At 34.0% G+C, this 57,671-nt stretch carries 50 protein-coding genes (2 of these 50 running past the window's edge); 17 read left to right on the plus strand and 33 right to left on the minus strand.

Annotation, left to right across the window (positions count from 1 at the left end):
- Both OZP10_RS17785 and gcvT read right to left on the minus strand, forming a co-directional pair.
- Window positions 1–189, minus strand: partial view of a S41 family peptidase gene (locus OZP10_RS17785; RefSeq protein ID WP_281632066.1) — the beginning only. Its footprint begins 1,848 nt before the window's first position; the window shows 189 of its 2,037 coding nt (coding positions 1–189); its start codon is at window positions 187–189; its stop codon lies beyond the left edge, outside the window.
- 202 nt (window positions 190–391) lie between these two features.
- Window positions 392–1,474: a glycine cleavage system aminomethyltransferase GcvT gene (gcvT, locus tag OZP10_RS17790; protein ID WP_281632067.1), complete on the minus strand. Its 1,083-nt coding sequence runs from the start codon at window positions 1,472–1,474 to the stop codon at window positions 392–394.
- Window positions 1,475–1,755: 281 nt separating this feature from the next.
- On the opposite strand from gcvT, the gene OZP10_RS17795 reads away from it, so the two are divergent.
- The 3 genes from OZP10_RS17795 to OZP10_RS17805 all read left to right on the plus strand — a co-directional run bounded on the left by OZP10_RS17795 (window position 1,756) and on the right by OZP10_RS17805 (window position 4,052).
- A complete protein-coding gene (locus tag OZP10_RS17795; protein WP_281632068.1) occupies window positions 1,756–2,604 on the plus strand; it encodes an NAD(P)H-hydrate dehydratase in 849 nt (282 codons plus the stop codon).
- Between the two features lie 292 nt (window positions 2,605–2,896).
- Entirely contained in the window at window positions 2,897–3,679 is a 783-nt protein-coding gene (locus OZP10_RS17800) for a HipA family kinase (protein ID WP_281632069.1), read from the plus strand.
- On the plus strand, window positions 3,669–4,052 hold the full coding sequence (locus OZP10_RS17805) for a DUF3037 domain-containing protein (RefSeq protein WP_281632070.1): 384 nt from the start codon (window positions 3,669–3,671) through the stop codon (window positions 4,050–4,052). The genes OZP10_RS17800 and OZP10_RS17805 overlap by 11 nt, the downstream gene beginning before the upstream one ends.
- A gap of 207 nt (window positions 4,053–4,259) precedes the next feature.
- On the opposite strand, the gene OZP10_RS17810 is transcribed toward OZP10_RS17805, so the two are convergent.
- Window positions 4,260–5,378, minus strand: coding sequence for a pectate lyase family protein (locus tag OZP10_RS17810; RefSeq protein ID WP_281632071.1), 1,119 nt, complete (start codon window positions 5,376–5,378; stop codon window positions 4,260–4,262).
- Between the two features lie 244 nt (window positions 5,379–5,622).
- On the opposite strand from OZP10_RS17810, the gene OZP10_RS17815 reads away from it, so the two are divergent.
- Entirely contained in the window at window positions 5,623–6,195 is a 573-nt protein-coding gene (locus OZP10_RS17815) for a Crp/Fnr family transcriptional regulator (RefSeq protein ID WP_281632072.1), read from the plus strand.
- 332 nt (window positions 6,196–6,527) lie between these two features.
- Here OZP10_RS17815 and OZP10_RS17820 read toward each other — a convergent pair whose 3' ends face one another.
- From OZP10_RS17820 to OZP10_RS17830, 3 genes are all read right to left on the minus strand, one after another.
- Complete coding sequence (locus OZP10_RS17820) at window positions 6,528–7,076, minus strand: HutD family protein (protein WP_281632073.1); 549 nt, start codon at window positions 7,074–7,076, stop codon at window positions 6,528–6,530.
- Between the two features lie 355 nt (window positions 7,077–7,431).
- Window positions 7,432–7,938 (minus strand): GNAT family N-acetyltransferase, encoded by a 507-nt coding sequence (locus OZP10_RS17825; RefSeq protein WP_281632074.1) that lies wholly within the window; start codon window positions 7,936–7,938, stop codon window positions 7,432–7,434.
- 234 nt (window positions 7,939–8,172) lie between these two features.
- On the minus strand, window positions 8,173–8,478 hold the full coding sequence (locus tag OZP10_RS17830; RefSeq protein WP_281632075.1) for a hypothetical protein: 306 nt from the start codon (window positions 8,476–8,478) through the stop codon (window positions 8,173–8,175).
- A gap of 163 nt (window positions 8,479–8,641) precedes the next feature.
- Here OZP10_RS17830 and OZP10_RS17835 point away from each other — a divergent pair, with 163 nt between their 5' ends.
- Window positions 8,642–9,046 carry a helix-turn-helix domain-containing protein gene (locus OZP10_RS17835; RefSeq protein WP_281632076.1) on the plus strand — a complete coding sequence of 135 codons (405 nt, stop codon included), beginning with the start codon at window positions 8,642–8,644 and terminating at the stop codon, window positions 9,044–9,046.
- Window positions 9,047–9,129: 83 nt separating this feature from the next.
- On the opposite strand, the gene OZP10_RS17840 is transcribed toward OZP10_RS17835, so the two are convergent.
- The 5 genes from OZP10_RS17840 to thrA form a co-directional block, all read right to left on the minus strand.
- Window positions 9,130–9,486, minus strand: coding sequence for a hypothetical protein (locus tag OZP10_RS17840; RefSeq protein ID WP_281632077.1), 357 nt, complete (start codon window positions 9,484–9,486; stop codon window positions 9,130–9,132).
- An 80-nt stretch (window positions 9,487–9,566) separates the two neighbouring features.
- Window positions 9,567–11,153: an ankyrin repeat domain-containing protein gene (locus OZP10_RS17845; RefSeq protein WP_281632078.1), complete on the minus strand. Its 1,587-nt coding sequence runs from the start codon at window positions 11,151–11,153 to the stop codon at window positions 9,567–9,569.
- A 171-nt stretch (window positions 11,154–11,324) separates the two neighbouring features.
- The gene (gene thrC, locus OZP10_RS17850) at window positions 11,325–12,617 is read right to left on the minus strand and encodes a threonine synthase (RefSeq protein ID WP_281632079.1); all 1,293 of its coding nucleotides are present in this window, start codon (window positions 12,615–12,617) and stop codon (window positions 11,325–11,327) included.
- A 339-nt stretch (window positions 12,618–12,956) separates the two neighbouring features.
- Window positions 12,957–13,877 (minus strand): homoserine kinase, encoded by a 921-nt coding sequence (locus OZP10_RS17855; protein ID WP_281632080.1) that lies wholly within the window; start codon window positions 13,875–13,877, stop codon window positions 12,957–12,959.
- 151 nt (window positions 13,878–14,028) lie between these two features.
- Window positions 14,029–16,476 carry a bifunctional aspartate kinase/homoserine dehydrogenase I gene (gene thrA, locus OZP10_RS17860; RefSeq protein WP_281632081.1) on the minus strand — a complete coding sequence of 816 codons (2,448 nt, stop codon included), beginning with the start codon at window positions 16,474–16,476 and terminating at the stop codon, window positions 14,029–14,031.
- 569 nt (window positions 16,477–17,045) lie between these two features.
- Here thrA and hutH point away from each other — a divergent pair.
- The 4 genes from hutH (at window position 17,046) to OZP10_RS17880 (ending at window position 21,808) form a co-directional block, all read left to right on the plus strand.
- Window positions 17,046–18,560: a histidine ammonia-lyase gene (hutH, locus tag OZP10_RS17865; RefSeq protein WP_281632082.1), complete on the plus strand. Its 1,515-nt coding sequence runs from the start codon at window positions 17,046–17,048 to the stop codon at window positions 18,558–18,560.
- Between the two features lie 49 nt (window positions 18,561–18,609).
- Window positions 18,610–19,254, plus strand: a complete 645-nt coding sequence (locus OZP10_RS17870) for a DUF47 domain-containing protein (protein WP_008462731.1) — start codon at window positions 18,610–18,612, stop codon at window positions 19,252–19,254.
- A gap of 30 nt (window positions 19,255–19,284) precedes the next feature.
- Entirely contained in the window at window positions 19,285–20,625 is a 1,341-nt protein-coding gene (locus tag OZP10_RS17875) for an inorganic phosphate transporter (protein WP_281632083.1), read from the plus strand.
- Window positions 20,626–20,812: 187 nt separating this feature from the next.
- Window positions 20,813–21,808, plus strand: coding sequence for a WG repeat-containing protein (locus OZP10_RS17880; protein ID WP_281632084.1), 996 nt, complete (start codon window positions 20,813–20,815; stop codon window positions 21,806–21,808).
- A 3-nt stretch (window positions 21,809–21,811) separates the two neighbouring features.
- Here the strand turns inward: OZP10_RS17880 and OZP10_RS17885 are convergent, their stop codons facing one another.
- The 3 genes from OZP10_RS17885 to OZP10_RS17895 form a co-directional block, all read right to left on the minus strand.
- Entirely contained in the window at window positions 21,812–22,330 is a 519-nt protein-coding gene (locus tag OZP10_RS17885) for a DUF421 domain-containing protein (RefSeq protein ID WP_281632085.1), read from the minus strand.
- Between the two features lie 100 nt (window positions 22,331–22,430).
- On the minus strand, window positions 22,431–23,798 hold the full coding sequence (rimK, locus tag OZP10_RS17890) for a 30S ribosomal protein S6--L-glutamate ligase (protein WP_095930862.1): 1,368 nt from the start codon (window positions 23,796–23,798) through the stop codon (window positions 22,431–22,433).
- A gap of 140 nt (window positions 23,799–23,938) precedes the next feature.
- A complete protein-coding gene (locus OZP10_RS17895; protein WP_177210107.1) occupies window positions 23,939–26,485 on the minus strand; it encodes an ATP-dependent Clp protease ATP-binding subunit in 2,547 nt (848 codons plus the stop codon).
- 257 nt (window positions 26,486–26,742) lie between these two features.
- Between OZP10_RS17895 and gyrA the strand changes: the two genes are divergently transcribed.
- On the plus strand, window positions 26,743–29,385 hold the full coding sequence (gyrA, locus tag OZP10_RS17900; RefSeq protein WP_281632086.1) for a DNA gyrase subunit A: 2,643 nt from the start codon (window positions 26,743–26,745) through the stop codon (window positions 29,383–29,385).
- Window positions 29,386–29,422: 37 nt separating this feature from the next.
- On the plus strand, window positions 29,423–30,691 hold the full coding sequence (locus OZP10_RS17905) for a tetratricopeptide repeat protein (protein ID WP_281632087.1): 1,269 nt from the start codon (window positions 29,423–29,425) through the stop codon (window positions 30,689–30,691).
- A gap of 57 nt (window positions 30,692–30,748) precedes the next feature.
- Here the strand turns inward: OZP10_RS17905 and OZP10_RS17910 are convergent, their stop codons facing one another.
- The 7 genes from OZP10_RS17910 to OZP10_RS17940 all read right to left on the minus strand — a co-directional run bounded on the left by OZP10_RS17910 (window position 30,749) and on the right by OZP10_RS17940 (window position 39,994).
- Window positions 30,749–31,168, minus strand: a complete 420-nt coding sequence (locus OZP10_RS17910) for an OsmC family protein (protein ID WP_111283188.1) — start codon at window positions 31,166–31,168, stop codon at window positions 30,749–30,751.
- A 290-nt stretch (window positions 31,169–31,458) separates the two neighbouring features.
- Window positions 31,459–33,438, minus strand: a complete 1,980-nt coding sequence (locus OZP10_RS17915; RefSeq protein ID WP_281632088.1) for a DUF349 domain-containing protein — start codon at window positions 33,436–33,438, stop codon at window positions 31,459–31,461.
- A gap of 250 nt (window positions 33,439–33,688) precedes the next feature.
- On the minus strand, window positions 33,689–34,441 hold the full coding sequence (locus OZP10_RS17920) for a lipid A phosphoethanolamine transferase (RefSeq protein WP_281632089.1): 753 nt from the start codon (window positions 34,439–34,441) through the stop codon (window positions 33,689–33,691).
- Window positions 34,442–34,497: 56 nt separating this feature from the next.
- A complete protein-coding gene (locus tag OZP10_RS17925; protein WP_177210101.1) occupies window positions 34,498–35,250 on the minus strand; it encodes a shikimate dehydrogenase family protein in 753 nt (250 codons plus the stop codon).
- Window positions 35,251–35,252: 2 nt separating this feature from the next.
- Complete coding sequence (locus OZP10_RS17930; RefSeq protein WP_177210100.1) at window positions 35,253–36,647, minus strand: tetratricopeptide repeat protein; 1,395 nt, start codon at window positions 36,645–36,647, stop codon at window positions 35,253–35,255.
- Between the two features lie 273 nt (window positions 36,648–36,920).
- Window positions 36,921–38,114, minus strand: a complete 1,194-nt coding sequence (locus OZP10_RS17935; protein ID WP_281632090.1) for an aspartate aminotransferase family protein — start codon at window positions 38,112–38,114, stop codon at window positions 36,921–36,923.
- A 200-nt stretch (window positions 38,115–38,314) separates the two neighbouring features.
- Entirely contained in the window at window positions 38,315–39,994 is a 1,680-nt protein-coding gene (locus OZP10_RS17940) for an OstA-like protein (RefSeq protein ID WP_281632091.1), read from the minus strand.
- Between the two features lie 285 nt (window positions 39,995–40,279).
- Between OZP10_RS17940 and OZP10_RS17945 the strand changes: the two genes are divergently transcribed.
- Window positions 40,280–42,151 carry an alpha-amylase family protein gene (locus tag OZP10_RS17945; protein ID WP_281632092.1) on the plus strand — a complete coding sequence of 624 codons (1,872 nt, stop codon included), beginning with the start codon at window positions 40,280–40,282 and terminating at the stop codon, window positions 42,149–42,151.
- A 58-nt stretch (window positions 42,152–42,209) separates the two neighbouring features.
- Here the strand turns inward: OZP10_RS17945 and OZP10_RS17950 are convergent, their stop codons facing one another.
- The 8 genes from OZP10_RS17950 to rsfS all read right to left on the minus strand — a co-directional run bounded on the left by OZP10_RS17950 (window position 42,210) and on the right by rsfS (window position 48,961).
- Entirely contained in the window at window positions 42,210–43,268 is a 1,059-nt protein-coding gene (locus OZP10_RS17950) for a glycoside hydrolase family 130 protein (RefSeq protein ID WP_281632093.1), read from the minus strand.
- Window positions 43,269–43,334: 66 nt separating this feature from the next.
- The gene (locus OZP10_RS17955) at window positions 43,335–44,114 is read right to left on the minus strand and encodes a superoxide dismutase (RefSeq protein ID WP_177210096.1); all 780 of its coding nucleotides are present in this window, start codon (window positions 44,112–44,114) and stop codon (window positions 43,335–43,337) included.
- A 7-nt stretch (window positions 44,115–44,121) separates the two neighbouring features.
- Window positions 44,122–44,391 (minus strand): acyl-CoA-binding protein, encoded by a 270-nt coding sequence (locus OZP10_RS17960; protein ID WP_177210095.1) that lies wholly within the window; start codon window positions 44,389–44,391, stop codon window positions 44,122–44,124.
- Window positions 44,392–45,045, minus strand: coding sequence for a phosphatidylserine decarboxylase family protein (locus tag OZP10_RS17965; protein ID WP_281632094.1), 654 nt, complete (start codon window positions 45,043–45,045; stop codon window positions 44,392–44,394).
- Window positions 45,035–45,925 carry a phosphatidate cytidylyltransferase gene (locus tag OZP10_RS17970; RefSeq protein WP_177210093.1) on the minus strand — a complete coding sequence of 297 codons (891 nt, stop codon included), beginning with the start codon at window positions 45,923–45,925 and terminating at the stop codon, window positions 45,035–45,037. The genes OZP10_RS17965 and OZP10_RS17970 overlap by 11 nt, the downstream gene beginning before the upstream one ends.
- Window position 45,926: 1 nt before the next feature.
- Window positions 45,927–46,532 carry a lactate utilization protein B/C gene (locus OZP10_RS17975; RefSeq protein ID WP_281632095.1) on the minus strand — a complete coding sequence of 202 codons (606 nt, stop codon included), beginning with the start codon at window positions 46,530–46,532 and terminating at the stop codon, window positions 45,927–45,929.
- A 116-nt stretch (window positions 46,533–46,648) separates the two neighbouring features.
- A complete protein-coding gene (gene ftsH, locus OZP10_RS17980) occupies window positions 46,649–48,574 on the minus strand; it encodes an ATP-dependent zinc metalloprotease FtsH (RefSeq protein ID WP_177210091.1) in 1,926 nt (641 codons plus the stop codon).
- 15 nt (window positions 48,575–48,589) lie between these two features.
- Complete coding sequence (rsfS, locus tag OZP10_RS17985) at window positions 48,590–48,961, minus strand: ribosome silencing factor (RefSeq protein ID WP_177210090.1); 372 nt, start codon at window positions 48,959–48,961, stop codon at window positions 48,590–48,592.
- A 92-nt stretch (window positions 48,962–49,053) separates the two neighbouring features.
- Between rsfS and OZP10_RS17990 the strand changes: the two genes are divergently transcribed.
- Window positions 49,054–49,782, plus strand: a complete 729-nt coding sequence (locus OZP10_RS17990; protein ID WP_281632096.1) for a biotin--[acetyl-CoA-carboxylase] ligase — start codon at window positions 49,054–49,056, stop codon at window positions 49,780–49,782.
- A gap of 195 nt (window positions 49,783–49,977) precedes the next feature.
- Here the strand turns inward: OZP10_RS17990 and OZP10_RS17995 are convergent, their stop codons facing one another.
- Window positions 49,978–50,370, minus strand: coding sequence for an SRPBCC family protein (locus tag OZP10_RS17995; protein ID WP_111283220.1), 393 nt, complete (start codon window positions 50,368–50,370; stop codon window positions 49,978–49,980).
- A 142-nt stretch (window positions 50,371–50,512) separates the two neighbouring features.
- The gene (gene pyrE / locus OZP10_RS18000) at window positions 50,513–51,157 is read right to left on the minus strand and encodes an orotate phosphoribosyltransferase (RefSeq protein ID WP_281632097.1); all 645 of its coding nucleotides are present in this window, start codon (window positions 51,155–51,157) and stop codon (window positions 50,513–50,515) included.
- 7 nt (window positions 51,158–51,164) lie between these two features.
- Between pyrE and OZP10_RS18005 the strand changes: the two genes are divergently transcribed.
- Window positions 51,165–51,827, plus strand: a complete 663-nt coding sequence (locus OZP10_RS18005; RefSeq protein ID WP_281632098.1) for an NUDIX hydrolase — start codon at window positions 51,165–51,167, stop codon at window positions 51,825–51,827.
- A 185-nt stretch (window positions 51,828–52,012) separates the two neighbouring features.
- Here OZP10_RS18005 and OZP10_RS18010 read toward each other — a convergent pair whose 3' ends face one another.
- On the minus strand, window positions 52,013–52,243 hold the full coding sequence (locus OZP10_RS18010) for a DUF4287 domain-containing protein (protein ID WP_281632099.1): 231 nt from the start codon (window positions 52,241–52,243) through the stop codon (window positions 52,013–52,015).
- Between the two features lie 1,055 nt (window positions 52,244–53,298).
- Between OZP10_RS18010 and OZP10_RS18015 the strand changes: the two genes are divergently transcribed.
- The gene (locus OZP10_RS18015; RefSeq protein ID WP_281632100.1) at window positions 53,299–54,471 is read left to right on the plus strand and encodes a hypothetical protein; all 1,173 of its coding nucleotides are present in this window, start codon (window positions 53,299–53,301) and stop codon (window positions 54,469–54,471) included.
- Window positions 54,468–54,863, plus strand: coding sequence for a hypothetical protein (locus tag OZP10_RS18020; protein ID WP_281632101.1), 396 nt, complete (start codon window positions 54,468–54,470; stop codon window positions 54,861–54,863). The genes OZP10_RS18015 and OZP10_RS18020 overlap by 4 nt, the downstream gene beginning before the upstream one ends.
- 427 nt (window positions 54,864–55,290) lie before the next feature.
- On the opposite strand, the gene OZP10_RS18025 is transcribed toward OZP10_RS18020, so the two are convergent.
- Window positions 55,291–57,018 (minus strand): M14 family metallopeptidase, encoded by a 1,728-nt coding sequence (locus tag OZP10_RS18025; RefSeq protein WP_281632102.1) that lies wholly within the window; start codon window positions 57,016–57,018, stop codon window positions 55,291–55,293.
- A 342-nt stretch (window positions 57,019–57,360) separates the two neighbouring features.
- Here OZP10_RS18025 and OZP10_RS18030 point away from each other — a divergent pair, with 342 nt between their 5' ends.
- Window positions 57,361–57,671, plus strand: the 5' end (the start) of a protein-coding gene (locus tag OZP10_RS18030) for a DEAD/DEAH box helicase (RefSeq protein ID WP_281632103.1). The gene runs 1,054 nt beyond the window's last position; the window shows 311 of its 1,365 coding nt (coding positions 1–311); it begins with the start codon at window positions 57,361–57,363; the stop codon falls past the right edge of the window.

Genomic DNA, 57,671 nt, shown 5'->3' on the forward strand with positions numbered 1-57,671 from the left:
TGGGTCAAGTTCGTTAATTAAATTGTCAAAAACGAACACAGATAAACTGTCATCAACTGGTTTTGGTCTTAGGTGTTCTGCTTGAATAAGCGCATTTATTTTGTTTAATATTTCACAAGTTTCTGCGCTGTTCTGACCAATGGATATAGTTGATGTCAGCAAAAAAAGGAGTAGTGAAATCTTTTTCATAAATGGAAATTCATGGGTTCATGATTAAAGTTACATCAATTTTTTTACAAATTGTAGTATTTTTAGCAAAATATCGACAACTAAAAGTTTTTCATCGTTAAACGAACGCGAACCAAATAATTTAACTTGAATTTGCTTATTTTAAAGCAAAAAAAATGCGTTACAACCGTAACGCATTCTTTAAAATTATAAAGTAAAAAACTTATTTCTTGTAAAAAGGTAATTTTACCACTTTTGCAGGAACATCATTTTTTCTGATTCTTATAAAAATATCGCTGTCAACTGCACTGTTTGCAACGGTTACATATCCTAAACCAATTCCTTTATTCATAGAAGGAGACATAGTTCCAGAAGTTACAATTCCGATTACCGCTCCAGAACCATCAACAATTTCGTAATCGTGTCTTGGCACGGCACGCTCTTGCATTTCAAAAGCAATTAATTTTCTAGTAACACCTGCTTCTTTTTGTTTTTTAAGCGCCTCAGAATTAGTAAAATCTTTAGTAAATTTTGTAATCCATCCTAAACCAGCTTCAAGAGGAGAAGTTGTATCGTTAATGTCATTTCCGTAAAGGCAGAATCCCATTTCCAAACGTAAAGTATCACGAGCAGCAAGACCAATTGGCTTAATGCCAAAAGAAGCTCCAGCTTCAAAAACTTTGTTCCAAATAGCTTCAGCATCAGCATTTTTGCAGTAAATCTCAAATCCGCCAGAACCAGTGTAACCAGTAGCAGAAATAATAACATCGTTAAAACCTGCAAAATCTGCCACTTCAAAATGGTAGTAAGTAATAGCAGATAAATCGATAGAAGTTAATGGTTGCATAGCTTCAACCGCTTTTGGCCCTTGAATTGCCAATAAAGAATATTCGTCAGAAAGATTCTTCATATCAACTCCTAAATCATTGTGAGAAGTAATCCAATTCCAGTCTTTTTCAATGTTAGAAGCATTTACAACTAGTAAATACTCTTCCTCTTTCATTTTATAAATAATCAAATCATCAACAATTCCGCCTTCGTTATTTGGAAGACAAGAATATTGTGCTCTTCCGATCGTCAAAGTAGAAGCATCGTTTGAAGTCACTTTCTGAATCAAAGCTAGTGCATTTGGACCCGTTAACAAAAATTCACCCATGTGCGAAACGTCAAAAACGCCCACACCATTACGAACCGTTTCGTGTTCTGCATTAACCCCTTCATAAGTAATAGGCATATTGTAACCAGCAAAAGGAAGCATTTTTGCTCCTAAACCTTCATGTATGTGCGTAAGCGCAGTATTTTTCATTGTGTTGTTTTATAAAATTGTTTTGCAAATCTATTCAAAAAATATCAAATTAAAAGAGCTTAAATTATAAATTTCGCAATAATTAGGAGCTATTTCCTGCTATCCGCTATATCTTTTGCTTTTTAAAGAAAAAAGCAAAAGGATGCCGCTACAAACGAAGTTCACTGAACTCCAATAAAAAAATAAAATATAGTGAAGTAATCAGGGCTAGGGCTGTCGTTTTCAAAAGAACAATCAGGATTTCGATTTTTTACGTAATTTTATTATATAAAAGTATTCAAATGAAATCACCGTATTTAATTAATAAAGAAGAGATTCAGAAATTATACAAACCCGTAAATCCTCAAACTCATAAAGGGACACAAGGTCATGCGGTGATTATTGCCGGAAGTTATGGCAAAATAGGAGCGGCGGTTTTAGCTTCAAAATCCTGTCTCAAAACAGGCTGCGGACTCGTAACAACTTTTATACCCAAATGCGGTTATCAAATACTTCAAATTTCCATTCCAGAAGTAATGGTGGCAACCGATGAAAACGTGAATTTTATAACCAATATACATTTGCCTTTAATTCCGCAAGCAGTAGGAATCGGACCCGGAATAGGGAAGGAGCTCGGAACACAAAAAGCCTTGTTTGAATTTTTAAGAGTCAATAAAGCGCCTTTGGTTCTAGATGCCGATGCATTGAATATTATCTCAGAAAACTTATCTTGGTTAGAATTAGTTCCAGAAGACACCATTCTAACACCACACCCAAAAGAATTAGAACGTTTGATAGGAAAGTGGAATTCAGAAGCCGAGAAATTCCAAAAAACGATCGCTTTTTCAGAAAAATACAAAGTCATTGTGGTTATGAAAGGTGCGCCAACTTACATCATCAATAGAACTTCAGTTTACGAAAACACAAGTGGAAACGCAGCACTTGCAACCGCAGGAAGTGGCGACGTTCTAACGGGAATTCTCACAAGTCTTCTAGCACAAGGCTACGAACCCAAATATGCTTCCAAAATGGGCGTTTACCTCCACGGATTAACAGCCGATTTAGCTTTGCCCAAAACAGGTTATGAGTCTTTTACAGCTTCAACAATTATTAAATATCTAGGAAAAGCTTTTCTTGAATTAGAGAATTAGAGAATTAGAGAATGTGTCAATTAGATAATTAGTTGTACGTTTTGTCATCCTGAGGAACGAAGGATCACACAAGAAACTCCGCACAGAATATCTCCAATTTTTATCGAATCCAGAGTGTGATCCTTCGTTCCTCAGGATGACAAAAAATGAGAGTAAATCTGCCAAGATCTGCTCAAATCTTTTTGAATCTGCGTGAAAGGAAAAATCTAAAATCAAAAATCATTAAGTTTGTAACATCCAAGATTAGAGACTTAGCAACTTAGTTTCTTAGAATCTTAGAATCTTAAAAAAAATGAAAAACAACTTCGACTTAAGAACAGTAAACGTCATGCGATATATAACGCCACTGCGCGAAGGCGGTTCTTTACCCGCATTAGCAGAAGCCGATGACGACTTTAAATACGTATTAAAATTTAGAGGTGCTGGACACGGCGTAAAAGCCTTAATCGCCGAATTAGTTGGCGGACAAATCGCTAAAGCCTTAAAGTTACAATTGCCAGAATTAGTATTCGCCAATCTCGACGAAGCTTTTGGAAGAACCGAAGCCGATGAAGAAATTCAGGATTTATTGCAAGGAAGCCAAGGATTAAACTTAGCGTTACACTTTTTATCTGGCGCTATTACTTTTGATCCTGCTGTAACAACCGTAGATGCTAAATTGGCTTCTCAGATTGTTTGGCTAGATGCTTATATTACAAACGTAGACAGAACTTTCAGAAATACAAATATGCTGATTTGGCATAAAGAATTATGGCTGATCGATCATGGTGCATGTTTGTATTTTCATCATTCTTGGCATAACTGGGAACAACATGCTAAAAGTCCCTTTGCATTGATAAAAGATCACGTTTTATTGCCTCAAGCTTCACTTTTAAAAGAAGTTGATGCTGAGTTTAAAGCGATTTTAACACCGGAAGTTTTAGAAGAAATTGTCAATACAATTCCGCTAGACTGGCTGCAATGGGAAGATGCAGACGAAACTCCAGAAGGATTGCGAAATGTGTATCTGAAGTTTTTAAAAACAAGATTAGAGAATTCAGAAATATTTGTAAATCAGGCGCAAAATGCAAGATAACCACTTATACGAATATGCTGTGATTCGCGTTGTGCCAAGGGTAGAGCGCGAAGAATTCCTGAATATCGGAATCATTTTGTTTTGCAAAAAAGCCAAATTTATAAAGGTTCTTTTTCATTTAAATAAAGAAAAAATACAAGCCCTTTCTGCCGATTTCGACATCGAACAATTAGAATGTAATTTAACTTCATTGGTAAAAATCGCCAACGGAGCCAAAGACGGCGGTCCAATTGCCGAATTTGAGATTCCAGAACGTTTTAGATGGTTAACGGCAATAAGAAGTTCGGCCATTCAAACCTCAAGACCTCATCCTGGATTTAGTCAGGATTTAGAGAAAACCATTCAGCGTTTGTTTGAGGAGTTAGTTCTTTAGGGAAAGGTTCAAAGTTTTCTTAACCGCAAAGTTCGCTAAGAATTACGCTAAGGTTCGCAAAGATTTTATACAAAGCTTTGCGAACTTTTGCGTTTTATTAAAATCAAAATCTTCGCGCCTTTGCGGTTAAATAAAAACCACGAACTACATCTAAATGCAATCCGTGGTTTAAAAACTAAAAATAACTTATTTTAAGGGTGATTTTTTTTAGAAAGAACCACAAACATTACCGCCTAAAGTAGGTCCTGCATTTGCAGAAATATCAGCTTTAACGGCAGTATTAGCCAATTTTACGATAGAATATGGCGGAGTAAAAGCGGTTCCGCTTCCAGCTTGAGTTCCTGTTACACTTGTAAATATATTGCTTGTAGAAGTAACGGCTGTAAAGCCAGTCATTAATTCGATTGGGTTTTTTACGCCTTCAAAAACATTGCTTTCTACGCGAATGTTTGCTTCAAATCCTGCTGCAATACATTTATTGCTTACGGTGCTGTTAAAGAAACTGTTTAGAATATGCACTTGTCCAAAACGAACTCTTGGCATTCTTTCTCTACAGCCTGGAGCCCACCAGCATCTTGCAAAAGTGATTCTCAATTTTCCGCGATCAGCAGTTGCGCCATCGCTTGAACCAATTAAATTTGAATATCTATGATCATCTGATCCTCCAGAACCGCCCGCTTTTGGAGGTTTTAGGTAATGAAATTTAGTGTACGTAACCGAAATATAATCTGATTTGTTTTTGATGTCGAAGTTTCCGTCAACACCATCTCTAAATTCGCAGTGGTCTATCCAAACATTTGTACATTCGTCTAGAACAGCATTATCCCATCCGTCAGTATCATAAGCACCAGGCCCTTCAAAAATCAAGTTTCTGATGATGATGTTTTTGCATCTTTTGATGTTGAAAATTCCAGAACCATCTTTAGTTTGGTCAGTAGAAACTAATTTAGCACCGCTTGCACCATAAATAGTTTTTCCGGTTTGATCTTGAAAAGACAATCTAGCTGTAATTGTAATTGTTCCAGAAACCTTAATCACTTTTACAGCCGTGTTTTCTACAGCCGATTTCAGTTGAGCGTAAGTGGTAACTGTAGTTTCAGCAGCAGAACCACCGCCAGTTGTTCCGCCGTTTTGAGAAGCCCATCCTGGAACCTCGGCGCAGTTTCCGATTTTACCAGTCGGATTGGTTGCAGAAGCATCAATCGTTGTTTCGTTTGTTGGTTGAATACTTGCTTCTGTGTTTGAAGCGATTTCTTCAGAGTTACATGCCGTAAATCCGAAAATCAATGTTACAGCGAACATTGAAAGTGTTGATTTTAAGTTCATAATTAAAGTTTGGTTATTTAATAAGTTAACAACGCAAAACTCAATATTATTTGTAGGAAAAAAGTTGAACAAGTTCAAACTTTCGTAAAAAAATCTATTAAATATGTTTTTTTAACACTTCTAAATTTACAAAAATGTATTTTATGTCTATTTTTACGTAATCGATTACATTAATTTAAGCCCCTAATTAATAATGAGTTGAAAAAACAAATTTAACCTCACCAAAAACCACAAAAACCACAAGATGTACAACCTACTAAGAACCAACATTGAGCGAAAGATTCCGCTCACAGATGAAGAATGGAATATTATTGTTTCCAAAGCAGAACTCATTAAACTGAAGAAAAATCAATTCCTACAAGTCCAGAATTCGAATAGCAGTTACGAAGGATTTATTTTGAAAGGATCTTTCAAAACCTACATTCTAAATGAAAACGGAACAGAAACGGTCATTTTTTTCTCATTCGAAGACGAATGGATTTGCGATCTGGAAAGTTTCTACCATCAAAAACCAACCACATACAATATTAAAGCCATAGAAGACAGTGAAATAGTAGTCATCAATAAAATGCAGAAAGCATATTTGTTCGCTGTAATTCCGAAACTCATTAAGTTTCATGTCATGATGATCGAACGTGCCAATGTCGCCATTCAGCAGCGGCTTTTAGATGTGCTCCATAAAACCTCCAAACAACGCTATTTGGATTTTAAAGAACGTTACCCGCAAAAAGTAACTTCGATAAACAATAAGAATTTGTCTTCTTATTTGGGCGTTTCGCACGAGTTTCTTTCGAAGATTAAGAGAACGGTTTCTTAGTTTTTAAGGTTCAAAGGTGCAGAGACGCGAAGTGATAAAGGTTTTTCTGTAGAGACGCACTGCTGTGCGTCTCACGCGTTATATGAAAATCTCGCAATCCCGATAGCTATCGGAAGCAGAGACGCAAAGTTTTATTCTCAAAGTTATACGCAATCTTGTCATTTCGACGAAGGAGAAATCTTCACGAGAAGCTCGACAAAGATTGGATTATCATTGCGGAGTTACTTGCGAAGATTTCTCCTTCGTCGAAATGACAAACTACATGGGAAATTTATATAAAAACTTCGCACCTTTGTCCCGATAGCTATCGGGATCGTGGCAAAAAAACTTGATTAAAAATTCATAATCCCAAAAAGGCATTCAGTAGAAAAATGAAGCATTATATTTTCCTTTTCTTCATTTTCAATAACCAATAAATCACTGGTTTCTAAATGGTACGACTTTTCATTAATTGTAATAACTGTAGTCTCTAAAGAAAACAAAATAATTATTTCAGCATTACAATTCTGATTGCGATTTGCAATTTCCAGTTTATGATAGGATATTTTTTCAGAAACCATCCAATTAAAATCAGTGCCTTTGGTGAAAGAAGTTACTTCATCATCCGAATTAAATTCCATGATTTCATACTTCCCGTATGCCTTTTTTTCTTTGTTTACCTCAACATCTAAGTCGTTATCAAGCATAACCAGATATCGGTGATAGCCTTTAAATTTGGTAAACTCTGAAGGCGTTTGCTCTATTGTAGCACTGCTTATTCTAAATGCGAAATCTCTATTGGCATAAATGGCTGTTTTTGGATAAATCATATATTCATACGTCAATCCGCCACTCCAAATAGAGGGGTTAGTATTTTTTTTAGAGAAAAGCTGTATGTTCATTTATTGAATGTTTTATTTAGAGAAAATTTGTCGTTTGTTTGAAGAGCTCGTGTTGTAACTATTTTGAACCATATAAGTTATATAAGATAATGTAAGGTTTGTCTAAAAAAGGAATCTAGCAAAGTTTTTTTAGGCAAAGTTTACATACAGTTTGTCATTTCGAGGAACGAGAAATCTTCGCGAGAAGCTCTACAAAGATTGGATTCTCGTTGCGGAGTTACTTACGAAGATTTGCTTTGCCTGTTCGCTATCGCTCGAGTCTCGTTCCTCGAAATGACAAGATTGGGTATATAATGCATGAAATAAAACTTAGCGAATCTCTGCGTAATTTTTTGCGAATCTTTGTGGTATAACCCTACAACACTTTCTCCAAATAAATAAACTCCAAAGGTTCAGCAGAAACTGTAGTATGAATTTCACTTTCAGGGAAAGCTTCACGTTTTCCTGTATCTACATAACCATGACGTTTGTACCACGCCACAAGCTCCTCACGAACCGAAATTACTGTCATAATAATACTCGATAATCCCAACGATTTTGCATGAATTTCAGCTTCTGCCAAAAGTTTTTTCCCGATTCCGCTGTTTTGAAGTTCTGGCGAAACGGTAAGCATTCCTAAATACAATTGATGTCCTTTTTCAACCAATAAAACCGAACCAATAATTTTGTCATTCTCAGTAAATTTCAGAATTGTATTTTTTGGATCAAGAAAGATTTCCGTCATTTCCTGTTCGTCGGTTCTTTTTCCTTCTAGTAAATGCGCTTCGGTTGTCCAGCCTTTTTTAGAAGTTTCGCCTCTGTAAGCTGAATTTATTAAGATGGTTAATGCTGGAATGTCTTCCAGTATTGCTTTTGTAATCATATTATTTTATAAAAAAAAATGAATTGCCTCCAGCTTTAGCTGGAGAAGCAAAATTACATTAGAAAATGGCTTTAGCCTAATCTTTTTGTTAGAACACAGATTTAACAGATTCGTTATCACGAAGACGCGGATTTACAATGATTAAATTAAAAAATCCTTATAATCCACACTATAGGAACAGCTTTTATTAATAGCGGTGTTCATTGATCGATCTTACAAAATTTTCTGCTAGTGTTAGTCATGAAGCACTTTATACAACTCATCCAACAATTCCATTTCATCAGAAGGCAAAAGCTGTATCGCGATTTCAAGAAGAAGCATAGCATCAATGGCAGTTTGAGATTCTTCCTGTTGAAGCGTGTTAATACTTGTTCTTAATAGCGAAATAATGGTTTGCATTAATTCGTTGTAACACGATATGGTCATTTTGGTTTTAAAAGAGTTACTGTTCTTTTTACGGGGTTTTAATTGTGTAAAATAGTTAACTCTGGCTGCAAATTCTAAAAAATCGGTTATTGATAATTTACTTGGTTCTATCATGGCTTATAGTTTTAATTGATGTAAAAATCTTACTTTTGTGTAATTAGCGGCAAGTAAGCCAGAGATTTTGAGTTACAAAAATATTTACGTTTGTTTATCACAAATGGGCTTAGTTTTTTACAAAAATCTATTTTTCCTTAAGAATTTTAAATATCTTTGATTCATGAGCACAGCAGTAAAACCAAAACATATCGGCAGAAATATTAGCCGAATTAGAGAACTAAAAGGCATGAAGCAGGAAGCTTTGGCAATGGCAATTGGCGTAACGCAACAAACGGTTTCGAATATTGAAGCGAGTGAAAATGTTGACGAAGAAAAGCTTAACCAAATTGCAGAAGCTCTGGAAGTAACTGTTGAAGCAATTAAAAACTTTTCGGAAGAAGCTGTTTTTAATTATTTTAATACTTTTAATGATGCTGTTTCAAATAGTAGTTTTGGACAAGGAGCAAATAATAATTACGACTGTACTTTTAATCCTTTAGATAAAGTCGTTGAACTTTACGAACGTTTGGTGCAAGCTGAAAAAGATAAAGTGGAGTATTTGGAGAAATTATTGAACGGGAAATAATCCATTTTTGAAGATATATTAAATTGAAAAGAGACCTTTGATGAGGTCTCTTTTTTTGTTCTACTGCTAATAGGAGCGGATATTTATTTTATTTTTTCGAAATAGTAATCTTGATCAAAATCAAAGATTAATTTGGGTTTTATATAAAAATTTCTTTTAATACTCATTTGATAGTCACCTTTGCCAAATTCATAATCGTAATGAATATTAATCGTGGTTCCTTCTCCTGAATTATTTAAAGTGTATTTTCCTTTTCCCCAACTTTGACTTTCGTAAGTGTAATTTTCTAAAAGTATTAATGTATCATTTTTGTTTGGACCATCTATGCCACTTCCATTACTTACATAAGTTCCTATAATCATGGATTTGGTAAAGAAGTTGTCATATAAATAGATTAACCCGATTAAAAATACAATTGAGAACAATATTTTTTTATTCATTTTTTAATTTTGGTTAATTTGTTTATTGCTATATTTAGGAAGCTTACGCTAGCTAGAGAAGAGAAGTCGTTAGTAAAACTTTACAGCAATACTAATTTTAATTCATTATCTGTATAAATTATTAAATTCTCTTTACTTTCATCAATATATAAATCTCTTATTTCGCTTACTAATTCTAATTGAATCTCTTTAAGTATTTTCTTTTCTTGTTTATCAATGAATAATATAGTCTTTCCTTTTCCGATAAGGATAACCTTTTCATCTTTAAAAGCCAAATAGCTCAACGCATGTTTTGAATGGTATTTCGAAATATCCATTTCCCAAATTCTAGTAATAGTATCATCTTTAAATACGTAGAATTCAAGTTCATTTGGAAATGATACGGCAAATTCATTACCATTGAATGCAAATCCGCTAGAGGTGTTATTCCATTCTTTAAAGAAACAATGAATAAATTGAACGCTCAAATCTTCTTTAAGATGATATAAATTAAAATAGGTTTCTTGGTCGTAACTATTAAAAGCAATTAAGTTATTATGATTTGTTTTAGGACTAAGAGTACCATCTTCAGCTTTAGTTTTGCTAATTATTTCAAAATTTTCAGAAAGTAAGACTATTTCCCAATTTTGAGAACTGCCAATGTATAAGTTTCTTGATTGAAGATAAGTGATTTGATCTAAAACCAAATCTTTGGGTAATGTTATCGTTTTTGTGTGGTTAAAAGATTCTTCCTCAATAATTAATAATCTGTGATCTCCTGTAGGAACTATAATATTTCCTTTATAATCAAAAGTAAAATTTCTAATTGTAGGTACATCAATATTTATAATTTGGTTGACTATAATTTCATTCCCATATTTTGAATACTTTACTAAGTTAGAATTTTTAGTTAGAGCGATATATATTGATAACTTAAGAGGGTTTTCTTTTAAGAAAAATATTCTGTTATAATGATAATTTTCGGTTGATAGATGTGTTGTTTTATTTGAAATTATTTCAGAATAATATTTTTCAAAATGATTTAAAATACTTTCACATCTTCCTTGTTTTGCTAAATAATATGGTGTTCTGCTGCTACTGTCTTTTTTCCATTCACATCCATTTTTATAAACGAAATCAAATACTTCAGGTAAATCAAGCCAGGCTAACTTATGAAGTAAATTGCTTTTGTTTTCATCACAACCATCTAGTTCGATTTTATGCTTTAAATAAATTTTTACACATTCAATTGATTTACACTTTAAATATTGAGGTTCTTGTTTGTCTATTTTTGCACCATTACTCAATAACAAATCAACTATTTCAGCCTTGTTTTCCTGAGTTGCACAAAAAAGCTCTCTGTCATTCATTGTTGCTCCTTTTTCGAGAAGATACTTTGCAATTTCATAATTATCTGCCCAACATAATGGAGTAGCATATATTCCACTTCTCTCAGAATTAACATTGGCACCTTTATGCAAAAGATATTTAACCATTTCAAAATTTCCAATTAAGGATGCAATATGCAATGGTGTATTATCCATCCATCCCTTTAAAAATATTTCAGATGGATTATTTTTTAAATGTTTTTTGGCTTCTTCGTTTTTATGTTCTTTTATAAGAATGAATATTTCAGGTGTTTGTGTATGATCAGTCTGATATATGTTTGGCTCGGTTGTTTCTCTCAATTTGTTAATTAATATATTTAAAAACCTCATTTCGAATTCTATTTTTTATTCAATATAACGTGGTAAATATAAGATTTGTACTTTTAAAAAATGGTTGTCAAAATAAAAAACCATAGGTTACAATATATTATAATCTATGGTTCTAAATTTTTTATTTTAAAGATAAATTATTTACCCCAAGAAATCCTTTAACTCCTCATAACTCTTAATCTTCACACTAACTTTCTCCTCATTAATAACGCTTTCAATTTGAACAGGAATAGGAAGTGTAATGCCTAAAGCAGGTTCAACAACATCTAAGAATTTAATAGGATGTGCCGTTTCTAAGAAAATACCAATGGCGTTCGGGTGTTTTTCTAGTTCTTTTTTCAAACCTAAATAACCCACAGCGCCGTGTGGTTCTGCAATGTAGCCTTCAGGTAGATTGTAGATGTGTTTCATTGCTTCAAGCGTTTCTTCATCGGTATAACTATAAGAAGAAAAGTCTTTTTCGAAAGCTTTTAAGTCATTGTTGTATAATTCCTGAATTCTAATAAAGTTGCTTGGGTTTCCAACGTCCATGGCGTTAGAAATTGTCGCTTTAGAAGGTTTCGGGTCGTATTTTCCGTTTTCTAAGAATCTTGGCACCGTGTCGTTTACGTTTGTAGACGCAACGAAATGTTCAATTGGCAAACCTAATTTCTTTGCCATAATTCCTGCGCAGATATTCCCGAAGTTTCCGCTTGGGCAAGAGAAAACTAAAGGTTTGTTTTGGCTTTTCAACGCTTTGTAAGCAAAGAAGAAATAAAACATTTGCGGTAACCAGCGCGCAATATTAATAGAATTTGCAGAAGTCAGGTTTTTGTGCGCTAAAGTTTCGTCTAAAAATGCTTTTTTCACCATATCCTGACAATCGTCAAAAACACCGTCAACTTCAAGGGCTTTAATGTTTTGCCCTAAAGTAGTCAATTGTTTTTCCTGAATGTCGCTCACTTTTCCAGACGGATATAAAATGACAACATCAACGCCGTCAACGCCAAGAAATCCGCTCGCAACGGCTCCGCCTGTATCTCCAGAAGTCGCAACTAAAACAGTGTTTTTAGCGTCTTTCTTGTCTTTATTGAAATATCCCAAACAACGTGACATAAAACGCGCTCCAACGTCTTTAAACGCCATTGTTGGTCCGTGAAATAATTCTAACGAATAGATTCCGTCTTCGACTTTCACAACAGGAAAATCAAAAACTAAAGTTTCAGCAATGATTTCTTTTAGTTTTTCTGCTGGAATTTCGTCACCAACAAATTGTTTAATCGCTTCAAAAGCAATTTCTTCGTGGCTTAAACTTTCGATTTTATCAAAAAAAGAAGGATCAAGCGGTGTAATGCTTTCTGGGAAATATAATCCTTTGTCAGTTGCTAATCCTTGTATAACAGCTTCTTGAAAAGAAACTTTTGGGGCATTATGGTTTAAACTGTAGTATTTCATTGGTTGTTTTTTATTTAACCGCAAAGCACGCAAGGAATTGGTTTCTTTTGAAAACGCAGAGTTCGCAAAGCTTTGTGGTTATATTTTTTATTCAATAGTTATTTTTAAGCATTTTTGTCATTTCGAGGAACGAGAAATCTTCGCAAGTAACTCCGCAACGTTAATCCAATCTTTGTCGAGCTTCTCGTGGAGATTTCTCCTTCGTCGAAATGACAAACTGCACGGTTATGTATTGTGTCTATGCTTTGCGGGAGCTTCGATGGAGTTTATCCTGAGGAACGAAGGGCTCAGCCTGACAAACTTTGTCTTAATACTTAATTCTTCGTACTTAATACTTTTCTACAAAATTCTTACGCCATCGGGATTTATCTTCGAGACATGAATTTCATACGGCAAATTCATTTTTTCGTAAACGTCGCTCATGGCTTTTGCGATTTTTTCAGCGGTTTCTTTTCCTCTGCTTAAAGCGAAAATAGACGGGCCAGAACCTGAAATTCCTGAACCTAAAGTGCCGTTTTCATAAGCCGTTTGTTTAATTTGGTCAAAACCAGGAATTAAAACACTTCTTAAAGGCTCAACAATTTCGTCATGAAGCGAACGTCCGATCAATTCGTAATCTTTAGTGTAAAGACCTGCAACTAATCCGCCCACATTTCCCCATTGCATGATGGCGCTTTTTAGGGAAACGTTTTGTTTTAAAACCGAACGAGCATCAGAAGTTTTCAATTCAATTTGCGGGTGAACCACCGTTGCGTATAATTCTTCGGGACTGTCAATTCTGATAATATCAAGTGGCGCGTAGCTTCTTACCAAAGTAAATCCGCCTAAAAGGGCAGGAGCAACGTTGTCGGCATGCGCGTTTCCGCTGGCTAATTTCTCGCCCTGCATCGCAAACTGAACTAAATCTTTACGAGAATAAGGTCTTCCCAATAATTCATTAATTCCGAAAACCGCTCCGGCAGAACTTGCAGCACTGCTTCCAATTCCGCTTCCGGCTTTGATATGTTTATAAATTTCGATTTCGAATCCGAAGTCTAGTTCGTCCAAAGTTTCTAACATTGCTAGAGCCGCAACTCCAGAAACGTTTTTTTCGGTTTCTAAAGGCAAATCGGCACCCACAATTTTAGTGATTCGAACTCCTTTTTGATCGACTTTTCGAACAATCATTTCATCGCCCGCATTGTCTAAGCAAAGTCCAAGTACGTCAAATCCGCATGAGAGATTGGCAATTGTAGCGGGACAGAATAATTTTATTTCCATTTTTAAGGTTCTGAGGTTCTAAGATGCTAAGATTCTAAGGTTTCTGTAGCAACTTTTTATTTTTTAGTTTCTAAGGTTTCGAGATTCTAAGAGGCTAAGATTAGTTTTGAAAAAAAACTTAGAACCTTAGCATCTTAGAACCTTAGCACCTTTAAATATTTCCTATTCGAATAACGTCTGCAAAAATTCCCGAAGCTGTTACCGCTGCTCCGGCTCCGGCTCCTTTGATCAATAAAGGCTGATCTACGTAACGATCTGTGTAAAATAATACAATATTGTCTTTTCCTTCTAAATTGTAAAAAGGATGATCTTTTGGAATGAATTGCAGACCTACGCTTGCTTTTCCGTTTTCGAATTGCGCTACGTATTTCAATCTTGAATCCTTGGTTAAAGCTTCTTTATAAATACCTTCAAAATGCGAAGCGTGTTTGATTAACGATGCGAAGAAATCTTCGTTGTTTGTTGTTGCTAAACATTCTGCTGGCAAGAACGATTCGTTTGCAATGGCGTCAATATCCATTTCGTAACCGCTTTCGCGAATCAAAATCAGGATTTTACGCGCTACGTCGATTCCGCTTAAGTCAATTTTTGGATCTGGTTCTGTGAAACCTTGAACTCCCGCTTCTTTTACCACATCGTGGAAAGAGTTGTTTTCGTCAAAATTGTTGAAAATAAAGTTCAAACTTCCAGATAAAACTGCCTGAATTTTATGCACTTTATCTCCAGACGCAATCAGATTTTTTACTGTATCAATAATTGGCAATCCCGCACCAACATTCGTTTCAAACAAGAAAGGAGCGTTATATTGACGAGATAAGCTTTTTAGTTTTTTATAGTTGTCATAAGCAGAAGAACAAGCAATTTTATTACAAGTTACAACGGCAATACTTTCTTTTAAGAATTTTTCGTAAGCTTCAGAAACCGTTGCATTTGCAGTGATGTCCACGAAAATACTGTTACGTAAATTCAGTTCTTTTGCCTTTTTGATGAATTCTTCAATGCTTGCTGGTTCACCTTCGCTTAAAGCGGAATCCCAACTTTTTAAAGAAATTCCGTCTTCGTCAAATACCATTTTTCTAGAATTAGACAAAGCAATTACGCGAACGTTGATCTTTAAATTATCTTTTAAGAACTTTCTTTGGTTGTGAATCTGCTCGATGAATTTTTCTCCCACATTTCCAACTCCCATTACAAATAGGTTCAGCTGTTTTGTGTTTTCTTCGAAGAAATTTTCGTGTAAAGTATTCAATGCTTTTTTAACGTCTCTTTCGTTAATTACAGTCGAAATGTTTCTTTCAGAAGCACCTTGTGCAATGGCACGAATGTTTACGTTGTTTTTTCCTAAAGTGCTAAACATTCTTCCGCTTAAACCTTGGTGGTTTTTCATGTTTTCGCCTACCAAAGCAATAATGCAAAGATCTTTTTCTACATAACAAGGATCGATTTTGTTCTGCGAAATTTCGATTTCAAAAGCGCTGTTAATTGCAGCTTCGGCATTATCAGCATCCGAATTCAAGATTCCGATACAGATTGAATGTTCAGAAGAAGCCTGAGTAATAAAAATAACGTTGATTTTTTCTTGAGATAATACTTCAAACAAACGTCTAGAAGAACCTGCAACTCCAATCATTCCTGGACCTTCAAGAGTTAAAAGCGAAATATGATCGATGTGGCTAATTCCTTTTACAACAGTATCTTTTGATGAAACCTGATTCGAAATCAAAGTTCCCTCAGCTTCTGGTTCAAAAGTATTTTTGATTAAAATTGGAATATTTTTTCTTAAAACCGGCTGAATTGTTGGCGGATACAACACTTTTGCACCAAAGTGCGACAATTCCATCGCTTCTTGATAAGAGATGTTTGAAATTGGCTGAGCTTGTTTTACAATTTTTGGGTTTGCTGTAAACATTCCGTTTACGTCAGTCCAGATTTCTAGTTGTTCCACATTGATTGCTCCAGCGATAATGGCTGCAGTATAATCAGATCCACCGCGACCTAAAGTCGAAGTGATTCCGTCAAGAGTCTGCGCTATAAATCCAGGCATGATATTGATTTTCGCTTCATTCGAACCAAAATATTCCTGAATTAATTTATTTGAAACTTCAAAGTTTACAACTGCTTTTCCGAAGTTATTATCTGTTTTAATTAATTCTCTACTGTCTTTGTAAACTGCATCTTTACTGATTTGCTCATAGGCTTTAGCAATAATGAAAGACGATAGCAATTCTCCAAAACTTAAAATTGTATCGGCAGTTCTAGGAGATAATTCGCCAAGCAAGAAACATCCGTCCAATAAAGTTTCTAAATGGTTGATGATTCTTTTCACATGGCTTAAAAGGCTGCTTTGTTCGCTAACAGGAATAAGTTCTTTTAGTGTGTCAAGATGTTTTTTCTCGATTTCAGCCACAACTTCTCTAAAGCTTTCGTCGTTTGCTGCTGCTTTTGCCGCTGCCAATTGCAGTAAATCGGTTACTTTGCTTAACGCTGAAACTACTACAACTAATTGATCCTGCTTAGATTTTTGGTTTACAATTTCGAGAACGAGTTTTATATTTTGAGCATTGGCAACCGAAGTTCCGCCAAATTTTAATACTTTCATTTTGTGATATTTTTTTTCTTTTGATGCAAATATTTTTATGTATCCAATAACTCTCTTCTTTCAAGAAAAAAGTATAGGTAACCTAGGATTATATGTAAAAATGTATACCCCTAAGGGGTAGTAGTTGTTGTAGTAGTAATAATGGTAGCAGCAATTGCAACTCCTGTTTGAGCTGTAATAATTGTAGATTGATATTTTATGCTGTTACTTTTCATTTTTGATTTTTCAAAAGTACAGCTTTTTATATGAGTTAAAAACTTAGAAGGCGTTTTTACGAATATTTTAATAATTCAAATCTCTATAAATCAATATTGAGTATTTGTTAAAATTGAATATGCTAAATTGATGTTTTGATATATTTTGGATAGCTTTTTTTTGGGATTTAGTCCATGCAAATGATTGATGTTTAATTCAAAAGGACCTTAAAAATGGGATGTAACGGTATATTTTGATCTGAAAAGCGATTTGAAATAGTTAAACCGCTTTTAAAGAAATCTTAATTATTGTGATAAAATGTTGCTTTTTAATATTGATTTGTTGAATTTTGGCGTTTAAAATTTACAATCATCATGAGAGAGATCCATTATATAAGTTCAGAAACGATTACTTTAGAAACATTACAAGAAATTTTAAGTCAGAATAAAATTCTTGAATTATCTGAAGAAGCTAAAGTAAATGTTCAGAAATGCCGCGATTATTTAGATAAGAAAATGGCATCGCATACTGCACCAATTTACGGTATCAATACTGGTTTCGGATCTTTATATAGTGTAAAAATCTCTAATGAAAACTTATCTAAGCTTCAAGAAAACTTAGTAAAATCGCACTCTTGTGGTACTGGCGAGGAAGTTCCTGCCGAAATTGTAAAAATGATGTTGCTGCTTAAAATCCAATCTTTAAGCTATGGACATTCAGGAGTTCAATTGATCACTTTACAGCGTTTGGTTGATTTTTACAATAATGATATTCTGCCTATTATTTACACGCAAGGTTCGCTTGGAGCTTCAGGAGATTTAGCTCCTTTGGCACATTTGTCTTTGCCTTTAATTGGAGAAGGAATTGTATTGTTTGAAGGAAAAAAGGTAGCTTCTGCCGAAGTTTTGAAGCAGTTTAACTGGGAACCGATTGTTTTACAGTCAAAAGAAGGTTTGGCTTTATTGAACGGAACTCAGTTTATGAGTGCTTACGGAGCTCATATTTTAATTAAAGCTTATAAATATTCGTATTTAGCAGATTTAATCGGAACTATTTCTCTAGAAGGTTTTGATGGAAGAATCGAGCCATTCAACGAATTGATACATTATATACGTCCGCACAAAGGACAAATCGTAACGGCACAAAGAATAACTGAATTCTTAGACGGAAGTGAAATTATCACTCAGGAAAAGAAACACGTTCAAGATCCGTATTCTTTCCGTTGTATGCCACAAGTTCACGGAGCTTCAAAAGATGCGATCGATTATGTTCGAAAAGTATTCAAAACAGAAATCAACTCAGTTACAGATAATCCAAACATATTTATTGAAGCCGATCAGATTATTTCTGGCGGAAATTTCCACGGACAGCCTTTGGCTTTAGCTTTAGATTTTATGGCAATTGCTTTGGCCGAATTAGGAAGTATTTCTGAAAGAAGAACCTATCAGTTAATTTCGGGATTGCGTAATCTTCCGGCATTTTTGGTTGATAACCCGGGATTAAATTCAGGTTTCATGATTCCGCAATATACTGCAGCAAGTATTGCAAGTCAAAACAAGCAATTAGCAACACCAGCAAGTATCGATAGTATTGTTTCAAGCAACGGTCAGGAAGATCACGTAAGCATGGGAGCAAACGGCGCTACAAAAGCCTTACGTATTTTAGATAATTTAGAGCGTATTTTGGCAATCGAATTATTAAATGCATCTCAGGCAATTGCCTACAGAGAGCCTTTAAAATCAAGTGATTTTATTGAAATGTTCTTAAACAGCTACAGAGAAGTTGTGCCTTTGGTAAAAGAAGACAGAATCTTACATAATGACATAGAAAACACGGTGTTATTCCTTGAGAGTTTTCAAATTGAAAACGATTTGTTAACAATGGCTTAACACTGAAACGTGTTATTGAAGGTAATTTTGCGCTATCAAAAATAAAACAATGTCAATAAACAGTATTTTCCAATTTTTAGTGCCGAAAGACAAAAAATTCTTTCCACTTTTTGAAGAGGCTTCTAGCAATTTAATTGAATTAGCTTCTAACTTACACGAAGCTGTAAATTTACCATTAAAAGAAAGAGAAATTCTTTTTCAAAAGATTGACGAATTAGAACAAAAAGGAGAAGACATTACACGTCAGACTAACCTTGAGTTAAGCAGAAACTTTATTACTCCGTTTGATAGAGAAGATATTCATACATTAATTACTTCAATTGACAACGTTGCAGATTACCTTCACGGTGCATCTAGCCGTATGAGATTGTATCAAGTTGATAAGATTACAAAATCTATCAGAAAGATGACAGAAATCAACCTTGAAGCTTGTCAAAACATTGACAGTGCTGTAAAAGAGTTGAGAAACTTACAAAACTTTAAAGTTATTAAAGATGCTTGTGCTAGAATTAACAAACTAGAAAACAAGTCTGATAACGTATATAACAAAGCAGTTTTTGAAATTTTTGAAAACGAAACAGACGCTAAAAATATTATTAAATATAAAGAGGTGTTATCTGTTTTAGAATCAGCAACAGACAAATGTAAGAGTGTTGCGAACATACTAGAATCTATTTCTGTAAAACATTCTTAATTCAATTTTTCAATCTGAAGTTATAATTTTATGACGCTACTTATATTAATTATAGTATTAGCCTTAATTTTTGATTACATCAATGGTTTTCATGATGCGGCAAATGCTATAGCGACTGTTGTTGCAACAAAGGTTTTGACACCTTTTCAGGCGGTTGTCTGGGCAGCATTTTTTAACTTTCTGGCTTATTGGGTTTTTGGATTTGGTGTTGCGGATACTGTTGCTAAAACAGCGCACACAATGGAAATTAACCTTGTTGTTATCCTAGCCGGAGTAATTGCAGCAATCTGTTGGAATTTATTGACTTGGTGGTTAGGAATCCCTTCAAGTTCTTCGCATACCTTAATTGGAGGTTTTGCAGGAGCAGCTGTAGCGCACGCTATTGCAGTTCATGGTTTCTCTGGTTATGTTGGAGAAGATGGGGCAACTCACTATTGGTACGAAATTGTAAGCTGGTATAAGGCTGGTAAAGATGGCGGAATGCCTTCGGGAGTCCTCATTATTATTGCATTTATTGTATTAGCACCGCTTTTAGGAGTTATTGCATCTTACCTAATTTCGATTTGGCTGCTAAATGCTTCACGTAAAAGTATCGGACCAAAAATATTTACTGTAGCTTTAATGCTTGCCACGATTTGGTTTGTTTACGTTCAAATGGTTTCTTATGAAGAAATTGTAGAGCACGGAAAACCTCGTTTTGATTCTCATTTCTGGAGCGTTGTATTCGATTCTCATAATATTAAATGGTTCTTAGTTGCTTTCATTATCTTGACAGTAAGCGGATTTTGTTTAATATTCAGCAGTTTAAATCTTCATCAGGCAGATGCTGCTTTAAAGAAAATGCAATTATTATCTTCTGCGGCATTTAGTTTAGGGCACGGAGGAAACGATTCTCAAAAAGTAATGGGTATTATTGCTGCAGCGGTAGCAGTATATATCAATACTAATCCAGGAGTTCACATGGATGCTTGGTTAGATGTTGTGCTTCCAAATGATGACGCAGGTATTAAAGGTGTAATGCCAAGCTGGATTCCATTAGCGTGTTATTCTGCGATTGCAGCAGGAACTTTGAGTGGTGGATGGAAAATTGTGAAAACAATGGGTTCTAAAATTACCAAAGTAAGTTCGTTTGAAGGTGTTGCAGCAGAAACTGCAGGTGCTTTGACGCTTTACTTTACAGAGCACTTAAAAATTCCAGTAAGTACGACACACACTATTACAGGATCTATTATTGGTGTTGGATTAACAAAACGTGTTTCTGCCGTTAGATGGGGAGTTACAGTAAGTTTAATCTGGGCTTGGATCTTAACTATTCCAATTTCAGCTTTATTGGCAGGTTTGGTTTATTTTATTCTAAGCGTCTTTATTTAATCTGAGAAAATGAATTTTGTAAAATGTGAAAAGTAAATCACATTTTGTTAATATAGAAAACCGATTTCAAATCTGAAATCGGTTTTTTTTGTTTTAATTTGTTTTAAAGTGAAAGAATAAAAACTTTTGTAGGTTATAGATAAAACCGATTTTGCTGAGTTTTGTAAATACATTAATATTTAAAATAATGAAGAGAATAATTTTATTGGTTTTGATGCTGATTGTAAAAACTGGTTTTGCTCAGGCAAATGACAAAACTTTTAAATATGGTTTTGTTGATCAGACAGGAAAAGAAATAGTTCCTTGCAAATACGACGGTATTACTGCTTTTGAAAATGGGTTTGCTGTTGTGCAATTAAAAGGCAAAAGCGGGGTAGTTGATAAAACCGGAAAAGAAGTAATTCGCTGTATTTATGATGAAATAATTAATAAGCAGAATTGGATAACTGTAAGCAATAAAAATGCTAAAGCTCAATATTTAATAAAGTCTTCAGATGTTTTGCTGACTAAAAAATACGATGATGCAAAAACTTTATCTCCAGAAATTACAGCTGTAAAACTAAATAATAAATGGGGTTTTATAGATGTGGTTGGAGAAGAAATAACTCCGAATTATGACGAGATAATTGACTTTGCAGATCGATTTGTAGTTGTGAAATTAAATGGCAAATTTGGTATTGTGGATCAGATTGGGAAAGAGGTTGTTCCTCCAATTTATGATCGTGTTCAAAATTTTAAAGAAGGTTTTGCAGTAGTAGAATCTAATAATAAGTTTGGAGTAATTAGTGAAGAAGGGAAGATTGTAGTTCCTGTTAAGTACGATATGAATTTTTATTTTAAGGATAATGTATCAATCGTAAAACAGGAAAATAAATATGGCATTTTGGATAACGACGGAAAAGAAATCGCTTCAATAAAATACGATTTTATGATTTTAAATGATGATTTAATTCAAGTGAAACTAGTTGATAAATACGGATTGATTGATAAAACAGGAAAAGAAATTACTCCAATTAAATATGATGGAATTGAGTCATTTAAAGACGGAATTGCTGTGATAAAGTTGGACGGAAAATATGGTTTTATTGATAAAGAAGGAAAAGAAATTGTAGTGCCCAAATACGAAAAAGCAGATGATTTTAAAGATGGTTTAGGCACTGTCAGAATCCAAGTCGGAAAATAAAAATCAGAACTTTTGAAGATTTTTACGATTGTGTTTTCGTTTATAATGCGTCTGCTTAAGCTGTTTCTGATCTTTCGAAATAATACTAATAGTTCCGTCAATTTCGAGCATAGCGAGTTTAATATCGGTTAAATGCTCCAAGCCATGTTCGCGTGCCGCTTCTTTTAATTCTTCGTGCGAAACATCTAATCTGCTCAAAGTTTGAAAATCTAATATACCGTCATGAATTAAGATTTCGGGTTTGTCAAGTAGTAAATCTCCAAGAGTTTTGAATCTCTTTGTCAATTTTTTAATAGCAAAGTTGATCGAAAACAAAACTAATGCTGCGATTAGTCCTCCGATTAAACTTGTGTCAGGACCAACCATCGCATTTTGAACAGAGTTGCTGATCAATAAAATTAGAATTATGTCGGCAGTATTTAATTGCGAAAGTTCTTTTTTGCCAAAAACGCGAAGCGCAATTGTCATGAAGAAATACACAGCAACGCTTCTGATAATAATATCTAAATAAGGAAAAGTCATGTTTTTTATTTTAAAGTTAAATAAAAAAGCTTTGCCAAAGTTTTAAACTTTGGCAAAGCTGCTAAATTATTTATGAGAAATTAAGTTTAAATGAACTTAATTATAGTTTAAAATTCTTTTCAATAGCTCTAATCATTTCGCCAGCTACATCTTTATTAGTTGCGCCTTCAATTCCTTCAAGACCTGGCGAAGAATTTACTTCAAGCAATAATGGGCCTTTAGAAGAGCGAATAATATCAACACCAGCGACTTTTAAATCCATTGCTTTTGCGGCTTTTATGGCAATCTTTTTTTCTTCGGCAGTTACTTTAATGACAGATGCAGTTCCGCCCAAATGAATGTTTGCTCTAAATTCACCAGGCATAGCTTCACGCTGAATAGCGGCAACCACTTTTCCGTCGATTACAAAACATCGAATATCTTTTCCGTTAGCTTCTTTGATGAATTCCTGAACCAAGATATTAGCATTTAAACTTTTAAAAGCATTGATCACACTTTCTGCAGCTTTTTTGGTTTCAGCTAAAACAACGCCTTTTCCTTGTGTTCCTTCCAATAATTTTACAATTAAAGGTGATCCGCCTACCATTTTAATTAAATTGTCTGTATCAAGCGGAGAATTAGCAAATCCTGTAGTTGGAATGTCGATTCCACTGTTTAAAAGTAATTGCAGTGAATATAATTTATCTCGAGATTGAGTAATAGCTGTCGCTGAATTTAGCACAAAGACTTTTAAAGCTTCAAATTGACGTGTCAAAGCGCAGCCGTAAAAAGTAATGCTTGGTCGGATTCTTGGAATAATAGCGTCAAATTCGTTTAAGATTTTACCGCCTCTATAATGAATTTCAGGTTTTTTAGCGTCTAGTTTCATGTAGCATTCTTTAATATTTAAAAAATGCATTTCATGTCCGCGCATTTCACCCGCTTCCATGATTCTTTTATTGCTGTATAATTCTGGATTACTGGCTAAAAGACCAATTCGTAAACCTGTCGTTGCTTTTTCTGAGTTCTGGTATAATTCTTTTAAGGATTCTGCTGTAGGCTGTCCTAAAAGATATTTTTGTTCTGGATCGACTAAAACCCTTCCGCTCATCGCTTCGCGTCCTAAAAGCATTCTAAATCCCATAGAATCACGATTAGTCAAAGTCATTTCGATTGGCCATTTTGCATCGCCAATTTTTAAGTTGGTTTGGATCACGTAGCGATGTTCTCTAAATCCGCTCGAACTTTTTACAATTCGTTTGTCAACCAAAGGAGCTTCGCAATGAATAATGGTTTTGATATTATTCTGAATCGGGTTAATGTCGAATTTTACCCAATTCGCATCATTTTTTATGAAAGGAGCTATGTTTAGAGCGTGCATTGCCGAAGTTTTGGCGCCAGAATCTACACGAGCCTTAATTGTCGGGATTCCTAGTTCTGGAAATGAGCACCATTCTTCGCTGCCTAAAATGACTTTGTTTTGAAGCATATTTTGTTTTGTATTATAGAATTTAAATTCAAAAATAGCTATTTGCTTTTATTAAAGATAGTGATTTTTGATAAAAAAAATACCCGTTATGTTATGAAAACGTAACGGGCATATTATGAATGTTATAAATTTTGACTAATTTATTGATTCGATGGCTCTTCGGCTTTGTGAATTTCAACTGATAATTCTTGAGAATCATCTTTTAAGTCCATCATGATTTCATCGCCAGAATGAATTTTTGAAGTGATAATTTCTTCGGCCAACAAATCTTCAACGTATTTCTGAATTGCTCTTTTCAATGGTCTAGCTCCAAACTGTTTGTCAAAACCTTTTTCAGCAATAAATGCTTTGGCTTTGTCTGTTAAAGTTAATTTGTAGCCTAACTCTGCAATGCGAGAATATAGTTTTTTCAATTCGATTTCGATAATCAAATCAATATCTGATTTTTCTAAACTGTTGAATACAATTACGTCATCAATTCTGTTTAAGAACTCAGGAGCAAAGGTTTTCTTCAATGCATTTTCGATAATGCTTTTTGAGTTTTCATCAGCTTGTGCTGTTCTTGCAGCAGTACCGAATCCAACACCTTGTCCGAAATCTTTTAGCTGACGTGCACCAACGTTAGATGTCATGATGATGATAGTATTTTTAAAGTCAATTTTACGACCTAAACTATCTGTTAAATATCCGTCATCTAAAACCTGAAGCATCATGTTGAATACATCTGGGTGTGCTTTTTCGATCTCATCTAAAAGAACCACACAGTAAGGTTTTCTACGAACTTTCTCAGTCAATTGACCACCTTCTTCATATCCAACGTATCCTGGAGGCGCTCCAACTAAACGAGAGATCGCAAATTTCTCCATGTATTCGCTCATGTCGATACGAACTAAAGCATCTTCAGAGTCAAATAATTCTTTTGCTAAAACTTTAGCCAATTGCGTTTTACCAACACCAGTCTGACCTAAGAAAATGAACGAACCAATTGGCTTGTTTGGATCTTTAAGACCAGCTCTGTTACGCTGAATAGAACGAGCAATTTTAAGAACCGCTTCGTTTTGACCAATTACTTTGTTTTGAATTAGTTCAGGCAAGTGCGCTAATTTATTGCTTTCTGTTTGTGCAATTCTGTTTACAGGAATTCCAGTCATCATAGAAACAACATCGGCTACATTATCTTCTGTAACTTCAATTCTGTTGTTTTTAGAATCTTCTTCCCATTGTTCTTGTGCTAAAGCAAGATCTTTTTCGATACGTTTTTCATCATCGCGAAGTTTGGCAGCTTCTTCATATTTTTGTTTTTTAACAACCATATTTTTCATTTCGCGAACTTCTTCCAGCTGACGTTCTAAATCCAAAATTTGTTTCGGAACATCGATGTTGGTAATGTGTACGCGAGAACCAGCCTCATCCATAGCATCAATAGCTTTGTCTGGTAAGAAACGCTCAGACATATATCTGTTTGTTAATTTAACGCAGGCTTCAATAGCTTCTGGAGTATAAGTTACGTTGTGGTGATCTTCGTATTTATCTTTTACGTTGTTCAAAATCGCAATAGTTTCTTCAACAGAAGTTGGTTCTACAATTACCTTTTGGAAACGTCTTTCTAAAGCACCGTCTTTCTCAATATATTGTCTGTACTCATCAAGAGTAGTAGCACCAATACATTGAATTTCACCTCTTGCTAAAGCAGGTTTGAACATGTTTGAAGCATCAAGCGAACCTGTTGCTCCACCAGCACCTACAATAGTATGGATCTCATCAATAAAAAGAATAATATCATCATTTTTTTCAAGCTCGTTCATTACGGCTTTCATTCTTTCTTCAAATTGTCCTCTGTATTTAGTTCCCGCTACTAGGCTTGCTAAATCTAAAGTAACAACACGTTTGTGGAAAAGAATACGAGATACTTTCTTTTGAATAATACGCAAAGCAAGTCCTTCTGCAATAGCAGATTTACCAACTCCAGGCTCTCCAATAAGAAGCGGATTGTTCTTTTTTCTACGGCTTAAAATTTGCGATACACGCTCAATTTCTTTTTCTCGTCCTACAACAGGGTCTAATTTCCCTTCCTCAGCCATTTCTGTTAAATCTCTCCCAAAATTGTCTAAAACTGGGGTTTTAGATTTTTTGTTTGACTTATTGGCGGGATTATTAAAACTGCTTTCTTTTAGACTGTCATCTTGTCCTGAATCGTCATTATACGATTCGTTTCTTGGCAAGTTTTCTAAGAATTCTTCTTCGTTTGGAGTCATATTTAAGTACTGTTCTTTAGCTACGTCATAATCTATTTTTAGCTTATTCAATAGCTTGGTTGTTGGATCGTTTTCGTTTCGTAAGATGCATAACAGCAAATGTGCGGTGCTAATCGATGAACTTTGAAATACTTTTGCTTCCAGAAAAGTGGTCTTCAGGGCTCTTTCGGCCTGTCGGGTAAGATGAAGGTTTTTCTTTTCGGCATTTACTTCAACGCTCAGGTTGGCAGGGCTCAGTATTTCTACTTTTCTGCGTAAATGATCTAAATCGACATCTAGGTTATTAAGTATATGAATAGCTTTTCCGTTACCATCTCTTAAAATACCTAGCATAAGATGTTCTGTACCAATAAAGTCGTGCCCTAGACGTAGAGCTTCCTCTTTACTGTACGTAATAACATCTTTTACTCTTGGTGAAAAATTATCATCCATAATATATAATTGGTATTGTAAATTTAGTGAATTACAGTTTTAAAAACAAAAACCGTACCCATCGACATCTCCTGTCAGCTAATAGACGAAAAAAAAGACAATAAAAGAGTTAAAAAACGTTTAATTTATTAACTAAAAGCCAAAATAAAGTTGTTAATAAATCATTTAAATAAGTGTAAGGAAATAGCTGAAAAAAATTTAAAAAAACGTATCTTGGCACGCTTTGAAACTATTATAATTATTTAATATAACAACTTATGTCTGAAGGAGAAAAGTTAATTCCTATTAACATTGAAGATGAAATGAAATCAGCTTACATCGATTATTCGATGTCAGTAATTGTATCGAGAGCACTTCCTGATGTTAGAGATGGCTTGAAACCAGTGCATCGAAGAGTTCTTTACGGAATGTATGATTTAGGTGTAACATCAAGATCTGCCCATAAAAAATCTGCAAGAATCGTGGGAGAGGTTCTGGGTAAGTATCACCCGCACGGAGATACCTCTGTTTACGACGCAATGGTTCGTATGGCTCAAGAGTGGAGTATGCGATATTTATTAGTTGATGGTCAGGGTAACTTTGGTTCTGTCGATGGAGATAGTCCTGCAGCAATGCGTTATACTGAGGCCAGAATGCGTAAAATTTCTGAAGAGATTATGGCCGATATCGAAAAAGAGACAGTTGATTTTCAATTGAACTTTGACGATACAATATATGAACCAAAAGTAATGCCAACAAGAGTTCCTACTTTATTAGTAAATGGAGCAACAGGTATTGCAGTTGGTATGGCGACAAACATGCCGCCACACAATTTAACTGAAGTTATCAACGGTACTTTAGCATATCTTGATAATAACGATATTGAAGTAGATGAATTAATAACTCATATTAAAGCGCCTGATTTCCCTACTGGAGGTATTATCTACGGATATGAAGGTGTTCGTGAAGCTTTTAAAACGGGTAGAGGACGTATTGTAATGCGTGCTAAAGTCGGTTTCGAAGAAGTGGACGGAAGAGAATGTATTATTGTTACAGAAATTCCATATCAAGTTAACAAAGCCGAAATGATCAAACGTACGGCTGATTTGGTTAACGATAAAAAAATTGAAGGCATTGCCAATATTCGTGATGAATCGGATAGAAATGGTATGCGTATCGTTTACATCTTAAAACGTGATGCTACGCCAAACGTAGTTTTAAATACTTTATACAAATACACTCAATTACAATCTTCATTTAGCGTTAATAATATTGCATTAGTAAAAGGACGCCCTCAATTACTGAATCTAAAAGACATGATTCATTACTTTATTGAGCACCGTCACGATGTAGTAGTTAGAAGAACGCAGTTTGAATTACGCAAAGCAGAAGAAAGAGCACATATTTTAGAAGGATTAATTATTGCTTCTGATAATATCGACGAAGTAATCGCGTTAATTAGAGGTTCTAAAAACACAGATGAAGCAAGAGAGAAATTAATCGAAAGATTTAAATTGTCGGATATTCAGGCTCGTGCAATTGTTGAGATGCGTTTACGTCAGTTAACAGGTCTGGAGCAAGATAAATTAAGAGCTGAGTTTGACGAGTTAATGAAGTTAATCGAACATTTAAAAGCTTTATTAGCAGATGTTAATTTAAGAATTGATTTGATTAAAGAAGAGCTTACAGAAATCCGTGATAAATACGGTGATGAGCGTCGTTCTAAAATTGAATATTCTGGAGGAGATGTAAGTATTGAAGATTTGATTGCTGATGAAAATGTGGTAATTACCATTTCGCATGCAGGTTACATCAAACGTACGAATTTGACAGAATACAAAACTCAGAATAGAGGAGGAGTTGGTCAAAAAAGTGCAGGAACAAGAGATCAGGATTTCTTGGAGCACATGTTTGTGGCAACAAACCACCAATATATGATGTTCTTTACGCAAAAAGGAAAATGTTTCTGGATGCGTGTTTATGAAATTCCAGAAGGAAGCAAAACGGCAAAAGGTAGAGCAATTCAGAACTTGGTGAATATTGAAAGTGATGATAAAGTAAAAGCTTTCATTTGTACGCAAGATTTAAAAGATAAAGATTATATCAATACTCATAATCTTGTAATGGTGACTAAACAAGGACAGGTTAAGAAAACTTCTTTAGAGAAATATTCTAAACCTCGTGTAAATGGAGTTGCTGCAATTACAATTAAAGAAGGTGATGAGTTGCTTGGTGCTCAGTTAACAAATGGTGAAAGCCAAATTATCTTAGCAGTTAAATCTGGTAAATTAGTTCGTTTTGAAGAAACTAAAACTCGTCCGATGGGAAGAACAGCTTCTGGAGTACGTGGAATTACCTTAAAAGATGAAACTGACGAAGTAATCGGAATGGTTACGGTTGATAAAAATGATATTTCTGAATCACAAATCTTAGTGGTAACTGAAAACGGTTACGGAAAACGTACTAAATTGGTTGATGAAGATGGAGAAGATGTTTACAGAATTACAAACCGTGGAGGTAAAGGGGTTAAAACGCTTAATATTACTGAAAAAACAGGTAAATTAATCTCTATTAATGCAGTAACTGACTCAGATGATTTGATGATTATCAATAAATCAGGATTGACAATTAGAATGGCAATCGAAGATTTACGTGTTATGGGACGTGCAACTCAAGGTGTTAGATTGATCAATTTAAAAGGAAAAGATTCTATTGCTGCTGTAACAACTGTAATGAAAGATGATGTAGAAGAAGTAGAAGTGGATGAAGATGGAAATGTAATTGGAGCAATCGAGAGAGTTAAGCCAGACTTGGAAGTTCTTGAAGATGATGGATCTGCAGAAGATGACGATGATTCTGATGATGAAGAGGTAGAAGATGAAGACGATGCTGAGGCAGAAGATGAAGAGTCTGAAGAATAAGTAAAAAACAAAAAATTAAATACAAATAAATACCATTATGAAAAGTAAATATGTAATACTTGCATCAGCATTACTGATCTCTGTAGCTACGTTTGCTCAAAAAGATCAAATTAAAAATGCTGAAAAAGCATTAAAAGGAGGAGATGCGCAAGGTGCTCTTGCTCAATTAAAAGATGCAGAGAATTTAATTGTGAATGCTAAAGATACAGAGCAGGCGCAATATTATTTCGTTCAAGGAAATGCTTTTCTTGAACTTGCAAACAAAAAAGTTGAAGAAAGTAAAAATTTATTAGCTGCAGCTGACAGCTACAAAAAATTAATTGAAGTAGAAAAAACTTCTGGAAAACAAAAATATTCAACTCAAGCTGCTGCTTCAATTACAAACATTAAAGGTTTGTTGATTAATTCTGCAATTGCTGATACACAAGCTAGCAAACATGTTGAAGGTGCAAAAAAATTGTACGAAGCATATGAATTAGACAAAAAAGATACTATTAACTTGTACTATGCAGCTTCTACAGCTGTAAATTCACAAGATTTTGATCTTGCTTTGCCAATGTACGAAGAGTTGAAAAAAATAAATTATTCAGGAAAAGGAACTTTGTATACAGCTGTAAACAAAGCTTCTGGAAATGATGATAGTTTTGCTAATGCTAAAGAAAGAGATTTAGCTGTTAAATTAGGTACTCACGAAAAACCTAAAACTGAAGCTATTGCTTCTAAAAGAGGTGAGATCTACAAAAACTTAGCATTAATCTTAGTTCAAAAAGGACGTACAGAAGATGCTAAAAAAGCAATCGCTGATGCTAGAAAAGCAAATCCAGAAGATTCTTCTTTAATTTTAACAGAAGCTAATTTATATCTAGAGACTAAAGACTACGATATGTACAAAAAATTAGTTAATGAAGCTTTAGAGAAAGATCCTAAAAATGCTGACTTAGTATTCAATTTAGGAGTAATCAGCGCTGGGGCTAAAAACAATGCTGACGCAGAGAAATATTACTTAAAAGCAATCGAAATCAATCCTGAGTATACAAATGCTTATTTGAATCTTGCTGCATTAAAATTAGAAGCTGAAAAACCAATCATTGATGAAATGAATAAATTAGGTACTTCTGCTAAAGATATGAAACGTTACGATGTTTTAAAAGCGCAAAGAGAGGCTGTTTTCAAAGGAGTTATTCCTTACCTTAAAAAAGCAAATGAATTAGATCCTAAAAATGAGGATGTTTCTAAAACATTATTAGGAGTTTATAGCGCTCTTGAAATGACTGCAGAAGCTAAAGCTTTAAAAGCAAAAATGTAATTATTGGCATTATAAAATAAAAAAACCATTCACATTGTGAATGGTTTTTTTATGGTCTTAACTGATTAGTTCAGCAGATAAAGTAATGGTTGTATTTAGCAGTTTTGAAATCGGACAGATTTCTTTAGCTTTTGCTGCTGTTGAAGCAAATTCCTCCGCAGATATGGATGGAACTTTACCTTTTAAATCTAAGTGAATCAAAGTGATTGATCCATCTTCAAAAGTTACTGTAGCTTCTGTAGTTAAATCGTCGGCTGTAAACCCAGCTTCATTTAGTAAAAAGCTTAATTGCATCGTAAAACAGCCAGAATGAGCTGCAGCAACCAATTCTTCAGGATTTGTTCCAACGCCATCAGCGAATCTTGTTTTAAAAGATAATTGTGCATTATCTAAAGTTGTACTTTGTGTACTGATTGTTCCTTTTCCTTCCATACCGGTTCCTTTCCAGTTGGCGTGTGCTTTTCTTGTAAATTTCATATTCTCCGTATTTAAAATTAGTATTAAATGTTATTTGCTTGATTGCCAGTTAATAGTGGTAACTCAAATATAATCAATATTTTGCAGAATAGTTTTATGAAATTTAATTGTATTGTTAAGTTTTGGGTTTTAGGTTAGAGTGAGTTTTAACCGCAAAGCTTACAATCCCGATGGCTATCGGGATACACAAAGTTTTCAAATCTTGCAGACTTTGCGTTAAAAAATAAGCGCAAAAAAAAAGTGTAACAATTGCTCGTTACACTTTATTATTCTTTAGAATTCGACTAGAATTACTCTTGTCCTAAGTTTCTTAATTGTTTCAATTTATCTTTCCAAACTTCAAGGCTTTCTTTGTGAATTGCAATGTTTTTACGAACCTCTGTCACAATTGAATTCTCTTTTTTGGCATTTTTTGTGTTGGTAAAGAACTGAATGTTATTTTCTAATTGAAAAATTTCATTTTGAACTTCTTCAATTTTACGCATAATAAAGATCTTTTCATTGTCTAATTTACGCGTATCATTGCTGTCAGATAAAGAATCAAGACGATTTGCAAAACGCATCATTTCAGATTCTTTTTTGCTTAAACTTAGTTTTTCAAAAAGAGCATCTAAGATTTTATTAAATTTCCCTTCAATATGTCTTCTAGAAAAAGGAACTTTTCCAAAACCTTTCCAAGTTTCAATATGTGCTTTAATGGCATCTAAATCAGTTTTGTGATCTCCAGTTAGTTGGAAAGCTCTTAAAACATCCAAATAAGCTTTCTTATTGTCAAAAGCAGCCACTTCATCACTGTTCTCTTCAGATTTATGCTCTTTTAATTTGTCAAAATAATGGTTGCAAGCATCCTTAAATTCTTTCCAGATTTTGTCTGAATATTTTTTAGGAACATGTCCAATTTGTTTCCATTCTTCCTGGATCTGTTTCATTACAGGTGTAGTAGCTTGGAAATCGGTGCTTTCCTGTAATTCTTTAGCTTTTGCTACAAGAGCCAGTTTTTTATTTAAATTATCGTTTTGGTCTTTTTTAATGTCTTTATAAAACGAATTTTTAAAAGCGTTGAAATTTCTAACTGCAGTTTTAAAAGTAGCCCAAGTTTCTTCATTAACTTCAGAAGGTACTTTTCCAGCTGCAAAAAACTCATTTCTTAGCTCTTCTACTTTTTGAATTTGAATAAGCCATTGAGAATGAGAATTTACTTTTTCGCTTCCAAGCACTTCAATTTTAGCAATAATTTCTTTTTTGGCTTCAAGATTTTTTTGCTCATTTGCTCTTTGGCTTTCAAATAAAAGTTCTCGCTTGTCATGTATTTTCTTAGTCAGTTCACTAAACTGATTCCAGATGGCATCACGATGTTCTTTAGAAACAGGTCCGATTTCTTCTTTCCAGATTCTGTGTAAATCTTGTAATTCACGGAAAGATTTGCTCACATCGGCATCGTTTGCCAATTCTTCAACGCGCGCTATAATTTTTTGTTTTAATTCTAAGTTATGTTTAAAATCTAAATCTCTAGCCTCACGGTCTAAATGAAGATAATCGTAGAAATTTTCTACATGGAAGTGGTAATTATTCCAAACGTGATTGTATTTGTCTTTTGGAATAGCTCCGGCATTTTTCCATCTTTCTCTTAATTCATTAAAATGCTTAAGAGTATCTTTTATATTTTCCTGCGGATTAATTAATTCTTTTAATTCTTCAACAATAGCTAGACGATTTTCTAAATTGCTTTTTAAATTCGTCTGTAAATGTTTAAAATGAGCATTTCTTTTCTCTCTAAAAACATTATAATATTCGTCGAATTTTGATTTTAACGGAAGGTGATATTCAAATTCTTCATTCGGATCTGGATTAGAAGCTAAAAATTCTTCTTTTTTCTCTTCTATAAGATGATGATATTGCAGCAAGAAAGCTTTTTTGATTTCTTCAATATGATCTTTTACAGACATTACCTTGTCTATATTCACCAATTTTTTCAGTTCATCAACAAGTGCATCCAGGGTAAATGTATTGTAATCTTGCATAGGAATGTCGTGACGTTCCTTTAGCGTTTCGTCTTCACTTTCAGCAGCGTTCGAATTGGTTATAGCATCCAATGCCTCCTGATGGGCATCTTCTTGTTTTGTTACTTCATTTTCAGTTTCTGAGACCAAATCTTCGGTCAAAGTTTCAGAATCTGAAATTTCGATTGCATCATTTGCTACAGAATCATTTATTTCGATTCCTGATTTTCCGTCTGCTTCATGCAGGTTATCATTCTTTTCTTCTAACATCTTTAAAAATGTATAAGGTTTTTATTTTAAACAGTGCGAAAGATAGTAAAGGTGTTTCTAACTACAAAATAAATCCTTTGTTTATACGCTAATTTGCGATGAAATTCTTATTGTTTACTTCAACTTGACAGTATGATATATTAATTTTTGTTGTTTTAATTGATAAGTTAGAAATAATATTATTTTCGATTTTTAATTGAAAAACATATAAATCCTAAAAAGTCAAGCTGAAATAGCAGTTTGTTCAAAATCAAAACAAAATCAGCATCCCGACTTCCATACCAAAATTATATGATTTTTCGCCACCAAAAGCTACGCTGGGGTGTACATAAACTAAGTTTGTTGGAGTTATTTTTCTGCCAAATTCCATAAAGGCATTATTTTGAAAGCCATCCAAAACGTAATTGTATCTAAAAGCTACATCTGTAGCAATCCAATTTTTTCCGAAGAACCATAACAAGTTATTTTCTAATAATGTTACACTTACATCGCTACGATTGCTTGATCCTGCAAAACTTTGGGAATGTTCAATGGTCGCAATCCATAAAAATTTCTTTTGATTGAAGTATTTTGCAAAAATACCAGCTGGAATTACCACCCATTTTCCACTTCCAAAACTTGGATCTACAGCAGAATTTGAGATTACACGGGTTCTAAGGCCAATGCCATTATTTTTCTTAAAATAGGGTATGAAACTTAGTCCAGCACCAACATCGCCAAGTCCAGTTTGATTGATAGAATTGGAGTTGGTTGAAATTAAAGGTAAATCAAATCTCAGATTCCAAGCTTTGTTGCCTATTGGTTGTAAGACACGTAAATTTGTAGTGTTAAAAGAGCCATTCTTAGTGTCTAAATATTCATTGTACAATAGAATAGTTTGCAGAAAATAATGATATCTAGGCTCGGCAAAAGGGCTATTGCTTCTGTCTATATCTTCGTCTTGAGCAGCTGCAAGAAATGTAATAAGAAAAAAAATGCTAAAGTAAAGTAGTTGTTTTTTCATAACTGTCTGCAAATGAGTAGACTAATTTACGAAAAATACTTTAACATTTTAATTTTTTATTTGTTCCAAATTTTCCAAGCTTTCTCTGCCTGAAAAATAAGCATATCGTGTCCGTTTTTAATTACGGCACCCATTTCTTTTGCTTTTCGCAAGAAAGTGGTTTCTGCTGGATTGTAGATTAAATCGTATGCAATATGTTTTTCTGTAAAGAATTCATAAGGCAAATTTGGACAAGCATCCACATTTGGACTTGTTCCAACTGGCGTACAATTAATTATAATTTGAAAATTATCAAAAGTAGTAGCATTAATCAAATCGTAATCAATAATGTTTTCTTTTGCTTCCCTAGAAACAAAAGTGTACGGAATGTCTAATTCATCCAAAGCAAAAGCAACGCCTTTAGAAGCGCCTCCTGTACCTAAGATAAGAGCTTTCTTATGATGTGGTTCTAATAATGGCTTTAAAGACTTTTTAAATCCGTAATAATCGGTGTTGTAACCCTTTAATTTGCCGTTTTTAGTAAATTTAATTGTATTGACAGCGCCAATTAGAGCGGCTTTTTTTGATAATTTATCTAAGAAAGGAATAACTTGTTCTTTGTACGGAATCGTAACATTTAATCCCTTTAAATCAGGATTGTTTTTAATTAATTCTGTGAAGTAATTAATTTCAGAAATGTCAAAATTCTCATAGCTGTTGCCAGCAAAAACTTCATTATTAAATTTCTCTGTAAAATAACCTTTTGAAAAAGAGTAGCTTATGTTGCGTCCTAATAATCCAAAACGTCTTCTTAATAAAATATCAACCATTCTTATTTACGATGTTTTTCTATATAATTTTTTACTGTTTTTTTTGTCCAAACCACAGGAAACAAATCTTCGATCAAGATATAATTGTCAAAATTTAGGCGTAAACCATTGCTTAAATGAAATTTAGCTTTTGTATTGTCCTGAATCATGAAATACAATCCTGCTAAACGGTATTCGATTTCATTTTCTTCAGGAAAATATTCTGTCGCCTGCAATAAAGTCTGGATAGCAGTTTCAAATTCTCCCAAAAACTGAAGAATATCAACCCAGTATAACCAAGTATCTAATGCATAATCTCCAAATTCAACTGCTTTTCTAAAACCAAATTCGGCTTCTTCAAAGAAATTCATTTGTTTATTGATTGTTGCATATCTTTTCCAGTACAAACGATTTTGATTGTCGATTGCCAATGCTTTATTGACAAAAAACAATGCTTTCTGATAGTTTTTCTGGCGAAGATGAAAATCTGTTATCGCAATCCAGCCTTTATCTAAAAGTGGATCTTCATGAACAGTTTGGTTATAGTATTGGATTGCTTTTGCTAAATTTCCAAGTTTTTCATAACATTTTCCAATTCGAAGCAATGCATAAGATGTTGCATCGTCCAATTCAATGGTTCTGTTATAGCTTTCAATTGCTTCATTGTATTTTTTAAGGCGTTCATAAGCTTTTGCTTTTTCCATGAAAGCTCCTAAAAATTCGTCGTCAATCAATGTTGCGTAGTCAAATGCGCGAATAGCATTTTCATATTCTTTTACGCCATAATGAAGACGTCCAAGCTGATGCCACGCAATTTCGCTATACGGATTTCTGTTAATATATTCGTTAAGATATACAATAGCCTCTTGGTTCTGATCTAAAAATTCAAAACAATAGACTACGTTATAAAGAGCAGATTGGTCTTCTAAGTCTTCTTCAAGACACTTGATAAAATTCTCCTTTGCCAGCTCGAGATTGTCCATAAATAGATATTCCATTCCAATCAAATTGTACACGTCAGCGTAATCATCAGTGTATTGAAGCGCGATTTTTAACAGTTCGACTGCTTTTTCGTGCTGATCTCTTTTTGAACAGATATTGGCTTTCTGGATATAGATTTCCTCGTTGTTAGGTTCAATTGCGTATAACTCATTCAAAAGCTTTTCAGCAATCTCGAGTTTGTCATCATAAACTAGCATTTCTACTTGTACTAATTTTAAGCCTGTAGATTTTGGATGCTGGTCTAATGCAAGTTTTAAGGCCTTTTTTGCTAAATTAGCCTTGCCTATGTCTAAGTAATGAAGAATTATTTCTTCAAATTCTTCAGAATCAAAAAAGAGTACTTTGTTAGTTTTTAACATCGACTCAAATTTGGATAGGGATAGGTTATAATCTTCTTCTTCGTTGCTTAATTGCATACTTCGTATATTTGAAATTAGCCTGTTATAAATTTAGGCAACCATATAATTGTTGTAAGGATAGGAAATTAATTGTTTTGAACAATTTAATTAACAAAATATGGCGTTTTTTATTCTGTTTTGGGAAGAAATCTCCTTTATAATTAAGGGATTAACTTCGATTTTGTCATTTTTTTAATTAAGCCGAAAGATTATAGTGAAATATAAATGGAATGGTACTTCGTGTCGTTTTTATTAAAAAGCACCGAAATATTTCAAAAATAATTTTTCATTTTAGCTGTTGCTCTTTTTCATTATCCCATCCATAACTTCTAAAATAATGGCGCATCCTTCTCTAATTTCGTCTTCAGAAATGGTCAAAGGAGGTGTAATTCGTATAGCACATCCTTCAAATAAAAGCCAAAATAAAATAAGGCCTCTGTCTTGACAGGTTAAAATGACTTCGTTGGTAATGTCTGCCGATTCTGTCATAGCAGCAAGCATTAATCCTTTTCCTCTAACTTCTTTAATCAAAGGGTGTACCAAAAGCGATCTGAAGAGTTTTTCCTTCTCCAGCGTTTCTGCTATTAAATTTGTTTCAGTTAATTCTTGCAAAGTAGCCAAACAAGCTGACGCAATGACAGGGTGGCCTCCAAAAGTGGTAATATGTCCTAATTTCGGATTTTCTGTTAAAAGATCCATTTTTTCAGCAGAAGCAGTAAAAGCACCAACCGGCATACCGCCGCCCATTCCTTTTCCCATAACTACGATATCTGGAACAACATCGTAATTTTGGAAACCAAAAAGTTTTCCTGTTCTTCCAAAACCTGGCTGGATTTCGTCAACAATCATTAAAGCTCCAACTTCATCACAGCGTTTACGCACTTTTTGAAGGAAATTGTTTTCTGGCTGAATAAAACCTGCTCCACCTTGGATGGTTTCTAAAAGGATGGCTGCCGTTCTAGTAGTTATTTTTTGTAGATCTTCTTCGTTATTGAAAGTAATAAAATCAACATCTGGCAATAAAGGTCTAAAAGCCTGTTTGCGTTCTTCAAATCCCATAACGCTCATAGAACCCATCGTGTTTCCATGATACGCATTGTGGCAAGAAATAAGCTGACTACGGCCAGTAACTCGTTTTGCTAATTTTAGCGAACCTTCGATTGCTTCCGTACCTGAATTAACCAAATAGGTTTTATTTAAAGATTCAGGCAGGAGAGAAGCCATTAATTTGCAGTATTGAACTGCTGGACTCTGAGAATATTCTCCGTAAACCATTACGTGCGAATATTTATCCAGCTGATCTTTTATAGCCTGATTTACTCTCGGATGCTGATGTCCTAAAGTACAAGCCGAAACTCCAGCAACAAAATCTAAATATTTTTTATCGTCTGTGTCGTAAATGTAAGAGCCGATGGCATGTGAAACTTCCATTCCGAGTGGGTAAGGAGAGGTTTGCGCTTGGTATTTTATAAAATCTGGATTCATTTTTTTAGCTTCTAAGTTGCTGAGATACTATGATTCTGAGCTACTATGTTTTTAACTGTAAACTGTGACCGCGACTGAAAACTTTTTTAGGTTCAAAGTGGCGAAGGTACTAAGGTTTTAAGTTTTTTTACTTTACGCTTAAGTTAACTTTGTGGTTTAAACAATCGTAAAGCACTGTAAACTGTGACTGCGACTGAAAACTACTTGCTTTTAGCTTTCGTGTCTGTCTTAGCTGCTGGGTTTTTCTTATCGTAATTCAAGGTTTCCTTCCTGACTTTCAGAGGAACATTTTTACCTTTTTCTTCTTCGTCTTTACCCTGTTTAATCAGTTTCTCATTCATTTCATTTTCTTCGGCAGTAAAAATGTCATCTTTCGACTTTATTCTTTCGTCTCCACGCCAATTCATGCCTCGCAGTTTACGTGCGTTTTCGGGAAGTTCATCCTCAGGAAAAATATCTCCGTCGACTTTATTGAAGAACGTAATCGTTTCAATAGCATTGTTTTCCAATATCATATTGATTTTACTGCTGACATTTTTATTAATTCCGATTAGTTCATGGGCATCGTTCCGCATATAATAAATTACTTCGGTGTTTTTAATGACATCAACATCATGAAGTTTCCCATCCCGAAATTTGCCAAACAAATTTAGTCCCTTGACTTGATTAAAACCAGTTCCGAGCGTGTCCTTAGATAAGACAAAAGTATTGTTTAGAACTTTCAAAGAATCAATTTTTCTTGTTTTATTGTCGCCAATTAAGTGCATTAAATCACCAGTAATTTGGTTGTCACCATTCCAAAGAATCGGATTTCCAATCAATTTTGTCAAGGCAGTTTTAGAATTCGAATGAATAGAATCGCATTTACCGCTCATGTCTGTTTTATAGAAGCGAACATTTTTAAAAGCTCTAAGGATTCTTTCTCCTTCTTTACCTGTAACCATTAATTTTTGTCCGTGAATGTAAACCGAATCATTTTCAACTAGATTTACAGCAACAGCTCTTTTGGTTACAAACATGGAATCTTTCAGTTTGTAAAGTTCTGCGTAATGCCCTTTTACAATTCCTTTGTTAATAGAATCGGTAATTTTTACATTTCGTGTTGCTGAAGCAAATTCGGTATTTCGATTGTAGTATAAACTATCGCCTTCTATCCGCCTATCGTCATATTTGATGTACGATTTTCGAAGAAAATGCGCTAAGTTTTTCTTTGTATCGTAAAAACCTTTTTCGGTATAGATGTAATTGGCTTTACTGGTAATAGTCGAAGGTCCAAGAAGATAAGTATGTCCGGAATTACTGTAATAATCCAAATGATTGGATTTAATTACATATTTCGGATTCGTAATGGTAACTTCGGTTAAAAACTGAAACTTCTTTTCTTTTACAAAATACCTTCCCGATTTGCTGACCAAAGTATTGTCTTTGTTTACAATCGTTCCTTTTGTATTGTAAAATGCTTCTTGAATATTTCTATCAAAATTAATAGTATCAGTCTGTAAAGTAGCATCAGGTGAAGTTAGAACTGCATTTCCTGTTGCAAAAGCTTTTTTTTCATTACCGCTATACTCTGCGTATTTACTATTTAAAAACAAAGTATCTCCCTGTACCAATTGTACATTTCCGAATGCTTTTAAATAATTCTCTTTTTGAAAAAAATAGGCTTTGTTGCAAGTTAAAACAACTCCATCATGGTTTACTTTTACATTTCCAGTAAGTAAAAGCGCATCAGGTACATTAACTTGATCCACGTCAGAAAAGTCAGCATTCTCGATGACGATTGTTTTTGGAGATTGTGCAGGTTTTTTTGCTTGCGCGAAAGTAAATTGAACGCTTAAAAAAGACAGGCAAATAAATATGAAAAAGAGTGATTTCTTCAACTGATTAAATTTTTGTCAAATTTATAAAAAAGGTTAGAACCTGTGGCGGTTATTAGCATTAATTTATAATTAGTCATTAACAGTCTAATGTTGAATTTGGATGTGATTTAATTTTTCAACAAAATCTCTAACTCTCACGTTGTAGTAGTTGTATTTTAAGCAGAAAAGGGTGTAAATTAGATAAATCGTTTTCGGGATTTTAAAAAATGAGCTATTTTTAGAAAATTGTTCTGATGCTTTTTGGTATCAAAATTAAAGAGACAAGATAAGAATAGCCCAAAATATATGATAAGTAAAAAAATAATTGCAGCCGGAATCACATTAGCTATACTTTTTTCGGCCTGTAAAACAAAAGATCTAAAAATGAGTACTGCAAAAGAGCAAACTGTAACTGATAGAAAAGTTGTAGTGTATCAAGTTTTTACACGCCTATTTGGAAATAAAAATACAAACAATAAACCATGGGGAACAATTGAAGAAAATGGAGTAGGGAAGTTTAATGATTTTACAGATAAAGCGCTTCATGAAATAAAAGATTTAGGGGTTACCTATATTTGGTATACCGGAGTTCCGCATCATGCTTTAGTACGCGATTATACAGCTTACGGAATTTCAAATGATGATCCGGAAGTAGTAAAAGGCCGCGCTGGTTCTCCTTATGCTGTAAAAGATTATTATAATGTAAATCCAGATTTGGCTGTAAATCCTGCAAAACGATTAGAAGAGTTTGAAGCTTTAATCAAACGTACTCATAATGCCGGTTTGAAAGTGATTATCGATATTGTTCCAAATCACATTGCCAGAAAATATGAAGGAAAATCGAATCCAGAAGGCGTAAAAGATTTTGGTGCAGATGATGATGTTTTGGTTGAATATAAACGAGATAATAATTTCTATTATATTCCGCAGCAACATTTTGAAATTCCCGACGGAGATATTCCGTTAAACGGAGAAAAAAATGTGCTTATTGATGGGAAATTTGACGAAAACCCTGCAAAATGGACAGGAAATGGTTCTCGTAAAATTAAACCTGACCAAAACGACTGGTACGAAACGGTAAAAGTAAACTACGGAGTGCGTCCAGATAGCACTAAAGATTTTCCTGAACTTCCTGCTGGTTTTGACCAGAAATCGTATGAAGAACATTTTGCTTTTTGGCAAGATAAAGATGTTCCCAATTCTTGGAAAAAGTTTAGGGACATTGCGTTGTATTGGACAGCAAAAGGTGTAGATGGATTCCGTTACGATATGGCAGAAATGGTTCCGTATGAATTTTGGAGTTATATGAATTCTTCCATTAAAACGAAAAACCCAAATGCATTTTTATTGGCTGAAGTTTATAATCCGAATGAGTATCGCAATTACATTCGTTTAGGAAAAATGGATTATTTGTATGATAAAGTCGAAACGTATGATAAGCTGAAAGATGTAATTCGCGGAAAATCTTCGCCAGACGAATTAACTAAAATCCAAAACGGAATGGCAGATATCGAGCATCATATGCTGCATTTTTTGGATAATCATGATGAACAGCGTTTAGCAAGTCCTGAATTTGCAGAAACTCCAGAGAGAGGAAAACCTTTAATGGTGGTTTCGGCGACAATTAGCACTTCTCCAACAATGATTTATTTCGGACAAGAAGTAGGAGAGGCCGGAAATGAAGATGCAGGTTTTGGAAAACGCTCAAGAACATCAATTTTTGATTATATCGGAGTTCCAAATCATCAGCGTTGGATGAATGATGGTAAATTTGATGGAGGACAGCTTTCTGAACCTGAAAAACAGCTTCGTGATTTTTACAAACGCTTATTGAATTTTACGATTAATAGCAGTGCTTTAATGGGAAGTTTTGAAGAAATTCAAACCGTAAACCGACAAAACAATGAAGGTTATGATGCGTTGCTTTATTCTTATGCACGCTGGTCTGAAAACCAAAAATTGATTGTAATTGCGAATTTTTCTTCTGAAAAAGGAAGTGAATTCAATCTAAAAGTCCCTTCATCGCTTATTTCTAAATGGAATTTGAAAGATGGAGAATATCAAATGAAAGATCAATTGTATCAGAATAAAACTTTTATGTTAAAGGTGCAAAATGGAGCAGGTGAGGCTACAATTTCGATTCAGCCTTCAGAATCTTTGATTTTGGAATTGAAATAAAAATACTTGAGATCATAGAAAAAACTTGTTTAGAATTGACTAAGCAAGTTTTTTGTTTTTAGACCTTTTTTTGCAAAGAAAAAATCTCTCTAATAGAAAATGTTGCGCCACAGACAAATTCGTCTGAAGCGCCGTAATAAACAGTTAGTGTGTCGCCGTCTGGTTCGACAATATGACCGTTTGTAAAAACCACGTTTCCAAAGAAACCACTTAATTCATAACTTGTTTTTGGAAACATAATCGGTGTTTCTGTTCTTGAAATAACTTTTGTAGGGTCTTCTAAATCCATTAAAAAAGCACCTAGACAATACTGGTGAAATTCATTGGCTCCGTGATAAATTTCAAGCCAGCCCAATTCTGTTTTTATAGGAGCAGCTCCAGCACCAACTCTTTTGCTGTCCCAGCTTTCTTTTCTAGTTTTTACAATACATTTATGATTTCCCCAATGAATGCCATCTGGAGAAGAAGCAATCCAAATATAATTTCCACCAATGTCTACGCTGCTTGGGCGATGTAAGGCGTAAAATAGACCATTGATTTTCTCTTCAAAAATGGCGCAATCTTTATTATGGGGAGGAAATATTAATCCGTGTTTTTGAAAATTCTTCCAATCTGTAGTAGTTCTCAAGCCAACGGCAACACCACTAGGAGAGACAGATGTAAAAGTGAGATAATATTTTCCTTCAATGAGAGAGACACGACAATCTTCGATCCCAAAAGTTTCTAATATTCCTTCGCCAACCAAATGCGGATAATTTTCAGGTTCATAAAACCGTTTTCCGTCTTCACTACACAATAATCGAATATGAGATAAAGTAGTTAAGTAGTCAATTCCTTGATAATTAATTACTCGAGCATCTGTTGCAATAAGTTCAGGATGATCTTTTAAAATTTCGATAATTTGAATTGTTCCTGCTTCTGTTAAGATTGGAAACGAGATAATGTTTTCAGCTTGTTTTGGTCTTTCTGCAACACGTACTGCCAGCCATGTTTTATTTTGAAACTGAAACACGCCAGGATTCAACAGACAGGTAATTTCTAAACCTTCTCTGCTGGGTGGTATATCAGATGGCGACAATAAAGGATTTTCTGTAAAACGATTGGCAATATCTTTCATGATCTTCGTTTAAGTACCTAAAAGGTATAAAAAAAAAGCTGATACTTACTTGTATCAGCTTTTTTTCTATACTTTTTTAACCTTTTTGAGTGCTTCAACGTAATATTCGTTTACTTTCTCCCAATTTATATGATTGTAAAAGGCGTCAATATAACTGCCTTTTCGATTTTGATAATCTAAATAATAGGCATGTTCCCAAAGATCAATTCCCATAATTGGAGTTCCTGGAATCAAGGCGTTTTTCATTAACGGATTATCTTGATTGTCTGTTGTGGTAATTTGTAATTTGCCATAACGGTCCACAACTAACCAAACCCATCCAGAACCAAATTGTTTTTCTGACTGTGCTTTAAATTGATTTGTCAGATTATTAAAAGAACCAAATTCTTTATCAATAGAACCTGCGAGAGTATCTTTTGGAGTCTGCTCTTTTGGAGTAAGAATGTTAAAATACAAAGTATGATTGTAGTATCCACCTGCATTCTGACGAAGTTTTAAATTAGTTAGAGGCATTTTCTTTAAAATGTCTTCAATAGGCATATTCTCAAACTCAGTCGATACAATTTCTTTATTAAAAGCGTTGGTGTATGATAGATAATGTTTAGAATAATGAGTCTCTAAAGTCAGAGTTCTAATGTCTGGCGCAAGTGCATCATAATTAAATGGCAGTTTTGTCATTTCAAAAGAACCGGGATCGGCTTTAACATCATTTGGTGAACCAATAGTTATTTTTTCTTCTTTTGTTGGAAGAGGAACTTCAACTACTTCAACCAACTTATCTTCTTTACAGGAAAATAATAGTAAAAATGAAGCTAAAGTGCTGAAAAGAACAACGTTTTTCTTCATAATGTTTTTATTTTGATGTTAATGAATTGATGATTTCGATATAATTTTCTTTGGCTTCGTCTACAGACATATGGCTAATCTGCATCCAAGCATTGGTTTTAAAAGCATTTCGCAAATCAAAATTTTCAGATTGATTGTAGACTGCTGTGCCAAAAGTAGCTTGTTTGTAAAAAGCGTAAAGTCTTAACTGCACATCTTGTGGCAGCGAAGCCTGAGTCATTGTCATAGCAGCTTCTACGGCTTTAGCGAAGCGAATATCTAAATCTTTATCGGCCATTTATGCTTTTGTAGCAATAATTGTTTTTCCTCCAATCGCTTTTTGATTCAACTCAACATTGATTGGTGTACCTAAAGGTAAAAATAAATCTACTCTTGAACCAAATTTAATAAAACCAGCATCAGTTCCTTGCACAACTTGCATTCCTTCTTTAGCGTAGTTTACAATTCGGCGAGCCAAAGCTCCTGCGATTTGTCTGTATAGAACAGCGCCAAAAGTTTCGTTTTCGATTACTACAGTAGTTCTTTCGTTTTCTTCACTCGCTTTTGGGTGCCAAGCCACTAAGAATTTACCAGGGTGATATTTACTAAATTTAATAATACCATCCATTGCATAACGTGTTACGTGCACATTGATTGGCGACATAAAAATAGAAACCTGTATGCGTTTATCTTTAAAATATTCTCCTTCATAAACTTCTTCGATCACCACCACTTTTCCATCAACTGGAGCTAGGATATGATCACTGTTTCTAACTGCAATTCTCTTCGGGTTTCTGAAGAATTGTAAAATAATAATCAAAATTACAAGCGCTGCAATTTGAACAAGCATTCTAAGCCAATTGATATCTATAAATCTTTCAGCAATTAAAAGTACAGCTACAGTAAATACAGTACCTAATAAAATGGACGGGCCTCCCTCTTTATGAAACATAATATAAAATTTGATAAAATAAAAATATAATTGGTGCTACAAATATAACACTATCTAATCGATCTAAAATGCCTCCGTGGCCTGGCATTATCGAACCGCTGTCTTTTATGCCAGCAATTCGCTTAAATTTGGATTCTATTAAATCTCCAATAGTGCCAAAAATACTCACAATTAATGCGATAATCGTCCAAATTAAGATCGATGTGTTGCTAAACTCAGGTTTAGGCTGAATGTAGAGTTTAGAAATCAAAAATCCGGCAAAAGCTGCAAAAACAACCCCGCCAAGAAAACCTTCGATTGTTTTTTTAGGAGAAACTCTCTCGAATAATTTGTGTTTTCCCATTGATTTTCCAACTAGATAGGCAAAAGTATCGTTGGTCCAGATTAAAACAAATAATCCTAAGATGATTTTCGGATTATAATCATTTGTTCCAAAAGAGATTTTTACAATAAAAATAAATGGAAGCGTAATATATCCAAGGAGATATAAATACTTTGAAGAAGTGCTTATTTTCTGAATAGAATCATAAAATAAGAATATGATACATTTTATAGATACAACTATAGTAACAGCAAGAAGAATTAAGTCTAATTGTTTAATGTTAACTTCAAGGTTTATGTTGGAATTAAAAGTATCGTTTAAGAATTTGCTTGTCTGTTTATTGTAATGACTTACTAGAATAGTGGTCGAATAAATCAGAATTCCAAAAAGTATAGAAAACACTTTATTCAGGTTTACTATATTAGAAAATTCATATATCGTAATAATTAAGAAAACGCCAAAAAGAGTAATGAAGCTTTCAGTAGAAAACAATATTGAAGTTAATAATAAAGCGATATAAACAGCACCAGAAATGGTTCTCTTCAGTGTTTCGTTCATCTTAAAGATCTTCTAAAAGCAATAAATAAAGGTTTTTAGCAACACTTCCGTATTGTGTAAAATCTTCTTCTTTCGCTTTTTCGAAATATTTTATGGTAGTGATATTAGTAGGATAGTCCCTTTCGTATTTATGTTTTATTGCACTTAATCCGTCACTTTTCATAGGAAGGATTTGGCTGGTAGTGGCTATTATGACAATATTTGCGGGTAATTCGTTTGGTTTGTTTTGTTTAATTTGTCTAGACGAAAATAAGATAGAACCTTCATCGGCAATAAGGTTTTCGCAGCTTGCTAATAAGAACCTTGGCTTGGTTGGTGCACTGTAAAAAAGTTTGTTTTCGTCTAGTAAACCAAATAAAGCAGGTTCATAGCATAAAACTTCTTGTTCAAACCAGTCGTTTTCTTCTAAAATGTTTTCAAACTGTTCAGAAAGTTCTCCTGTGTTTTCGCAGTACAAAAATTTACCTCCATTTTTTTTGAAATTGAAAATAAATTGCTCGTCTAAAGATAAATGACTGTTCTGCGCAGAAGTTCCCGCATATTCGCTTTCGTTCTCTTCGTCAGAAGCGGCTTCACTAGAGCCAAATATTTTTTTGAAAAAATTCATTTTTTATATGAAATGCTTTACATGTTAATTGAAAACGTTCAAAGATAAAAAAATCTTAATTCAAAAGGATGTTTTGAATTAAGATTTTAAAAAATTATTACGTATTTCGTAATTACTTATGAAACTACTTCTTCTAAATTTTTGTCAAAAGTACGTTTTCCGAATATGTTTTCTAAGTCATCTTTAAAGATTACTTCTTTTTCAATCAGAATATCAGCAAGTTGGTTTAACTTATCTTTGTTTTCTTCTAAAATCTGAATTGCTCTCTGATATTGACCTTCAATTAACTCAGAAATTTCTTTGTCAATAATTTTTGCAGTCTCATCAGAATATGGTTTAGAGAAGTTGTATTCGCTTTGTCCAGTTGAATCGTAATAGGTAACATTTCCGATTTTATCATTCAATCCGTAAATAGTTACCATTGCACGAGCTTGACGAGTTACTTTTTCTAAGTCGCTTAATGCGCCAGTCGAAATTCTGTCAAAAGTTACTTTTTCAGCAGCTCTACCTCCCATAGTAGCACACATTTCGTCTAACATTTGATCTGTTCTAACGATTTGTCTCTCTTCTGGTAAATACCATGCAGCTCCTAAACTTTGTCCACGAGGAACAATTGTTACTTTAATAAGTGGTGCAGCGTGTTCCAACATCCAGCTTACAGTAGCGTGACCAGCTTCGTGAATTGCAATTGCTCTTTTTTCGTCTGGAGTAATGATTTTGTTTTTCTTTTCAAGACCACCAATAATTCTATCAACAGCATCAAGGAAATCTTGTCTGTCAACTGCAGCTTTGTTGTTACGAGCAGCAATAAGAGCGGCTTCGTTACAAACATTGGCAATATCAGCACCAGAGAAACCTGGAGTTTGTTTTGCTAAGAAATCTAAATCTAGACCTTCAACTTTTTTGATTGGAGCTAAGTGTACTTTGAAAATTTCAGCTCTTTCGCGAATGTCTGGTAAGTCAACAAAAATTTGTCTGTCAAAACGTCCTGCACGCATTAAAGCTTTGTCTAGAACGTCAGCTCTATTGGTAGCTGCCAAAACAATTACGTTAGAGTTTGTGCCAAAACCGTCCATTTCTGTTAGTAATTGGTTCAAAGTATTTTCTCTTTCGTCGTTTCCGCCAGACATATTGCTTTTTCCTCTCGCTCTACCAACGGCATCAATCTCATCAATGAAAATGATAGCAGGAGATTTTTCTTTAGCTTGTTTGAATAAGTCACGTACACGTGAAGCACCAACTCCTACGAACATTTCTACGAAATCTGAACCTGATAAAGAGAAGAAAGGTACTTGCGCTTCACCAGCAACTGCTTTTGCCAATAAAGTTTTACCAGTTCCCGGAGGCCCTACCAATAAAGCTCCTTTCGGGATTTTACCTCCAAGATTTGTGTATTTTTCTGGGTTTTTAAGGAATTCTACGATTTCCTGAATTTCTTCTTTAGCTCCTTCTAAACCTGCAACATCTTTAAATGTAGTTTTAATGTCTGTTTTTTCATCAAACAATTTAGCTTTAGATTTTCCGATATTGAAAATCTGTCCGCCTCCGCCAGCGCCTCCGCCAGACATTTTACGCATAATGAAAATCCATACACCAACAATGATGATGATAGGAAGTAAGCTAATTAAAATATCGCTCCAGTTATTTTTTTGAAGAAAGTTGAAGTCTTTCAGTTTTCCTTCACTAACTGCTTTTTCTAATTTAGTCTGAAAGATTTGATCATTACCAATTTCCAAAGTATAATGTGGACCTTTGTTTGGCTGTTTGAAAATATCTTCAGCAACTTTTTTGTTTGCTGGGTCTTTAAGAGCCGCAGCATTCAAGTATACCTCAGCTTCTGCTTTGTTGTAAACAATTACTTTTTCAATTTGTCCTTTTTCTAGAAGGGTGTTGAATTTAGAAGAAGTTAATTGAGCAGGTTCGCTTAAGCTTGATCCTCCTGTGGCAAAACTTATGAATAAAAAAACTAAAAGTATTGCGGTGTATATTAACCAAGGACTTATTTTAAATTTATTCGGATTTGGATTATTATCTTTAGCCATTTAATGAAAGTTTCTTTAGTATTTGTTCTCGATTGAAGTTATTTTGGCATCGCCCCAAAGGCTTTCGATGTTGTAATATTCGCGAATGTGTTTTTGGAAAACGTGTACTACAATATGTACATAGTCCATTAAAACCCATTCTGCGTTATCGGTTCCTTCTACGTGCCAAGGTTTATCTTTTAAGTCTTTTGATACAATTTTTTGAATTGAGTTTACGATGGCGTTTACTTGGGTGTTTGAGCTACCGTTGCAAATAACAAAATAGTCGCATACAGCAGTATCTATTTCTCTTAAGTCAAGAATATCGATATCATTTCCTTTTACTTCCTCAATCCCTTTGATTATGTTCGCCAGTAGAACATCATTATTAACAGTCTTTTTCGCCATGAATTATTTTATATGAATTTGTAAAGTTACCAAATTTTGTGATTATTTTTGAACCTTAACAAAATATTAAACTAAGATATTTAAATTATTTAATGAAACTAATCAAACTCGATGCCATAGATTCTACAAACGACTTCTTAAAAGCTTTGTCAAGTCAAGATGAACTGGAGAATTTTACAACGGTAACAGCTGAAAATCAGACAAAAGGCAAAGGGCAAGTAGGTGGCGTATGGAAGACTGAAGCGGGTAAGAACTTAACTATGAGTGTCTTGGTGAAAGATTTTCTCTTTAGCAATGAAGAAGTTTTCAATTTAAGTCTCATTGTATCTTTATCTGTTGCAGAGGTTTTAAAAACATTAAATATTCCTGATATTTGTATTAAATGGCCAAACGACATTCTGTCATACAATAAGAAATTGGTTGGCATATTAATCGAAAATACCTTAAAAAGCGATGGCAGAATCGTGTCAGTTGCTGGAATCGGAATCAATGTCAATCAAACCGATTTTACCGAATTGCCAATTGCTTCTTCTATGGCAGTAATCGCGGGTAAATCTTTTGATAAAGAAGAATTAGCTATTTTAATTGTTGAAAAGTTAAAAGAGAAAATTCAATCTTGGAATACCTCATCACAAACTTTCTGGGATGACTATTTCAATTTTTTATTTAAAAAAGGAATTCCAACAGCGTTTAGAGACAATAACAGCCAGGACTTTATGGGAATCATTCAAGGCGTTTCTCCAATTGGAAAACTGCAACTTTTGCTAGAGGATGATTCTGTTGCAGAGTTTGAGATTAAGGAGGTGAAAATGCTTTACTAAGATGCTAAGGTTCTGAAATGCTGAGATTCTTAGTTTTTTATTTTAATCTCGCAAAGTCGCTAAGACGCTAAGTTATTAATGTTTTAATCTTAAAAAAATCTTTGCGTCTTAGCGACTTTGCGAGAGCATAAAAAAAAATGTCCAACAATAGTCGGACATTTTCATTTATAATTCACAATTAATAATTTACCATTATTAAAGCTTGTTCATATTGTTTGCTAAAGTTTCAATAAACTTACTAATTGGACCTTTAACCATCATCGCCATCATAGCGTTGAATTCGCCTTCAAAAAATAACTGAACAGCACTTTCTGAATCAGAAACAGTGTCAATGTTTGAAGTTAGTGTAAACGGAAGTTTATCACTTGCAGCACCCAAAACAATTTTGTTTGGCGCTACTTTATCTTTCATTTTTAATTTGATTTCAGGCATCCCTTTCAATCCAAAAATAAAAGCGTCTTCGCCAGTCACTTCAAATTTAGCAATATTGTCTGGCATTAATTTTTCGAAATTCTTCACGTCAGTCAATTGATCGAATAAATCTTGAGCTGATTTCTGAACAGTAACTTTTGGACTTTCTAAGTTCATATTGTTTTTTGTTTTTTTGTTTTACCGCAAATGTTTTTTTACCGCAAAGACGCAAGGTTTTTTATGTTACTTTGACTTTATTTAAGTTCGCAAAGCTAAAATTAAAAAAAAGAGCAGAGCGATTTTTAGAAAATCTAAAATCTTATTCCTGTCCCCAAGTAGATGGGCTTACGCTCCATTCTTGCAAAGTAGATTGCTGATCTTCTGTGATATATTGTTTTTGAACTGCTAAATCTAATAGGTTTTCGTAGTTGCTTAAGGTGAATAAATCAACATTAGCTTCTTTAAAGTTTGCTTCGGCAACACCAAAACCATAAGTAAATACGGCTGCCATACCTTTAACATTAGCACCTTCGTCTCTTAAAGCTTCAACAGCCAATAAACTACTTTTTCCAGTACTAATTAAATCTTCCACAACCACAACATTTTGTCCTTTTTGTAAAAAACCTTCCACTTGGTTTTGTCTACCGTGTTTTTTTGGTTCCGGACGCACATATACGAACGGAAGACCTAAACTTTCGGCAACCAAAATTCCAACTCCAATGGCTCCAGTAGCGACACCAGCAATCACATCAGGTTTTCCAAATTGTTTTTCGATGTTTTTAGCAAACTCATCACGAACATAGTTTCTGATGCTCGGAAATGAAAGAATTAACCTATTATCGCAGTAAATAGGAGATTTCCAACCAGAAGCCCATGTAAAAGGATTTTCGGGATTCAATTTAATTGCATTTATTTGCAAAAGCAATTCGGCTGTTTTTTCGGCAGTATCTTTATTAAAAATCATAGTACAAATGTATAAAGTTTTTGTAAACGACAAACCACTTTTTTTGACAAATGAAATCTCGCGTGAAACAGATTTCCAATTGTTCTTGTTGGAGAGTATTGATATAGAACAGCTTATTATAAAAATTTTTCAAAATAAAATTCAAAAAGCCATTCTATATCATCCCGACGAAAGTGAGATAATGAAAACCCTTAAAGCCAAGATTCCCGTGAATAAAGCAGGCGGAGGTTTTGTCTACAATAAGAAAGGCGAAGTCTTGTTTATCTTTAGAAACGGAAAATGGGACTTGCCAAAAGGCGGAATCGAGAAGGGGGAAGACATTGAAGCGACGGCTATGCGTGAGGTAGAGGAGGAGACAGGAGTAAACCAGCTTCGTATTACGAATAAACTTCAAAAAACCTATCACATCTTTAAACGCAACGGAAAATACAAACTTAAAATTACGCATTGGTTCGAAATGTTCTCCGATTTTGAAGGAACACCAAACGGACAAATCGAAGAAGGAATAGAAAAAGTAGCGTGGTTAAACCCAGAACAAATCAAAGAAGCACTTAAAAACTCCTACGAAAACATCAAATTGTTATTCGAAGAAGAAAAAAATCCAAAAGAAAAAATGGCAGCGCCAATTGCTTATAGATCAGGACCAGATTCTAAAATAAAAGATATTTAAAGTTTTTAAATTAGAAATCAATCATTTGGACGTGCCACCAATAAAAAAAAGACCCAATCAACTTTGCGTTCATTGGGTCTTTTTTTTATTGCTGTCGGGCTATCCGCGCTACTTCGGTAGCTTGCTTCTATCCCTCACGCGGGCACTCGTCTTTAAAAGTTTATTTTGTTTTAGTGAGAACTTTTTTATTCGCTATCCTCGTTTTTAATGTCTTTAAGCAAAGCATAAATTGCCATTGCATGACCTTGCCCTAAGGCGAAATCATTTTTAAGCCAGTTTACAATATCTCCAGCTTTTACTTCGGGTTTTAACTCACCGTTTGCAGTAAAACCTTTTTGTTCTGCCAAAGTTCTAAACTCAGCAGGACCATTTCCTGTTTTTTCTTTGATCGTTTTTAGGTATCCTTGAAATGACATAAAATATAAGTTAGAAGTTAAGTAAAACGAAAATACAAATTTAAAGTAGGATTAGTATTCGGTTTTTTAATTTGTTTAGTTCAGCTTTTTCATAAAATAGTTCTAGTGCATTCGAGGACTATTTATTTTATCGATATAACTTATTTAACTCTTTTATAAACTTTGTACAGCAAATAAAGTATTGCTATTCCAAAAAGTAAACAAAAAAATTGCCAAGCCATCAACGAATAATCGTAATCTTTTATAACTGCATTCATAATATCTAAAGGTTTCTGTTTTTATAATTATAAAGTAAATAATAAAATTTTGAATTTCACTAATAACCCTTGTAATTTTTATAAGTTTTTTCTTTGTTTTTTAGTTTATTAGTGTATTTTGCCACGGAAAAATAAACTAAACATGTCAATAAATTTAAAAGTTACAAGATTCATCGCAATGTTTTCTTTTCTATTAATCTTCGGGCTTCAAGAAAATGGGGTGCCAACTATTGCTCTACTACTGATTTATTTCTACCAATTTTGGCACGACGTTTTTAGTAGCATAGCGTTTCGAATATTTTGGGAAGGGTTGTCAATTATTCCTGTATTTTTTGTGCTTTTTTTGTTTTTAATAAGTAGGAATTATAAAGTTCTGTTGGGCTGTTTTATAGTGTTATTGGTTTATCAGTTTTACGTTGCAGGACTAAGAATTAATTACCAGAACATGCACAGTGCTTTTTTACTCCCTTTAACCGTGTTTGTAATATCATCGGTTTACGTCATAGTAATGGTGAAAAAACAAAAACCGGATATCAAAGTGTCTTAATTTTTTTGCTAGCATGAGCGTTTTGATGTGAATCTTTGTTGGCACAAGTGTCTTGCTTGTGATCTTTTTGCATTAAAGTAGTTTGAGGTTATATTCATGAACATTACAGTCGTGCTGTACTGGATGGTTTATTAAATTTTATGAAAATTATATAAGTTTTTTCTTAATATTTTAAAATAAAGTTTAAGTTTGTAGGAATTAAACTATTTAAACGCATTGTTATGAAAAAATTTACAAGCCTAATAGGCGGCATGCTTTTAGTATGCATCCTTTTAATGACAAGCTGTACCTCTGAAGACAGCACTAGTAACCCAAATGGCGGGCCAACTGCAGAAGCAAGAAGTTGGTTCAATAATCACGAATCAGAATACAATGCTTCCATTCTGCAGTATATTGACAATTTGCAGTGGGAAAATGCCATAGTATCAGACGGCAAGGATGGAGAGGTAATTGAAGTGCCTTTTACACTCAAAGAAAAATTAAGCACTTCAAATGAAAATGCAACATTACAAAATGACAGTCATCGTTTAGTTTTTGTAAAAGATGGACAGAAAAAGTTCAAAGCATATTACATTCAAATTTTTGCTGACGATGAGAATTATAGTAGTTTTGGTAAAAGTTCTGTTTATTATGGAGCGCCAAATAATTTTAGTGGTAAAATTTTTAAGCAAGACTTAAAAGATAATGTTGTTTCGTCATTAAAATATATAGATGGCAAAGGCGTTCAGCTCGGGGCGACCTCCAAAATGCGTGAAGTAAATTTAGATTGTACCTTTTTTGGATATTGGAAAGATGATGGAAGTTTTACGCCTATTAGATTACTGTATTGTGATGGTGGAGGTGGTGAAGACCCAACAATTGGAGGTGGGGTAACTACAGGAGGTGGTGGTGGAAGCAGTAGCTCAGGAGGACAAAATACGACGATGCCTCCTCCTCCCAAGGTGCCAATTAGTGACATAAAAGATTTTCTGAAGTGCTTAGATGTTTCTAAATCGGCAAAGCTTACTGTTTATGCGGAAACAATGTGGGAGGGTAATGGAGTCGGGCATGCATTCATAGGCGTATCGCAAGGGACCAATTCTGCGGTTTACGGCTATTACCCTAAAAAGTTATTAGGTTCCGTGACTGGGCAAGGAATTATGGGGGATAATGGAAATGCTCATTACAACGTAGCTGCGAGTATGACAATTACTGGAGCGCAATTGAACCTGATTATAACGCTCTCACAGACATATCAATCCGACAATTATGATATAAGTTTTCACAACTGTGCCGATTTTGCCACTGATGTGCTAAATATTGCTGGTGTTTCCACCAGTGGATCTTTGGATAATCCAGATACCACTGCAGTTATATTACAGAGCCTTCCAAATTATATCACGGGATCATTTAATGCTCCTAAAACAATAAAATCATGTTTATGAATCTGAAAGTTTTAAAATTAATCGCCATAATAAGTTTTTTAGTTACTTTTGGTGTTCAAGAGAATGGGGTTCCAAATTTTATTCTTCTTATTATATATTTCTGCCAGTTTTTGTATGACCTCTTTAATAACACAACGTCAATTCTTTGGCAGGGGCTAATAACCATTCCTACATCTGGACTGCTTGTTTTATTTTTAAGAAGCAAAAATTATAAAATTTTGCTGGGCAGTTTTATAATTTTATTGCTTATTCTAGTTTTCATTACAGGTCTAATATACAATTATCACAGAATAAATATTGCTTTTTTACTCCCTTTAACCGTGTTTGTAATATCATCGGTTTACCTCATAACAATAGTGAAAAAACAAAAACCGGATATCAAAGTGTCTTAAATTTTTTGCTAGCATAAGCGTTTTGATGCGAACACAATTTAAATCAAATGCTTAGTTATATGTTAGAACTTATCAGCTTTTTAAGATTAAGAAGCTGGTTTTGGCTATTTTAAGATGTTTAATGCTTTTTTAATAATTTAATAATAACAAGAATGAAGAATAGATTTTTAATGTTCTTAACAATTGGCATCGCGCTTTTTGTTTTTTTTTACTTCTCTGATTACTATTTTAACTTAAATATTGGTGACACATATTACGTTATAAATTATTTTTATCCAATACTAATTCTTTTGATAATTAGCAGTGTCGTTTACTTTTATAAACGAACTAAAGAAAAGAAAAGTTAGAATATTTTTTCTTTATTGATTAAAACCTCGAATGTATTTTCGAGGTTTTTTATTTTAAAAAATTTTGCGGTTAAAAAAAACTAAAGCACACGATTAACAGGATACTGCATATGCGCCTTTTCGTAATAAACTGAATGCTTATAAATCCAATCCAATTGCGCTTGCGAACTTTTAGCAAACTCGCGGTCGTTTTGTTTTTTAGCTTCTAATTCTGCTTTTAGAGATGGATTTTCTTTGAAAAGCTGTCCAGCAGTATCTTCAAAAATATATTCTGAGTAATGTTCTTTTTGCTGTAAAATAGGATCGAAGAAATTCCAGTTAAAGAACGAATCAACGCCTTCTGGTTCAAAAGCTTCTACAAGATATTTTACGCCTTTTTGGTTGGTTGGCACGATATAATCTCCTTTGGCAAAAGCCATTTTAACGATTTTAGAAGTTACGGTTGTGTTTCTATGCAAATAATGCCCTTCGTAAGCAGACGGAACGGTTTTGAAATCGGTAATTCTGTAGCTTTCGACTTCTATAATCGTATCGTTTTTAATTGGTTTAAACGAGATATTATTGTTTTTCAAAAGATCAATAATATTCCAATATCCTCTTGGAACAATATAAGCCGTAGGAATCACGACTTCTTTAACCGATTTAAATTCTTTAATGTACGGAACGTCTTTTTTATAAGGTTTGTTTCGGTCATAATACAAACGATTTCCCGTTGTAGCGTCACTTTTTTTGTAACCTGCTTCATATCCTAAAAATGAAAAAGTGGTCGCTTTTGTACTGTCTAATTCCCATTTTAAAGTGTATGATTTTTTAGGCTGATATTGCTCCAAATTCTTTATTCTTAAATCTTTAATTTTTTGATAATTAGCATCGGTAAAATCCAAAGTGGTTTTCATGTATTCGTAGGTCATTTTTACACGTTCGGCATATTTTTTCAGCATGTGTGTTTCGACTACAAAACCAATCGTATTAAACAGCGAAGTATAACCAGTTGTATATCGCGGACTATCTACAAACTGACCAAAACCTTTGTCTGGTGTATCTCTAAATGAATCGACATAAGGCGTAGTTTCGATCTTCTTTTTCTGAAGATCTTTTACCAAAGCCGGCATCATTTCGTTATTCATAAAATCGCCCAAAACTGTTCCCAATTTATTATGCTGTGTCATGATATATGTCAGTTTGTATTGATAATCAGAACCGTTACTTACATGATTATCGATAAAAACATCGGCATTTATTTTCTGGAAAATCTCCACGAAACTTTTTGTATTTCGAGTATCCGATTTCATTAAATCACGATTCAAATCGTAGTTTCTCGCATTTCCTCTAAAACCATAAATTTCTGGTCCGTCCTGATTCGCGCGAGTTGTCGAATTTCGGTTTAAAGCACCACCAATATTATAAACTGGAATGGTAACCAAAACGGTATTTTTTGGAGCTTTCATTTTTCCTGTCGCCAAATCTCTGTAGAATTGCATTGTGGCATCGATTCCGTCAGGTTCTCCAGCGTGGATTCCGTTATTTACAAATAGAACCGCTTTCGTTTTCTGAATTTTATCAAAATCAAATTCCTTGTCAGGATTAAAGGTAATCATGTGCAAAGGTTCACCAGAATCTGTCAGTCCCATTTCTTTCATTTGAATCGTTGGGAAATCAGCAGCAAGCATCTTCCAGTAAGCGATAGTTTCCTGATACGAAGCAGATTGATTTCCGTTTCCTTTCTCAAAAAAGGTATCGTATTTCTTATTGTTTTGAGCGGAAATAGTGATGGTGAAAAGTGAAAAGAGAAATGTAAAAAGTTTCATGGTTTTGGTTTTTTGATGGTCAAATATAATAGTTTTATTTGTTTCAGGTTTCAAGTTTCAGGTTTCATGTACTTTGTGTTTTTTTAACCGCAAAGCGCGCAAAGTTTTTTGTCTTTGAGGTTTTGTAAAAACGCAAAGTTCGCAAAGCTTTGAACATAAACTTTGTGAACTTTTCTTAAATCTTTGACATGATTTGTGTTTTTTAACCGCAAAGTACGCAAGGCTTTTTGTGTATGTGTTTTATAAAACGCAAAGTTCGCAAAGCTTTGTACATAAACTTTGTGAACTTTGCGTAAACCTTTGCGTGCTTTGCGGTTAAAAAACTTTCCCTACTTTTGCAGAATGAATAAAAAACACCATTCCAACAATATACTTTCGAATTTAGGGATTGAAAGCCTGAACGAAATGCAGGAAATGGCACACGATGCTATTTTAAACGAAAACAACGTTTTATTACTTTCTCCAACAGGATCTGGAAAAACGTTAGCGTTTTTGCTTCCTATTTTAGAATTGTTACAGCCTGAAATTCTTTCTGTTCAATGTTTGATTTTGGTTCCGTCACGCGAATTGGGGCTTCAAATTGAACAGGTTTGGAAAAAAATGGGAACGCAGTACAAAGTAAATATTTGTTACGGCGGACATTCAATTGATAC

Origin of the sequence: Flavobacterium luteolum, from assembly GCF_027111275.1 — a bacterium.
Lineage (GTDB): Bacteria > Bacteroidota > Bacteroidia > Flavobacteriales > Flavobacteriaceae > Flavobacterium > Flavobacterium luteolum.

Excerpts from the sequence above, each read along its gene's own strand:
- gcvT (WP_281632067.1), bottom strand. The coding sequence starts at position 1,474 with ATGAAAAATACTGCGCTTACGCACATACATGAAGGTTTAGGAGCAAAA.
- OZP10_RS17795 (WP_281632068.1), top strand. The coding sequence starts at position 1,756 with ATGAAATCACCGTATTTAATTAATAAAGAAGAGATTCAGAAATTATAC.
- OZP10_RS17800 (WP_281632069.1), top strand. The coding sequence starts at position 2,897 with ATGAAAAACAACTTCGACTTAAGAACAGTAAACGTCATGCGATATATA.
- OZP10_RS17805 (WP_281632070.1), top strand. The coding sequence starts at position 3,669 with ATGCAAGATAACCACTTATACGAATATGCTGTGATTCGCGTTGTGCCA.
- OZP10_RS17810 (WP_281632071.1), bottom strand. The coding sequence starts at position 5,378 with ATGAACTTAAAATCAACACTTTCAATGTTCGCTGTAACATTGATTTTC.
- OZP10_RS17815 (WP_281632072.1), top strand. The coding sequence starts at position 5,623 with ATGTACAACCTACTAAGAACCAACATTGAGCGAAAGATTCCGCTCACA.
- OZP10_RS17820 (WP_281632073.1), bottom strand. The coding sequence starts at position 7,076 with ATGAACATACAGCTTTTCTCTAAAAAAAATACTAACCCCTCTATTTGG.
- OZP10_RS17825 (WP_281632074.1), bottom strand. The coding sequence starts at position 7,938 with ATGATTACAAAAGCAATACTGGAAGACATTCCAGCATTAACCATCTTA.
- OZP10_RS17830 (WP_281632075.1), bottom strand. The coding sequence starts at position 8,478 with ATGATAGAACCAAGTAAATTATCAATAACCGATTTTTTAGAATTTGCA.
- OZP10_RS17835 (WP_281632076.1), top strand. The coding sequence starts at position 8,642 with ATGAGCACAGCAGTAAAACCAAAACATATCGGCAGAAATATTAGCCGA.
- OZP10_RS17840 (WP_281632077.1), bottom strand. The coding sequence starts at position 9,486 with ATGAATAAAAAAATATTGTTCTCAATTGTATTTTTAATCGGGTTAATC.
- thrC (WP_281632079.1), bottom strand. The coding sequence starts at position 12,617 with ATGAAATACTACAGTTTAAACCATAATGCCCCAAAAGTTTCTTTTCAA.
- OZP10_RS17855 (WP_281632080.1), bottom strand. The coding sequence starts at position 13,877 with ATGGAAATAAAATTATTCTGTCCCGCTACAATTGCCAATCTCTCATGC.
- thrA (WP_281632081.1), bottom strand. The coding sequence starts at position 16,476 with ATGAAAGTATTAAAATTTGGCGGAACTTCGGTTGCCAATGCTCAAAAT.
- hutH (WP_281632082.1), top strand. The coding sequence starts at position 17,046 with ATGAGAGAGATCCATTATATAAGTTCAGAAACGATTACTTTAGAAACA.
- OZP10_RS17870 (WP_008462731.1), top strand. The coding sequence starts at position 18,610 with ATGTCAATAAACAGTATTTTCCAATTTTTAGTGCCGAAAGACAAAAAA.
- OZP10_RS17875 (WP_281632083.1), top strand. The coding sequence starts at position 19,285 with ATGACGCTACTTATATTAATTATAGTATTAGCCTTAATTTTTGATTAC.
- OZP10_RS17880 (WP_281632084.1), top strand. The coding sequence starts at position 20,813 with ATGAAGAGAATAATTTTATTGGTTTTGATGCTGATTGTAAAAACTGGT.
- OZP10_RS17885 (WP_281632085.1), bottom strand. The coding sequence starts at position 22,330 with ATGACTTTTCCTTATTTAGATATTATTATCAGAAGCGTTGCTGTGTAT.
- rimK (WP_095930862.1), bottom strand. The coding sequence starts at position 23,798 with ATGCTTCAAAACAAAGTCATTTTAGGCAGCGAAGAATGGTGCTCATTT.
- OZP10_RS17895 (WP_177210107.1), bottom strand. The coding sequence starts at position 26,485 with ATGGATGATAATTTTTCACCAAGAGTAAAAGATGTTATTACGTACAGT.
- gyrA (WP_281632086.1), top strand. The coding sequence starts at position 26,743 with ATGTCTGAAGGAGAAAAGTTAATTCCTATTAACATTGAAGATGAAATG.
- OZP10_RS17905 (WP_281632087.1), top strand. The coding sequence starts at position 29,423 with ATGAAAAGTAAATATGTAATACTTGCATCAGCATTACTGATCTCTGTA.
- OZP10_RS17910 (WP_111283188.1), bottom strand. The coding sequence starts at position 31,168 with ATGAAATTTACAAGAAAAGCACACGCCAACTGGAAAGGAACCGGTATG.
- OZP10_RS17915 (WP_281632088.1), bottom strand. The coding sequence starts at position 33,438 with ATGTTAGAAGAAAAGAATGATAACCTGCATGAAGCAGACGGAAAATCA.
- OZP10_RS17920 (WP_281632089.1), bottom strand. The coding sequence starts at position 34,441 with ATGAAAAAACAACTACTTTACTTTAGCATTTTTTTTCTTATTACATTT.
- OZP10_RS17925 (WP_177210101.1), bottom strand. The coding sequence starts at position 35,250 with ATGGTTGATATTTTATTAAGAAGACGTTTTGGATTATTAGGACGCAAC.
- OZP10_RS17930 (WP_177210100.1), bottom strand. The coding sequence starts at position 36,647 with ATGCAATTAAGCAACGAAGAAGAAGATTATAACCTATCCCTATCCAAA.
- OZP10_RS17935 (WP_281632090.1), bottom strand. The coding sequence starts at position 38,114 with ATGAATCCAGATTTTATAAAATACCAAGCGCAAACCTCTCCTTACCCA.
- OZP10_RS17945 (WP_281632092.1), top strand. The coding sequence starts at position 40,280 with ATGATAAGTAAAAAAATAATTGCAGCCGGAATCACATTAGCTATACTT.
- OZP10_RS17950 (WP_281632093.1), bottom strand. The coding sequence starts at position 43,268 with ATGAAAGATATTGCCAATCGTTTTACAGAAAATCCTTTATTGTCGCCA.
- OZP10_RS17955 (WP_177210096.1), bottom strand. The coding sequence starts at position 44,114 with ATGAAGAAAAACGTTGTTCTTTTCAGCACTTTAGCTTCATTTTTACTA.
- OZP10_RS17960 (WP_177210095.1), bottom strand. The coding sequence starts at position 44,391 with ATGGCCGATAAAGATTTAGATATTCGCTTCGCTAAAGCCGTAGAAGCT.
- OZP10_RS17965 (WP_281632094.1), bottom strand. The coding sequence starts at position 45,045 with ATGTTTCATAAAGAGGGAGGCCCGTCCATTTTATTAGGTACTGTATTT.
- OZP10_RS17970 (WP_177210093.1), bottom strand. The coding sequence starts at position 45,925 with ATGAACGAAACACTGAAGAGAACCATTTCTGGTGCTGTTTATATCGCT.
- OZP10_RS17975 (WP_281632095.1), bottom strand. The coding sequence starts at position 46,532 with ATGAATTTTTTCAAAAAAATATTTGGCTCTAGTGAAGCCGCTTCTGAC.
- ftsH (WP_177210091.1), bottom strand. The coding sequence starts at position 48,574 with ATGGCTAAAGATAATAATCCAAATCCGAATAAATTTAAAATAAGTCCT.
- rsfS (WP_177210090.1), bottom strand. The coding sequence starts at position 48,961 with ATGGCGAAAAAGACTGTTAATAATGATGTTCTACTGGCGAACATAATC.
- OZP10_RS17990 (WP_281632096.1), top strand. The coding sequence starts at position 49,054 with ATGAAACTAATCAAACTCGATGCCATAGATTCTACAAACGACTTCTTA.
- OZP10_RS17995 (WP_111283220.1), bottom strand. The coding sequence starts at position 50,370 with ATGAACTTAGAAAGTCCAAAAGTTACTGTTCAGAAATCAGCTCAAGAT.
- pyrE (WP_281632097.1), bottom strand. The coding sequence starts at position 51,157 with ATGATTTTTAATAAAGATACTGCCGAAAAAACAGCCGAATTGCTTTTG.
- OZP10_RS18005 (WP_281632098.1), top strand. The coding sequence starts at position 51,165 with ATGTATAAAGTTTTTGTAAACGACAAACCACTTTTTTTGACAAATGAA.
- OZP10_RS18010 (WP_281632099.1), bottom strand. The coding sequence starts at position 52,243 with ATGTCATTTCAAGGATACCTAAAAACGATCAAAGAAAAAACAGGAAAT.
- OZP10_RS18015 (WP_281632100.1), top strand. The coding sequence starts at position 53,299 with ATGCTTTTAGTATGCATCCTTTTAATGACAAGCTGTACCTCTGAAGAC.
- OZP10_RS18020 (WP_281632101.1), top strand. The coding sequence starts at position 54,468 with ATGAATCTGAAAGTTTTAAAATTAATCGCCATAATAAGTTTTTTAGTT.
- OZP10_RS18025 (WP_281632102.1), bottom strand. The coding sequence starts at position 57,018 with ATGAAACTTTTTACATTTCTCTTTTCACTTTTCACCATCACTATTTCC.